Origin of the sequence: Pseudomonas spirodelae (assembly GCF_034653255.1) — a bacterium.
Lineage (GTDB): Bacteria > Pseudomonadota > Gammaproteobacteria > Pseudomonadales > Pseudomonadaceae > Aquipseudomonas > Aquipseudomonas spirodelae.
Genome location: NZ_JAYEET010000051.1, coordinates 1 through 55508, shown reverse-complemented (window position 1 = coordinate 55508; position 55508 = coordinate 1). Strand labels below are relative to the sequence as shown.

The following is a 55508-nucleotide window of genomic DNA, read 5'->3' as shown; positions in this document are numbered from 1 at the left end:
AAGATTCTCACCTGCGGCAATGGCGGCTCGGCCGGCGATGCCCAGCATTTTTCCTCCGAACTGCTTAATCGCTTTGAGCGCGAGCGCCCGAGCCTGCCAGCCATTGCCCTGACTACTGACAGCTCGACCATTACCTCGATTGCCAACGATTACAGCTACAACGAAATTTTCTCCAAGCAGATTCGCGCCCTGGGCCAACCCGGCGACGTGCTGCTGGCGATCTCTACCAGCGGTAATTCGGCCAATGTGATTCAGGCGATCCAGGCGGCCCACGACCGCGAAATGACCGTAGTGGCCCTCACAGGACGCGATGGCGGCGGTATGGCCTCACTATTACTGCCAGAAGACGTGGAAATCCGCGTCCCATCAAAAGTCACCGCACGCGTGCAGGAAGTCCACCTGCTGGCCATTCACTGCCTGTGCGACCTAATCGACTGCCAACTGTTTGGGAGTGACGAATGAGCCGCTCACCTCTGCTCCTAGCCACATTGGCACTGACCCTCGCCCTAGCCGGCTGTGGCAACCGCAGTGTCGGCAACAAGATTGACGACCAGTTTATTGCTCCGGAAGTAAGCTCCCGCGTGGCCAGCGCGCACATCGATCTGACCAGCCCGACCTCACACATCGTCGTCACCAGCTATAACGGGGTGGTGCTGCTGGCCGGACAAACACCGCGAAACGAGCTTAAAGGCCTCGCCGAACAAGCCGCCCGCAGGGTCAACAATGTCAGCAAGGTGCACAACGAACTGCAGGTTATGCAGCCGACGTCACTGCTAGCACGCAGCAATGACTCGCTACTGACCAGCCGCATCAAGACGCAGATGCTTGCTGACAGCAATGTGCCGGGCTCACGCATCAAGGTCATCACCGAGAACGGCGTCGTGTTTATGCTCGGCCTGGTCTCGCAAGCCGAAGCCACCCACGCCACCAATTTGGTACAAAGCGTGTCTGGCGTGCAGAAAGTGGTAAAGCTGTTCCAGTACACCAATTGATAGCCGCAACACCAAGGGCACCCGCTTCACCGCAATAAAAAAGGCGATCCTAGGATCGCCTTTTTTATTTACTTGACCACTTTAAGACTTGGCCGACCACTTGGACGCGGCGGCTCACCATCAGGCGGCCCCTGATCATCCGGATCATCGATTTCGCCACCGTCGAGCATCGACGACTCCGAATCAAAGACCATGCCCTGACCATTTTCCCGCGCATAGATCGCCAGCACGGCGGCTGCGGGGACATACAGGCGCTGCGGAACCCCGGCAAAGCGTCCCTCAAAGCTGACCGCCTCGTTATCCATATGCAGGTGACGCACAGCAGTGGGCGAAACGTTCAGAACGATCTGCCCATCACTGGCAAAACCGCTAGGCACTTGCACGCCCGGATACTCGGCATTAACCAGCAAGTGCGGAGTGCAGTCGTTGTCGACGATCCACTCATAGAGAGCACGCACCAGATAAGGACGACTCGACTTCATCTCTACCTCCTCGGGTTAACGCATATCACGTTCAGCAGGCGACAGGCTGGCCTGGAACGCTTCACGGGCAAACTGGCGATCCATGTAGTCCAACAGCGGCTTAGCCGGCTTTGGCAGCTCTATACCCAGCACCGGTAAACGCCACAGGATCGGCAGCAGGCAGCAATCCACCAGGCTCAGCTCTTCACTGAGGAAATACGCCTTATCGGCAAACAGCGGCGATACGCCGGTCAGGCTTTCACGCAGCTCTTTGCGCGCCAGGGCACGAGCCGGCTCTTTGCTGCGCGAATCAAGAATCAGGTCCACCTGCGCGCACCAGTCACGCTGAATCCGATGAATCAGCAGACGGCTATTGGCACGAGCCACCGGATACACCGGCAATAACGGCGGATGCGGGTAGCGCTCATCCAGGTATTCCATCACCACTGTTGACTCATACAAAGCCAAATCGCGATCCACCAGTGTAGGCAGGCTGGCGTAGGGATTAACCTCCAGCAGACCGGCCGGATAGCGGCCCTTTTCGACACTGATGATTTCGGCGCTGACACCCTTCTCGGCGAGCACAATGCGTACGCGGTGGGAATAGTGGTCGGCGGGGTCGGAGTAACAGGCCAACCGATTGGTCACGCCCATGGCGGTCCTCCTCGCTTATAAAGTTATGTAAAGCAGAAAGACCTGCGCGCCCAAAGGGGCGCGCAGGTCAACAGCGGAGATGCAACGGTTTAATGCACGTCCTTCCAGTACTCGCGCTTAAGCAGATAGGCGAACACGAAGAAGAAGGCAAGATACAGCAGAACGTAAGTACCGATACGCTGACTTTGCAATTTAACCGGGTTGGCCGAGTAAGCGAGGAAGGTCACCAGGTTCTGGATCTTCTCGTCAAACTCTTCAGTGCTAAGCGCACCGGTTTTTGGCTCAATGGTCAGCTGATCGCAAGCCTCATGAGTAATCGGTGTACCCGTCAGCGGATCGAATAGCTTCTTGCCATCCTCAACCACCTGAACCTGCTTACAACCGATGTACTGACGACCCTGCAACCCTACCAACACGTTCGGCATACCCACGTTCGGGAACACCTTGTTGTTGGCACCCAATGGACGCGCGGTGTCTTCATAGAAGGTCCGCAGGTAGGTGTACAACCAATCGTTACCACGCACACGAGCAACCAGAGTCAGGTCGGGCGGCGCAGCGCCGAACCAAGCCTTGGCATCGGAAGGCTGCATGCCGATCTTCATGTGATCGCCAATTTTCGAGTCATTGAAGACCAGGTTCTCCAGCATGACGTCATGCGGGATACCCAGATCATTGGCGACACGCTCATAACGCTGGTATTTGGCCGAATGGCAACCCATGCAGTAGTTAGCGAAGGTACGCGCACCATCCTGCAAAGCTGCTTTATCGGTCAGATCAATATCAACCTTGTCCAGCGGATACTCAGCAACAGAGGCGGCAAAGCCAAAGGTTGGCAGAAGCGCAATAATTAGTGCTGCAAAATGCTTTTTCATCAGCCAGTCACCCTTTCCGGAACCGGTTTGGTCTTCTCGAGTTTGGTGTAGAACGGCATCAGGATGAAGTACGCGAAGTACAGGAAGGTACACACCTGCGACAGCAACGTACGACCTGGTGTCGGCGACAACACACCCAACACACCCAAAATCACGAAGGACACACAGAAGATCAGCAACCAGATCTTGCTCATCCACCCCTTGTAGCGCATCGACTTGACCGGACTACGGTCCAACCATGGCAGCACAAACAACACCGCGATAGCTGCGCCCATGGCGATTACACCCAGCAGCTTGTCAGGGACCGCACGCAGGATTGCGTAGAACGGTGTGAAGTACCAAACCGGAGCAATGTGCGCAGGCGTCTTGAACGGGTTAGCCGCTTCAAAGTTCGGCTTCTCGAGGAAATAACCACCCATTTCCGGGAAGAAGAAGATCACGAAGCAGAAGATAAACAAGAAGACCACGACACCGACGATATCTTTAACGGTGTAGTACGGGTGGAACGCGATGCCGTCGAGCGGAACGCCGTTCTCATCTTTCTTCTTCTTGATATCAACGCCATCCGGGTTGTTCGAGCCAACCTCGTGCAACGCCAAAATGTGCAGCACCACCAAACCAAGAATCACGATGGGCAGCGCCACCACGTGCAAGGCAAAGAAGCGGTTCAGGGTAATACCGGAGATCAGGTAGTCGCCACGAATCCACTGAGTCAGGTCCGCACCGATCACTGGAATGGCACCGAACAGCGAGATGATCACCTGGGCACCCCAGTAGGACATCTGGCCCCACGGCAGCAAGTAGCCCATGAAGGCTTCAGCCATCAGCATCAGGTAGATCAACATGCCGAAGATCCACACCAGCTCGCGCGGCTTCTGATACGAGCCGTAGAGCAGGCCGCGGAACATGTGCAGATAGACCACGACGAAGAATGCCGAAGCGCCCGTAGAGTGCAGATAGCGAAGAATCCAGCCGTACTCCACATCACGCATGATGTATTCGACTGAAGCAAACGCCTCTTCAGCCGACGGGTTGTAGCTCATGGTCAGCCAGACACCGGTAACGATCTGATTGACCAATACCAGCAGAGCTAGGGAGCCGAAGAAGTAGAAGAAGTTGAAGTTCTTTGGTGCATAGTATTTGGCGAGATGGTCTTCCCACATTTTGGTCGCGGGAAAGCGCGCATCGACCCATTCCATGAATTTACTCATGACGCTTTCTCCTGATCCACACCGATGATGACCACATCATCCGTCTCGTACGTATACGGCGGAACCGGCAAGTTCAGGGGCGCAGGCTGGCCCTTGTAGACGCGACCGGCGAGGTCATAACGCGAACCGTGGCATGGGCAAAAATAACCACCGACCCAGTCCGCACCCAAATCTGCAGGCGCGACTTCCGGACGGAAGGACGGCGCACAACCCAGGTGAGTACACAGACCTACCAAGAGCAACAACTCCGGCTTGATCGAACGGGTTTTCGGGTCGACATAACCCGGCTGCTCGGACGCCTTGGAGTCGAAGTCAGCGAGCTGGCCTTCGATTTTCACCAAGTTACTGAGGATTTCCTCAGTACGGCGCACGATAAACACCGGCTGCCCCCGCCACTCCGCAACCATCTGCTGGCCAGGCTCAATTTTGCTGACGTTCACCTTAACGGGTGCTCCGGCAGCTTTAGCCTTGGCACTAGGGAACCAGGACCCCACGAACGGGACCGCGGCACCCACCGCTCCTGCAGCACCCACCACAGAGGTGGCCGCTACCAGGAAGCGACGCCGGCCTGCATTCACGCCGTCATTGCTCATTCAGTCGTCTCCCATCAGCTTTATGGCCTGTTGGTCAGGCCTATACTAGGTAAAAATCGAGTCGCGCAAAAAATTTGCCAAATGGTAAAGAAAAGCCCCTCTACTGACAAGGTAATTACCCATACAGAGCAGGCGCAACCCCTTACAAATCAGGCCATTCGCGGATGCGGCATGATGCCGCAGAGTAAATAATCACCCATAAAAAACGCCCAGCTCCGATAGGAAGCTGGGCGTCTTTTTGAACGCAGGTCGCGAATTAACGCTTGGAGTACTGCGGACGCTTACGCGCTTTACGCAGACCAACCTTCTTACGTTCAACTTCACGGGCATCGCGAGTTACGAAGCCAGCTTTACGCAGTGCAGGACGCAGAGCTTCGTCGTAGTCCATCAGAGCGCGAGTGATACCGTGGCGGATTGCGCCAGCTTGACCACTAACACCACCGCCAACAACGGTGATGAACACATCAAACTTCTCGGTCATCTCAACCAGCTCTAGCGGCTGACGAACTACCATGCGGGCAGTTTCGCGACCGAAGAAACCGTCAAGAGTGCGGTTGTTGATGGAGATTTTGCCAGTGCCCGCACGCAGGAAAACGCGAGCGGTTGCAGTCTTGCGACGGCCAGTGCCGTAATTTTGAGTCGCCGACATAATGAACTATTCCGTTAAAACTTCAGTTCTTGGGGCTGCTGAGCAGTGTGGGGGTGAGCAGCGCCCGCATACACTTTCAGCTTACGATACATGTCGCGACCCAGCGGGTTCTTAGGCAGCATGCCTTTAACCGCGGTCTCGATCACGCGCTCAGGGGCTTTAGCGATCAACTTCTCGAAGTTGATCGACTTAATGCCGCCCGGGAAACCGGAGTGGGAGTAGTACATTTTGTCAGTGGTCTTGGCACCGGTAACGCGAATCTGCTCAGCGTTGATGATGACGATGTAGTCACCGGTATCAACGTGCGGAGTGTATTCAGGCTTGTGCTTGCCACGCAGACGGCTTGCAACTTCGGTAGCCAGACGACCCAGGGTCTGACCTGCAGCGTCGACGACAAACCAGTCGCGCTTAACTGTTTCCGGTTTAGCAGTAAAAGTTTTCATTCTTTATAGCCTCAGGGGCCGCCCTGATAAATAAGACGGCGGATCTTACTGAATAGTGCGTACTTTGACAAGGTCAAAGGCAGCCGAAAACAGGCGCTATCGGGGGCTCGGGTCAGCGCGTCCGTAATACGGCAAGATTCTTCGGCAGGCGGCGCATCACTTCCACTGCAGAAAGAGGTGCGCAATTATGCAGATTTCGCGGAGAATTTCAACACGCTTACGCCAACACGTCGTTTTAAGGAGCTTGCAATGGATTATCGCCAACTCGGCCGTACTGATATCACGGTCAGCAGCCTGTGCCTCGGCACCATGACTTGGGGCGAACAGAACAGCGCCGACGAGGGCATCGCCCAGATCGAACGCGCCAAGGCTTACGGCATAAACTTTATCGACACCGCTGAGATGTACCCGGTGCCGCCGCGCGCCGAAACCTACAGCAAGACCGAACAAATCATCGGTGATTACTTCAAACAACGCGGCGACCGCGCTGACTGGGTGCTGGCCAGCAAGATTGCCGGCCCTGGCAACGGCATCAACCATATCCGTGACGGCCAACTCAAACACAACCGCGCGCACATCGTCGCCGCGCTGGACGCCAGCCTCAAGCGCCTACAGACCGACTGGATTGACCTCTACCAACTGCACTGGCCAGAACGCCCAACTAATTACTTCGGCCAGCTCGACTATCACCACCAAGACAGTGAGTTCACCCCGCTGGAAGACACCCTCGAAGCCCTCGACGAGCAGGTCAAGGCCGGCAAAATCCGCCATATCGGCCTGTCCAATGAAACGCCCTGGGGCACCATGAAATTTCTCCAGCTGGCTGAACAACGCGGCTGGCCGCGCAGCGTATCGATCCAGAACCCCTACAACCTGCTCAATCGCAGCTTTGAAGTGGGCTTGGCAGAAATCGCCATCCGCGAGCAGTGCGGCCTGCTGGCCTACTCGCCCCTGGCCTTCGGCATGCTCAGCGGCAAGTACGAGGGCGGCGCCCGCCCAGCTGACGCACGGATCAGCCTATTCAGCCGCTTTACCCGCTACACCAACCCGGAGTCGGAAAGCGCCTGCGCACGCTATGTCGCCCTGGCGCGCGAGCACGGCCTGGATCCAGCGCAAATGGCGCTGGCGTTTGTCACAGCGCAACCGTTCGTCACCAGCAATATCATCGGCGCGACCAACTTGGAGCAATTGAATAGCAACCTAGCCAGCAGCGAGCTGACACTTTCGGCCGAGATCCTGGCGGGCATCGAGGCGATTCACAAAGCCCAACCCAATCCAGCGCCCTAACCATTACAACGTCACAAAAAAAGCCCGGCAATTGCCGGGCTTTTTTTTATTCAGCAAGTGATTAAAGCGAACGCGCGATGATCTCTTTCATGATCTCGTTGGTGCCCGCATAAATGCGCTGCACCCGCGCATCAGCCCAGGCGCGCGCCACCGGGTATTCCCACATATAGCCGTAGCCGCCGTGCAGCTGCACGCACTCATCCAGCACTTTGCACTGCAGGTCGGTGCCCCAGTATTTGAGCATCGCCGCAGTCGGCACATCCAACTTGCCTTGCAGGTGCAGCTCTAGGCAGCGATCGACAAATACGCGACCGATTTGAATTTCCGTGGCCATTTCTGCCAGTTTGAAACGGGTGTTCTGGAAATCGCCAATCGCCTTGCCGAACGCCTTGCGCTCGCGGGTGTACTCCAGCGTCCACTGCAACGCCGCCTCGGCCGACGATAACGCCCCCACACCGACAGTCAGGCGCTCTTGTGGCAGCTCCTGCATCAGATAAGCGAACCCCATACCGGCCTGGCCCAACAGGTTTTCCTTAGGCACGCGCACATCCTGAAAGAACAGCTCGGAGGTGTCCTGCGCCTTCATCCCGACTTTTTCCAGGCGCTTGCCCTTGGAGAAACCCGGCGTATTGGCTTCCACCAAAAACAGACTGGTGCCCTTGGCGCCGGCTTTTGGGTCCGTTTTGGCCACCACAATCACCAGGTCAGCGAGAAAGCCGTTGGTAATAAAGGTTTTCGAGCCATTGATCACATACTCGTCGCCATCCAGCACCGCAGTGGTTTTAACGCCCTGCAGGTCAGAACCGGCACCCGGCTCAGTCATGGCGATGGCGGTCACCATTTCACCGGATACCAACTTAGGCAGGTAATGCTGTTTTTGCGCCTCGCTGCCGTAATGCAGGATGTAAGGCGCAACGATGTCGGAGTGCAGCGAGAAACCGATGCCAGTCAGGCCCAGACGCCCTACCTCCTCGATAACCACCGTGCTGTAGAGAAAGTCCGCCGCCATGCCGCCGTACTCTTCAGGAAGATGCGAGCAAAGCATCCCCGCCTCGCCGGCCTTGTTCCACAGCGCACGATTGATGTGGCCATCCTTCTCCCACTGCTGATGGAATGGCACAGCTTCCCGCTCAAGAAACTTGCGCACGCTGTCGCGAAACTGTTCGTGTTCTGGGCTGAAAATCGTTCTGGGGATCATGGCTACACCTACTGAGTGAGTCGTTTTTAGCATGGCCTCGACTTTAGCCAAGCAAACGCTTGGTCACACTGGACACAAGCGCCAATAAATAAGACGATCCAGCCAGCTCATGACCACTTAGCCCCTATAAGAACAATATTTATGTTGATTTCGCCACCAGCGCCGCTGCACCGCGTCAGCATCCTGGCCACCGAAGGCGTATTCGCCTCGACGCTAATGCAAGCCAAGGATTTTTTTCACATGGCCAGCCTGCGCTACGGCAAGCAGCAGGGCCTGGGCCTGACGCCGACCTTCGAGATCCACCTGGTCAGCCCCGACGGTCTGCCGGTGCGCAGCTTCAGCGATGTACTGATCCCAGTCGATGGCGCACTGGAGGATGCCGACGTGATCATTCTGCCGGCCTTCTGGGATGACTTCGACGCGCTGTGCCAGCGCCATCCGCAGGTACTCATCTGGCTCAAACAGCGCCATGCTGCCGGCAGCGTGATTTGCGGCGAAGCCACCGGCGTATTTTGGATGGCCCAGGCCGGCCTGCTCGACGGCAAGGAAGCGACCACTTACTGGCGTTTTTTTAACGAGTTCACCGAGCGCTTCCCCAAGGTGCTGCTCAACCAAGAGAAACACTTGTCTGATGCCGACAACCTTTACTGCGCCGGCGGCACCACCTCGGCCTGCGACTTGTACATCTACTTAATCGAGCGGTTCTGCGGCGCTAACGTAGCCCAGGGCGTGGCCCGCGACATCCTCTATGAAGTTCAACGCAACTACGCCCCTGGGCGCATTGGCTTTGGCGGGCAGAAGCTGCACCACGACATGACGATTCTGCAGATCCAGCAGTGGCTGGAAGGTCACTTCGCCGACAAATTCCGTTTCGAGGATGTCGCCCGCGAACACGGCATGAGCATTCGCAATTTTATGCGGCGTTTTCAGACGGCCACGGGCGATAAACCTCTGCATTACCTGCAGCGCCTGCGCATCGAAACGGCCAAAGGCCTACTCAGCGCCACCCGCAAAAGCATCAAGACCATCAGCTATGAGGTGGGCTACGACGATGCCAGCTTCTTCGCCCGGCTATTCCGCCAACACACAGAGCTATCACCCAACCAGTACCGCCGGCAGTTCCAACACAAGGACAGCCACGCATAAGATCGCCACTCAACGCTCCAGCTGAGCACCACACAAACGCAAAAGGCTGCCCACGGCAGCCTTTTTCATTCCCCCAACAGTCAGGGCTTATCGCGCTCCAACGGTTCCAGCTGAACCCATAACGCCTGCGCCTCTTCGCTCAGCGTGGCGTAACTGCGGATATCGCCATTGCGTTGAGCCTGCATGGCTTCTTCCAACTTGGCGCTGTATTGCTTGCGCAACTTTTTTGCGGGGTCGCTTTTAAACAAACCAAACATGCTTGATGCCTCTGCTTAGAAACGCCGAGATAAGCGTTTGCTCAGCTTAATTCAGTCCCGCACACAACTCGGCACCCAGATGTAACAAGGTACGAAGGCGTCACTTCAGCCACTCGCGTGATCGCGTATTTTCTGCAGCGCCTGAGACATTTTGGCCGCCGGTACCCGCTGCAGGTTACACAGCAGCTCATGGGAAATATCGGCTATGCCATGACGCTCACGCAGCAGCGCCGCCATAAAGCAGGTCAGGTTGGCTGCCATCTCCGCATCGGCCAGCGCCCGGTGCGCCTGGCCGGTATCCGGCAAGCCCGCCCAGCGGTTGAGATTGCCCAACTTGTGGCTCGGCGCCATCGGTAACAGGCGACGCGACAACAACAGTGAACAGGCAAACGGCTGCACGCGCTGACGACGAATCAGCGCCAGCTCGGCATCCCAGAACTTCTGGTCGAAGCTGGCGTTGTGCGCCAGCAGCGGGCGATCACCGACAAACGCCGCCACCTCCTGCATCACCTGCGCGGCAGGCGGTGCCGTGCGCAACATGGCATTGCTGATACCGGTGAGCTGCTCGATAAAGGGCGGCACCCAGGCACCGCTGTTCATCAGGCTTTGATAACGAGCGACGATCTGCCCGCCCTCGACTATCACCACCCCGATCTCAGTTGCACGAGCCTGCTGAGCCGGCGACATGCCAGTGGTTTCGAAGTCGAGTACCGCGATGGAATCTGCAAGCATTGATCAGTTTCTCAGCAACAGGCTGCCTTCAATCGGCACATAACGGCTCGCCGCGCGCACCAGCGATTGCGCTGTCAGCCCTGGCACGCCATAGGCGACAGCCTCGACACCATGACTGCTGCGAATTTTCTCCAGCAACAGGTCAAAATCACCATCACCCGAGGCCAGCACCACCTCATCGACATGCGGCGCGGCGTCCATGATGTCGATGGTAATGCCCACATCCCAATCACCCTTGGCCGAGCCATCGCTGCGTTGGATATAGGGTTTGAGTTTGACGGTAAAACCGAGGCTGCGCAGGATCTGCTGAAACTGCTGCTGCTTCTGATCACCGCGATCGATGGCATAGGCGTAAGCCTCGACAATCTGCCCATGCTGGCTGATATCAGCCCACAACGCGGCGTAATTGAAGTGGCACCCATAGGCCTGGCGCACGGTGTAATAGAGGTTCTGTACATCGGCGAATACGGCGATCTTCTTCACCGGCAATCCTCATAACAGGGCAATAAGCGCCGGGCAGTATGCCTGAAGATCAATGCAGGCAGCGCCGGCATCAATTGGAGGCCCTGGAGCAATCGGCTAAAGTGGCGGCTGCCTTCCTCAACGCGGCCCATCATGAACCTGTTCTTTGTATTGCGTGACGCCTGGTATTTCTTCACCCACAACCTGGCGGCGATTACCCGCCTGTGCCTGCCGTTGATCGTGCTCGAAGGCTTGCTGCTGCAACAGGTCAGCGGCTTAGTCGCAGCCGAGTCTGCAGCGCTCTGGCGCCTGCTCGCCGGCCTGTTGTTCTACCCGCTCTACAGCGCCGCGCTGATTTTGTTTCTCGATGCACGCAGCCAAGGCGTGCAACCACCTGCCCGCGACCTGCTCGCCGCAAGCCTGCGCCTGTGGCCAAGCTTTGCTGTACTGGCAGGGCTCAACACCCTGGCTATTTTGCTTGGCGCATCGTTATTTGTGCTGCCGGGGCTCTGGCTGATGGTCAAACTGGCGTTTGCCGAGTACCTGTTGGTCCTGCGTGGCCTGGGCCCAATGAAAGCGCTGCATACAAGCTTCGAGATGAGCAGCGGTTATTTCTGGCCCATGCTCGGCTGCATCCTGATTGTCATGCTGCCGCTGTGGCTGCTCGACGGCTGGAGTCAGTCCAACGCGCTCATCGCCAACAATGCCCTGGCCAGCCTATTACTGGACTGCACCAGCCGCTTTCTCCAGCTGTTTTCCAGCGTCGTGCTATTTCGCCTGTTTATGCTGCGCAGCAGCCAGCCCGATATCGAGTGATGTGGCAAAACCTGAACGCGGCGTGCCTGGCATCAGGAGCGCCCCGCGCGCTGAGGTTTCAGGCCAGACAAGCGCGGCAACAGCACGCGCTCAAACACCCGCGGGAAGAACCGCGCCAGCACCCGCGCGCGCCAGTCGACATTCGACAACACCAACAGACGCCGACGCTTCAGCGCGCCCTGATAAATCGCCTCGGCGACATCCTGCGCTGACGCCACCTTGCCCATCGCCAACGGCGGCTGCGCCGCCACCGAGCCATCGCCAACCAAGGCATTCTTGCGCAGATCGGTGGCCGTAAAACCCGGGCACACCAGCATCACATTGACCCCGGAGCCTTTCAGCTCATAACGCAGGGTTTCAAACAATCCATGCAGCGCATGCTTGCTGGCGTTGTAGGCGCTGCGATAGAGCAGCGGCGCAAAACCCGACAGCGAACTGAGCACGATGATCTGCCCGCCACGGGCGATCAGGCTAGGCAGCGCGGCCTTGGTGCAATGCAACGCACCAAAATAATTGACCGCCATAATCCGCTGGAACACCGCCAGCTCGGTGTCGGCAAAACTGCTGCGGTGAGTGACCCCGGCGTTATTGACCAACACATCAACACCGCCAAAACGCTCAACAGTCAGGGCCATCGCCCGCTCCACCGCCACGGCATCCGCAACATCACAGAGCACGCCCAACGCCTCGGCGTTGTGGTGATCCGCCAGGTGCTGCACTAGGCTGTCGAGCGCCTGCTGCTGCAGGTCAAAAATCACCAGACGCGCCCCGGCCTGGGCCAAGCGAATGGCCAAGGCCCGGCCGATGCCGGCACAGCCACCGGTAATCAGCACAACCTTGCGGTCGAATACTTTATTGGCGAACACCTTGCGGTACATAACCTGCCCCCAACCCCGTTACGGCAAAGTCCTTACTACAACCTGTTATGGCTGCCATCGCAACAGGGCGGCGTTTGCGTGTGCTTGCAGCCACAGAAGTACAGGGTCGCGTCTTCGTCCGCATGGTATTTCAGCGGGGTAAAAGCACTGCCTTTATGCTGCCCATCACAAAAAGGCTGCGAAGCGCTGCGCCCGCATCGGCACCAGAAATAATCCTGGCCGGCGGTGACTGTAACCGCATAAGGGTTACGTTGGGCAATCGTTGGCGTTTCCATAAAACCTCCCAGGCAAAGGGGCATGCGCTGCCGACATTCACCAGCGGCATGCTCGTTCGCTCAGCATAGTTCACCCCTTAATACCCCCGTGCAGAGCGCTAATCACGTACGAGCGTTACCGGCCATGAACTAAGGTTTGCAGTATTGCGCTAGACAACAGCGCCAGCAGTTAGCCATGCTCGCCATATGTGACAGTTTTATAACGAAAAGACGGCAGATAGCCGCAATACGTAATCACTTAATGCCACGATCTCTCTGCCTTGCGCTGTTCGCAGCATTCTTCTGCGGGCTTAGCCACGCTGCCACCACCAACGACACCCGGCCGTTGGTGCAGGTCGGTTATTACGAATTTCCACCCTACTCCTACACCGACAGTCAGGGGCTTCCCAAGGGCACCATCCTGCAACTGAGTAAACGCCTGCTGGAGCATGCTGGGTACCGTGGCGAGTTCCGCTCCTACCCCAGCGCGCGTCTTTACAACGCCCTGCAGGATGGCAGCGTGCAGGTTTGGCCTGGGGCACCGGGTAAAGTGGAGCTGCGCGAACACACCCTAGAGGCCCGCACCCAGCTAAGCGAAATCATCCTCAACCTGTATTTTCGCCACGACACCCTGATGCCGCGCCTGCCTGAAGACCTCAAAGGCCGCGGAGTGATCATGATCAGTGGCTACACCTACTGGCAGCCGATCAACCAGATGCTCAACGACCCGCAGCTGGCCGTAGAGCAACACCGCACCGGCACCCACACCGCCGCACTGGAAATGCTTCAGCGGCGTCGTGGTGACTTCCTCCTCGACTATCAGACCCCAGTGGAGCAGGCGCGCAAACGCCTGGGTATGCCCGAGCTGCCGTATGTGGAGCTGCAGCGTATTCCACTGAAATTGATCGTCTCCAGCCACGCGCCAGGGGCCGAAGCGCTGCGTGATGCACTGGATCGCGCCTATGAAGAGTTGCAGGCTGCTGGCGAGAACCTACGCCTGCCTTAAACCTACTTACGCGGCTTAGCTCGCGCAGTGGGTTCTGCAATCAAGGGATCATCCGGCCAGTAATGCTTGGGGTACCTGCCTTTTAAATCCTTCTTCACTTCGGCATAGGTGCTGCGCCAGAAGTTGGCCAGATCCTGAGTCACCTGCACCGGCCGCCGCGCCGGCGATAGCAGGTGCAACTTGACCACCTGGCGGCCGCCGGCAATGCGCGGCGTATCGGCCAAGCCAAACAACTCCTGCAAGCGCACCGCCAGCACCGGTGGGTGCTCGTTGTAATCCAGGCTAATGCGCGAGCCGGAAGGCACCTGCACACTGCGCGGCGCCAGCTCATCCAGGCGCTGCGGCAACGGCCAGGGCAACAGATTAAGCAGCAGGCTGGGCAAGTCCAGATTGGCGAAATGGCTGAGCCGGGTGACGTTATCCAGATAGGGCTGCAGCCAGCCTTCCAGCGTCGCCAGCAAGGCGGCATCACTGACATCCGGCCACTCGCTGGCGTCTTTGCTGGCCATATCCAGCCCGCGCAGCAGGGTCACCCGCGCTTGCCATTGGCGCAGCTCTGGCGTCCAGGGCAGCAGCGCCAAGCCCTTACGTCGCACCAACCCCAGCAAGGCAAGGCTGCGTTGCTGGGTAGTGAGGCCTGTGAGCGGCTCACGCGACAGCACCAGTTCACCGACCTTGCGCTGGCGCTCGGCGCGCAGGGCGCCTTCGCGTTCATCCCAATCCAGCACGTCCAGGTTGCTGACCTGCTCGGCCAGCACGCCCTCGAACAGCTGCGGTTCCAGCTCGGCGGCCAGATAAATGCGTTCTTCACGCTGGCCCTGACGGCTGCCCAGGTCGGCCACCACCAGCCAGCCGTGCTTCATCAGCCCATCAACCTCGGCAAACAGCGCCGCCCGGCCATTGGCAAGGCGATATTCCGCGCCACCGGCACGGCGCTGTTGGGCGATACGATCCGGGTAGGCAAAGGCCAGCAACGCACCGAGCCAGCGTGGATGCTCAGGATCACTGACCGCCTGCGGGCTGGGCCTGCGCTTGAGGTAACCCTGAAACTGCCGAGCCAATTGCCGGGCCCGCTGCACGCCGCCTCGGGCGGCGTGCAGCGGGGCGCCAGGCGTCTCCCCAGCCAGGAGGGCCAGCCGACTGTGCAGATCAGCCCCCGCGCCACGCAGAATGTCGCGCTCGCCGAGCAAGGCTGCCAGATCGCAAGCGAGTACACCCAAACCCAACTCCTGACCGCGCAGCAGTAGATGAGCGATGCGTGGATGAGTCGGCAGTTCGGCCATCGCCTGACCGTGAGCGGTCAGTTTGCCCAGAGCATCCACCGCACCCAGCCGCCCCAACAACTCCAACGCCTGGGCATAGGCGGCTGCAGGGGGCGGATCCAGCCAAACCAGCTCGGCCGGCTGCACGCCCCAGCGCACAAGCTGCAGCGCCAGCCCGGCGAGGTCGGCTTGGAGCATTTCCGCCGTGCCATAAGCGGCCAATTGTTCGTGCTGCGCCTGCGACCATAAGCGGTAGCAGACGCCCGGCTGCAGACGCCCGGCTCGCCCGCCACGCTGAGTGGCAGAGGCGCGAGAAATGCGCTGGGTATCCAGGCGCGTCATACCACTGTTCGGATCAAACCGTGGCACCCGCGCCAGCCCAGCATCGATCACAACCCGCACGCCATCAATGGTCAGGCTGGTCTCGGCGATATTGGTCGCCAGCACCACCTTGCGCAGCCCGGCAGGCGCCGGCTCGATGGCGGCACGCTGGGCGCTGAGGTCCAGTTCGCCATGCAGCGGACAGAGCAAAATATCGCGACGGCCGGACAGCGCCTCGGCCAGCTGCTCATTGACCCGGCGAATCTCCGCCTGCCCCGGCAGAAATACCAGCACGCTGCCCGGCTCATCGGCCAATGCCTGCAACACCGTCTGCAGCACTTTTGGCTCCAGCCACTCGCCCGCCTGCCAGGGCGCGCCCCAGCGGATATCCACCGGAAACATGCGCCCTTCGCTGCGCAGCACCGGGGCATCACCGAGTAAACCGGCCAGCCGCTCGCCCTCCAGGGTCGCTGACATCAGCAACACCTTCAGCGGCCGTTCGCCGGAGTCCGCGCCGCGGAACATCGCCCGACCATTCAGGCACAACGCCAGCGCCAGGTCAGCGTCCAAATTGCGCTCATGGAATTCATCGAAAATTACCAAACCGACGCCTTCCAGCGCCGGGTCGTCTTGCAGGCGCCGCGCCAGGATGCCTTCGGTAACGACCTCGATGCGAGTACGCGGGCCGACCTTGCTGTCCAGGCGAATGCGATAGCCGACGGTGTCCCCCACCGTTTCACCCAACTCACTGGCTAGCCGCTCAGCTGCAGCCCGCGCAGCCAGCCGCCGCGGCTCAAGCATGATGATAGTTTGCCCGGCCAGCCAGGGCTGCTGCAACAGTGCCAGCGGTACGCGGGTGGTCTTGCCGGCGCCGGGTGGCGCCTCCAGCACCGCCTCGTCACGCTGGGCCAGGGCCGCACACAACTCAGGCAGCAAAACATCGATAGGCAGGGAATTCATGCGGGCTCCATTCAAGGCGCACGATTATAACGGCGAACCTGTCAGGCATTGCTGCTGTCTGAGCTACAGCCATTGCCCCGGACTAAATGCAGCCGCGACACCTGATGCAGCGGTATTGCGCTGAGGGCATTGCTATAGTTGCGCCACTTTTCCCTAGGAGATGCTCAATGCGTACCAAGACCCGTGTGATCGGCAGCCTGCTCATCGCTGCGCTGTTCACCCAACTGACCGCCTGCGGCACCTTGTTCTACCCAGAGCGACGCGGCCAGATCGAAGGCCGCATCGACCCAGCGGTCGCCGCAATGAATGCTATCGGCATCCTCTTTTTTGTATTGCCCGGGCTGATTGCCTTCGCGATCGACTTCACCACCGGCGCGATTTACCTACCCGGCGGACAATCGGCTCAAGTTGCACCTGAAGACTTGCAACAGGTAGTCGATGCCAACGGCAAGGTTGATCCGCTCAAGCTCAAAGCGCTGATCGAAGTGCAGACCGGCCATAGCCTGCCCCTGAATGACCCACGCCTGACTCAACACAGTGGCAACGTCGAGCAGCTGGCCGCTTACGGCCTGCGTCCGGCCGCCTAAACCGCAGCCGCACAGCTGCGCTTAGCTTGTTTCGCGTAAATCTGGCAGAACGCCCAGCACCTTGGATAGCCCGTGAACATATCGCTGCCCCATGCCCGCCTGATGCGTCTGGCGACCTTCGCCGCATTGGCAACTGCTCTCACCCTGGCGCTGGCCAAAGCCATTGCCTGGTGGCTTAGCGGCTCGGTGAGCCTGCTGGCAGGCCTGACCGACTCGTTGCTCGACGGCGCTGCCTCACTGCTCAACCTGATTGCTGTGCACTACGCCCTGCGGCCGGCTGATGAGGATCATCGTTACGGCCACGGCAAGGCCGAAGCCCTTGCCGGTTTGGGTCAGGCCCTGTTTATCGGGGCCAGCGCAGTGCTGGTGGGTAGCCACGCCATCGATCGCCTGCTGCACCCCGAACCGATTGGCGCGCCCGCCCTAGGCATTGCGGTGATGCTGCTGTCACTGGCGATGACCGTTGCTCTGCTGCTGTTTCAACACCATGTCGTCCGCGAAACCGGCTCCACGGCGATTCGTGCTGACTCACTGCACTACCGCTCGGACCTGCTCCTTAACAGCAGCATCCTGTTGGCACTGCTGCTGGCCAGTTACGGCTGGCCACAACTGGATGCGCTCTTCGGTATCGGCATTGCCCTGTACATCTTCTGGAGCGCCGTCAGCATCGCCCGCGAAGCCGCGACAGTATTGATGGACAAAGAACTCGACCCGCAGATCAGCGCGCAGATGCATGCGCTGGCCTGCGCGGTACCCGGTGTATTGGGCGTGCATGATTTACGCACGCGGCTGTCTGGTACCCACTGGTTCGTCCAGCTGCATGCGGAGCTACCTGGCGAGCTAAGCCTGCAGCAGGCACACCACCTCTGCGAGCAGGTTGAAGCGGCGATTCGCAGCGAGTTTCCGCGGGCTGAAGTGCTGGTACATGCCGACCCCAGCAGCGTGGTCAAAGCGCCGCAACAAGGCTCACCAGCCGCCGCTGGCCAGCAGCCAAGCGCTTGACCCAATAGAAAGCCAGGCACAAAAAAGGGAGGCCTGCAGGCCTCCCTTTTTTGCGTGTCCGTCATTGTGGCGATGATAACGCCTTTTCTTCGCCTGCCTGATTGGGCAGTGCGGACCCGGGTGCCGTGACGATCCGGTGGGATCGGCGGCGACCGCTCACCTGATTGGGCGAGGCGGCTGGACGTATCGTCCGGGCCTTGAAGTTGAGATAAAGCTTACGCCTGCCGACGCAGCGAAAGATTGCGAACATTGCTAATAAAACCACCACTTGCGCAATTAATCACCTCAAGCGCATCATTCAACACAATCTAATAACGAAAGCATCGCAAAGATGAACAGACTTGATCGTTACGACCTGAATATCCTCGCCGAATTGCAGCGCGACGCCACGCTGTCCAACCAGGACCTGGCCGAACGCATCGGCCTGTCGCCCTCGCCCTGTTCGCGCCGGGTCAAGCAGCTTGAAGACGACGGTTATATCCTCGGCCAGGTCGCCCTGCTCGACCGCAAACAGCTCGGCTTAACGCTCACGGCCTACGTGCTGATCGGCATGGACAAACACACCCCGGAACGCTTCGAGCATTTTCAGGAAGAAATCCGCAAATGCCCGCAGGTGCTCGAATGCTGCCTGGTCACCGGGATGGACGCGGACTATCAGCTCAAAGTGGTGGTGCCGGATATGGATCACTACCAACAATTGCTACTGGGCACCCTGACCCGTATCGAGGGCGTATCCAGTGTGCGCTCCAGCTTCGTGCTGCAGCAGATCCTTTCCAGCACTCAGCTGCCGTTACAACACCTGCGAACCTGATCTCGTTCTGCGCGTAAACGCACATCGCGGCACAGCCACGCAACGGCGTATAATCGCCGGCTTGCTGCTGTGCCTTGTGCGACCCGCCCATAAGAGCCTCGCGCTCACACTATAAAAATGCATCGCCCACCTCCCGCCCTAGCTGGCGGCACAGTCTGTCTTTGCCAAACGAGGTTGCGATGGAAACCGAGCTGTTTGAAGAACTGATGATGACCGTCCTGGTTGGCGGCCTGGTGCTGTTTATGGCGTTTATCGTCTGGGACCTGGCGAAGAAATCCAAGGCTGGACGCTTCGGCACCATGATCCTGTTCCTCGCCCTGGGCCTGGGCGTACTGGGCTTTCTCATCAAATCTTTCGTCATCGCAGGTCTGGAAGGCATCTAACCGCCTCCGCCCTACTCAATTGACTCACGGCTGCATAACCATGCGGCCTGGACAGCCTTTTATCTGGAGAAAACATGAAAGCCACCGACCGCGTGATGCAAAGCTATGGCCGCTGCTGCGCCAGCCCGGATTTTTTCGACAGTTTTTACCGGCACTTCCTCGCCAGCTCGTCAGAGGTGCGTGACAAGTTCGCCAATACCGAAATGAGCGGGCAAAAGCTGCTCTTGCGCCAGGGCATCCTCAACCTGGTGATGCACGCACGCGGCCTGCCCGACACCAAGCTGCGCGCACTCGGCTGCAGCCATTCACGCGCGGCCATGGACATTCGCCCGGGGCTGTATGACCTGTGGCAACAGGCCCTGCTGGTGACCATCGGCGAGCATGACCCGCAATACTGCAGCGAAACCCGTAGCGCCTGGAATGAAGTCCTCGACAAGGGCATAGCGGTCATCAAAGCCGGCTACTGATCACTCCAGCCGAGGCGCGACTTCACGCCATTGCCCAGGCTGCAAGCCCTCTAGGCTGAACGGGCCGATACGCACCCGCACCAGGCGCAAGGTCGGCAAACCAACGGCGGCGGTCATGCGCCGCACCTGGCGATTACGCCCCTCGCGAATCACCAACTCCAGCCAGGCCGTCGGAATGCTTTTACGAAAGCGCACCGGCGGGTTGCGATCCCACAGCTGCGGCTCATCTAGCAGGCGCGCTTCGGCTGGCAGGGTGGGCCCGTCATTCAATTGCACGCCATCGCGCAGCTGCTGCAACTGCGCCTCACTCGGCTCGCCTTCCACTTGCACCCAGTAGGTTTTTGCCAGCTTGTGCTTGGGGTCAGCAATCCTGGCCTGTAGCCCGCCATCATTGGTCAGCAACAGCAGCCCTTCGCTGTCGCGGTCCAGGCGCCCAGCCGGATAGACGCCGGGCACATCGACAAAATCCTTGAGGGTGGCGCGGCCCTGCTCGTCGTTGAACTGGGTCAGCACATCGAACGGCTTATTCAACAGCAATAACCGCGGCTCGGCCGGCGGCGCCTTGGCTACTCGGCGAACAGCCGGTTTGCCGGTGGGACGACGCGGTGAGGCGGGGCGAGGCGGACGCGACATAGGTAATCCAGGTAAACCGTACAAGGCGACCAGTGTAACCGAGGCCGCCGTACAACTATCAGCCAGACTTATGCAGGCGCACGCCCTCGGTAGACCCGGCTATGCTGGCTGGGTCCTGTTCTCCGCACCGAGGCTAATTGTCATGAGTTCGTCCGATTCGATTGTCGATACCTTTACCGGCTGGGCTGCCAAAGCCCCTGGCGCCGCCCTCGAACAGTTCAGCTACGACCCCGGCCCACTGGGCGCTGAAGAAGTCGAAGTGGCGGTGGAGTATTGCGGCATCTGCCATTCCGACCAGTCGATGATCGACAACGAATGGGGCAATGCCCGCTACCCCTTTATCCCCGGCCATGAAGTGGTTGGCACCATCGTCCGCCTCGGCGAACAAGCGCGTGGCCTGAAGCTCGGCCAGCGCGTGGGCATCGGCTGGTACAAGGGCAGCTGCATGCATTGCAGCTCGTGCATGGAAGGTGCGCACCAACTCTGCGGCACGGTGAAACCGACGATTGTCGGCAGTAACGGCGGTTTTGCCGACCGTTTGCGCAGCCACTGGGCCTGGGCGCTGCCGCTGCCGGACGGCCTTGACCCGGCCCTGGTCGGCCCGCTGTTCTGCGCCGGCTCCACGGTGTTCAGCCCGCTATTGGATTTCGACGTAAAACCCACCGACAAGGTCGGCGTGGTTGGCATCGGTGGTCTCGGCCACTTGGCGCTGGGCTTCTTGAATGCCTGGGGTTGCGAAGTCACCGCTTTCACCTCGTCCTTGAGCAAGCAGGATGAAGCCAAGCGCTTGGGCGCACACAACGTAGTCGCTTCCACCGACAGCGCTGCGCTGAAAGCGATTGCCGGCAGCCTGGACTTCCTGCTGGTAACGGCCAGCGCTGACCTGGACTGGAACGCCATGATTGGCACCCTGCGTGGCAAAGGCCGGCTGCACTTTGTCGGCATCGTGCCCAGCGCGATTCCGGTGCATGTGTTTAACCTGATTCCCAAGCAGAAGAGCCTGTCCGGCTCGCCCGTTGGCTCGCCGGCCAACATGGCGAAAATGCTCGAATTTTGCGCCCGCCATCAGATCCTGCCGCAGGTCGAACACTTCCCCATGAGTAAGGTCAACGAGGCCATCGACCACCTGCGCGCCGGTAAAGCGCGTTACCGCGTGGTGCTCGACGCCAGCAAGTGACAGCCGGGGTAAATCAGCCGCATGATTTGCCCCTTTTTTACCGCCTCATGAGCCCCCATGCCGTACCCGATCGAAACACCCAGTACCACCGACTTCCCGCGCCTGCTTGAGGTATGGGAAGCCGCCGTACGCGCCACCCATGACTTTCTCGAAGAGCACGACATTCAGCTGCTCAAACCCTTACTGATTGGGCAGTACTTCCCTCAGGTTCAGCTCAGCTGCATCCGTGGCGAGGATGGCAATATCAGCGGGTTTCTCGGCTATGCCGAGGGCAAGGTAGAAATGCTTTTCGTCGACCCACTGAGCCACGGCACAGGCGTTGGTCGCGCACTGCTCAAGCATGCAGTGACGCATCTGAGCGCGACGCAAGTGGACGTCAACGAACAGAACCCCAAAGCACTGGGGTTCTACCTGAGTCAGGGCTTCGTGGTGGACCGCCGCTCACCGCTGGATGACGGCGGGCGGCCCTTCCCGATTTTTCATCTACGCCTGAGCTGACGCCTGTTGCATCAACGAAACGGCGGCTCATCAAAGCTGCGCAGCTTGCGCGAGTGCAGCGAGTTGAGCTGGTTACGCAGCAGGTCCAGGGCGGTGATACCGATGTGCAGGTGCTGGGTCACCGCGCGCTCGTAGAACGCCCCGGCCGCGCCCGGCAACTTGATCTCGCTGTGCAGCGGTTTATCCGAGACACACAGCAAGGTGCCGTAGGGCACCCGCAGGCGATAGCCTTGCGCGGCGACGGTGCCGCTTTCCATGTCCACTGCCACGGCGCGCGACAGGTTGATCAGCGGCCGTTCCTGCGCCCAGCGCAACTCCCAGTTACGGTCGTCGTAGGTCAGCACGGTGCCGGTGCGCAGGCGCTTCCTCAATTCATCACCCTCTTCACCCGTCACCTGTCGCGCCGCCGCCTGCAATGCCTGCTGCACTTCGGCCAGGGCCGGCAGGGGAATATGCGGCGGCAATACGCGGTCGAGAATGCCGTCGCGGCGCATGTAGGCGTGAGCCAGCACGTAATCGCCGATGGTTTGCGACTGCCGCAGCCCGCCGCAGTGGCCGATCATCAGCCAACAATGCGGACGCAGCACGGCTAGGTGATCGGTGATGTTCTTCGCGTTGGAGGGCCCGACGCCGATATTGACCAGGGTGATGCCGTGACCATCATCCGCCTGCAGGTGATAGGCCGGCATCTGGTAACGGTGCCAGATGACATTCTCGATAATCGCCTGCATTTCGCCTTCGGCCATGCCGCGCTGGATCACCACATTGCCCGGCAGCACCATACGGGTGAACCGCGACTCACCGACCAGCATGTCCAGACCATGGCGGATAAATTGGTCAACATAGCGGTGGTAGTTGGTCAGCAGAATCCACGGCTGTACATGGCGCCAGTCGCTGCCGGTGTAATGCACCAGACGACGCAGAGAGAAGTCCACCCGCGCAGCATCGAACAGCGCCAGCGGCAGCGGGTCGGTGTTTTCCCAGTCATACAAACCGTCGGCGGTGCCATCGGTGGCCGCAGACAAGTCGGTACTGGGAAATACCCGCACCAACTCGGCTGCCGTCACCCCGGAGCCGGCCAGCTCATCGCCCTGCTCCACCACATAAGGGTAAGGAATATTCTGCTGGCTGACGCCCACCTCGACCTTCACGGTGAAGTCATTCATCAGCGGGCACAACTGCTCCAGCAGGTACTTACGGAACGCCGCCGGATGAGTCACGGTGACGCTGTAGGTGCCGGGCACCTGCACCTTGGCATAGGCGCGCACCGTGGTCGGCGCCTCGCCCTGACAGAGGTAGGTCAGGCGCAACTCGGGATAACGGAACTGGCACTGCTCAGCGGCGTCGGGCTTGATGCGCTCTTTCAAGTAGCGCTTAAGCGCCGCACTCAAGCCACTAGTCGCGTGCAGATGCAGGGCGGCCAGTCGATCCACCGCCTCTTCAGCGGTATTGGCAACAATAAAGTCATCGGAACAAGGGTTCACAAGGCACCTTCCTGGCTGAACAGAATGGCTCTATCTTGCCCTGATACGCGGCACGGGCGATAGCGCGGCGTTGCCTGCGCAGGCAGGCTACTTGAGCAGCGCCTGCAAGTTCTTGAGCAGCGGTTATGGGGGCAGCGCGCCAGCGGGTCACGTGCCCGGCATACCCATGGGGCAAACCAAGCAACCAGCACCGCCAACGCGCAGCAACTGCGCCAGGTATTAAGCCGCGCGGCGCGTTTTACCACACGCCAAGGCAGCCTTAACTGGCAGGCGATCACTGTTCAGCCTAGGGCTAAGCTGCGCATCAGCAGCCCGTCCGGGCCACTGAAGCGCAACTCCAGCAAGCTGGCAGGGACTGATCAGGCTGGCTGGTGCAGGCGTGTATTGAACAGCGGAGCGCGGCTATAACCAGAGAACGCCTTGGCAGCGGCCAGCACGCCAAGGTCGACCAGTGGCTCGATCAGGATCACGCTCATATAGGCCAGACCGAAGCTGCCTACTGCCACCAGGTTCTCGCCGGAGAAACCGTTGCCATAGACCGCCCAGAAAGCCACCCAGGCAACGATGCCACCCTGATAGGCCGTCGACAGTGCCAGGGCCTGCTTGTAGGAGAGGTCCACATAGGCGGTGCCCGGCGCGATGATGCGCTTGGCCAGCAGGTGGATGCCGAATAATGGCAGCAGCAAGGTCGTGACGTTCATGCCGTATTGCGGCAGGTCAAACTGCGCGAACAGCAGACCCTGCAGCAGCAGACCAAGCGACAGACCGACAGCCGTTGCACCCGCGCCGAACAGCAGCAACAGGGTCGAGCCGAGGATCAGGTGCACCTCGGAAACGCCCACCGCCTGATGCGGGAAGACTTCGAAGAAACAGAACACCAACGCAGTGGTCAGCAGGCTACGCAAGGCCAGAGCGGCAACGCCGCCGTTACTGCGGATGCTGTCGAAGGCAAGTTTGGCCGTGAGGCCAAGGGCACCTGCGGCGGTGGCATAACTGAGGAAGAGTTTGGCGCCAGTAACAACTTCGGGTTCGATGTGCATAGAGATTCCTGTACCGCGCCCACCGCGCGATGATCTGGATTGAGGGATTGGGCATCGTGCCCGGCGTCGATGGCAGGTCTCCTGGCTCACGGCTTAATACTTCACCCGCCTTCCCAACCTTGCGGCCAGTGGCATATGGGCGTCGCTCACCGTTTACAGTTGCGGGGGCAGCCATGGCTTCGGTACGTGTTGCTGTACCCACCATGTTCCCTTTTCATCCACTCGCGTAACACGCTGCGGAACCATCGGCGGCCACCTTACCCGGCTGCACGCAGAAATGACAGAACCCGAAGCAGGGCCCGACTGAAGTTTCAGGCGCACCCCACAATTCGCACAAACACCCATGCTAGAGAGGTCGAAGCCCTAAAGCAGATGCGCTGCACCGCGCGCTATCAGAGCGTCGACATCAATACCGCGCGGCAACGTGCCATAAACCCGGCCACCTTGGCCGCCCAGACGGCTGGCGATAAAGGCATCGGATACCGCGGCATGACCGGCCTCCAGCAGCAACTTGGCTTGCAGCGCCAGGGCTACATCTTCCGTGAGTTGACGGGCGCGATACTGGATGTCGGCGGTGTCGCGAAAGTCCGCCTGCAGCTTGCTGATATGGGCTTTCAAACGCGCATCACCATGGCCATCGCCCAATTCGACAAACAGCGCATCGAGCACGCCCGGCTCTTTGGACAGCGCGCGCAGCACATCTAAACACTGCACATTGCCCGAGCCTTCCCAGGTCGAGTTAACCGGTGCTTCGCGGTACAGACGCGGCAGAATGGTGTCTTCAACGTAACCGGCACCGCCCATGCATTCGGCGGCCTCGTTGATCATCGCTGGCGCCCGCTTGCAGATCCAATACTTGCCCACGGCGGTGACCAGCCGGGCGAACTTGTCCTCCTGTTCGTCGTGCGGATTGTCCAGCGCTTTGCCCATGCGCAGGGTTAACGCCAGCGCCGCCTCACTTTCCAGAGCCAGGTCGGCCAGAACGTTCTGCATCAGCGGCTGCTCGCTGAGCACGCGACCGCCGACCTGGCGATGGGCGCAGTGATGCGCGGCCTGGGTCAGCGCCTGACGCATCAGGGCGCTGGAGCCGATCATGCAGTCGAAGCGGGTTAGCGCGACCATCTCAATAATCGTCGGCACGCCGCGCCCTTCTTCGCCGACCATCCAAGCCAGTGCGCCACGGAATTCGACCTCGCTGGAGGCGTTCGACCAATTGCCCAGTTTGTTCTTCAGGCGCTGGATGTAGAACTCGTTACGCGTGCCGTCCGGGCGATGCCGCGGCAGCAGAAAGCAGGTCAGCCCTTTAGTGGTGTAAGCCAGGGTGAGAAAGGCATCGCACATTGGCGCCGAGCAGAACCACTTGTGGCCAACCAGCTCATACGCCTGCCCTGGCCCGCCAAGCCCCACCGCATAAGCCCGCGTGGTGTTGGCGCGCACATCGGTGCCGCCCTGTTTCTCGGTCATGGCCATGCCGATGGTCGCGCCGGTTTTCTGCTCAATCGGCAGGTTGCGCGGGTCGTATTGGGTGGAGAGGATTTTCGGCAACCACTTCTCAGCGACATCAGCTTGCAGCTTGAGGGCCGGCACACTGGCGAAGGTCATGGTCAACGGGCAACCGCTGCCGGCTTCGGCCTGGCTGTGCAAGTAACTCAAGGCCGCGCGCGCCACCTGAGCACCGGCACGCGGATCGGTCCAGGGCATGGACGGCAAACCATGCTCGATAGCCGCGCTCATCAACTGATGATAAGCCGGATGAAACTCCACCAGGTCCACGCGATGGCCATAGCGGTCGTGGCTTTTGAACACCGGCTTGTGCTCATTGGCGAGAAAGCCCGCAGCCATCAACTCGCCGCCCGCCAGGCCACCGTAAACGTCAAGACGCTGCTCGGCCCAGCCACCGCCGAAACGCTGGGTCCATTCCTGCAGCGGCAGGTCCATGCGGTACAAATTGGCGCCATCCAGCGGCGGCACCTGGTTGAACACTTCATGGGTTTCGGCATGTTGGCTGGCATTCATAGCTGAGGCTCCTCTTCGGGCAAGCGGGCGCCTACGGCGCGTAAGCAAAAAGTGACCAAGGTCTGGCTGACTTCGGCCAGGCTAGGGGCGGGATAACCGGCTTCGCGGGCAGTGCGGGCCGGCGGCGACAAGGGGCCGACCAGGACTTCAGCAATCGCGCCGACCAGGCAGGCAGCAACCAGGCCGATTTGCTGCACGCGGAATACCCCTTGCGCCGTACCCTCTTGGAGCAGCTCGACGAATAGATCGGCATAGGCTTCGCGGTACAACAGCCGTTGTTCGTCGACCTCCGCATCGACCGGTTCGGCAATCAACGCAAAGGCCAACTGGCGACTGTCCCAGGCACGCGCCGCAAAGCGCTCAAGCCCAGCAGCTAAACGCGCCGCCGGGTTGCCTTGGCCACGCACGGTGGCGGCTAACGCATCGACCTCGCGCTGGCTGGCCACGGCAAACACCTCGGCGGCCATGCTGCCTTTACTGCTGAAGTGGCGGTACAGGCTGCCAGTGGCAATGCCGACATCGTCAGCCAGCGCCTGCATGGTCAACGCCGCAAAGCCGCCCTCGGCAACCCGCACCAGAGCGGCGCTGATAATCCGCTCACGCAGGGCATGGTCACGATCGAGACGAAGTGCAGTGGTGCGATAGGCCATAATCTGAATCCTGATTCACTGTCGCTCAAGTGAATCAGGATTCAGACCATGACTAAAGGGCGATTCCGGGCATAAGAGAGGGTGTATCGGTCAGCCGCTGGCGCATACAACTCAATAATGTATTTACGATCTCGCGAGCTAGAGCCATACAAGGCGCTACGTTAGTAACAGCCTTCGGCTGGTCAAAGCAGGCGAGAAACGCAGCGCAGAGGAGTAACAGCCATAGGCTGGCCCGTAGGGTGAGCGCAGCGAATCAAGCGGACTGGGCTCGCATACGAGTTTACGAGCTGTAAATGAGCATTACTCGTTTCACTCGCCCTACGGGCCGCGCTAAAGCGCGTTAGCCACAAGTGGCTTACCGAGCCTGCTTTTAACGCAGTAGGGCCTACGCGCAGCAGATCGTAAGATCAGGACTCGCGGCATAGAACCCAGTCGTGCAAAAGATTGCGCAGCTGCTCGAACTTCACCGGTTTGGCCAGGTAGTCGCTCATACCCGCCGCCAAACACCGCTCGCGATCACCGCTGTGGCTGTGGGCGGTAATTGCCAATACCGGCAGCAGCTCACAACCGGGCAAATTGCGCAGGGCGCGGCAGGTGGCGAAACCGTCCATCACCGGCATCTGGCAGTCCAACAGCACCGCGTCGACGGTCTCGTTACGCAGCACGTCCAGGGCTTCAGCGCCGTTGTCGGCAGTGCGCACCTGATAACCCAGTTTGAGCAGCATGCCGCGGGTGACCAGTTGGTTGATAGCATTGTCCTCAACGACCAATACCGTGCACTGCTCGGGCGCACGCCGCGCCGGGCCACTGCTGCGTGGGGTAACGGATGCCGGATTACTGATTTGTACGGGCAGCGCCATCGGTAAATCCAGACGAAAGCGACTGCCCTGCCCTGGCCGGGACTCGTGACTGAGATCACCACCAAGCAAATCAACCAGTTGTCGGCAAATTGCCAGGCCAATGCCCAGACCACCGTGCTCACGGGTCATTGAGCCGTCCAACTGATGGAAGCGCTGATACAGCTTGCCATCGGCCGGTGCGATAAAGCCCACCCCGCTATCGCTGATCTCAATACGCAGCGGCAGGCTATCGCTCGCCGTGCCACCCCGCGAGACCCGCACGCACACCTCGCCGACTGAAGTGAACTTGATGGCGTTATCCAGCAGGCAGTTGAGGCTCTGCAGCAGCTTGCTGGCGTCGCCTTCCAAGATGTCCGGCAGGCTGTCGTCGAGCTCAAGAATAAAGCGCAGGCCCTTTTCTTCGGCACGCGGCGCGTACTGCGCACGCACGCCATCGAACAAGCCACGCAGGCTAAACGGCTCACGCCGCGGGTACAGCCGCCCAGCCTGCAATTCCGTCAGCGCGAGGATGTCATTGACCATGCGCATCATGTCGCGCGCCGAACTGGCGGCGGTTTTCTGGTAAGACGCCAGCTCGCCGTCAAGATCGAGCATCTGCATCAACTCCAACGAGCCGATCACACCGTTCATGGGGGTGCGCAACTCATGGGTGACCGTGGCGAGAAATTCGTCTTTCAAGCGGTTGCTATGGGCCAATTCCTGGTTGAAGGCTTCGAGCTTGAGACCGGCCTCCCGGAGGATCTGCGTGCGGTCTTCCTTCATCGCGTTGATACGGTCGGCCAGGGCCAGCGACAACAAGCCGACCTCCAACGCTGAGCCAATCTGGCTGGCATACATGGTGAGGAACATATTGGGCAGGTAGCCCAACACCATCAGAGTGTTAATAATCCCGCCAATGAGAAAGGCGCTCCAGGCGATGATGAAATACCGCGCGACACGCATGCCGCGTATCCAGGCGACAGCGCCGGCACTGAAAATCACCACGGTAAAGCCCAACGCCAGGTAGGTGGCCAGGCGCAGCGAAAGCGCATAACTGGCCGTCAGCGACAGGGTCATCACCAGAACGCCACACGCCATCATCAACAACAGGGCACGATCGACCCAGGGGCTGTGTTCGCCGGTATGCAAAAAGCTGCGGGAGAACTGGCAGCCGAATAACGCCGAAGCACCAATCAGAAACGGCGTGGCGGCGTTCGCCCACCACGGGCTGTTCGGCCAGAGGTACTCAATGGCCGCACCATTGACCGACAGTTGATAAAAGCCGAACGAAGCAATGTAGAGGATGTAATAGAAGTAGCTGGTGTCACGCACGCTGAGGAAGATAAACAGGTTGTAGATCAGCATCACCAGCAGCACGCCGTAGATGATGCCCAGCACATAGATACGCGCCGGCTGCGCCTCCAGATAGGCGCTGGGTGACCACAGGGTTAGCGGGGCCTGAATCGAGCCCTGGCTTTCCAGGCGCAAGTAAACGCTTTGCGGCTGCGCCGCCGCTAATTTGAGCTCAAACACATAGTTGTGCTGCTTGATCTCACGGCTGGAGAACGGCAGCGCATCACCGGTGTTCTGACTCAGCTGGTAATGGCCTTGCGCATCGGCCAGATAGAGTTGCACATGGTCAAGGGGCGGGTAAGACAACTCGAGAAACCAGGGCTGCACGCCAGTCGCCTGCTGTGGCCGGTATTCAAGATCCAGACGTAACCAGAACACCGAGCGGGAATAGCCGGCGTTGAGCACCTCTTTATCATGCTGACGGAAGCTGGCCTGCAGCGCCGGCGAGGTGATGTCTTCGATGCTGGCATCGCCGCGCACATCTTCAAACACCGACATGACCTTGCCGAGCGGCAGGCTGCGGGTGTGCTCATCAAAAACCACTGCCCCAGCCAACCCTGGCACCAACATAAAGAAACACAGAAGGATGTAGTGCATGCCGCCCAGCCGGAATTGGCTCGCAACGCTGTGGAGCGCCTTGGAGCAATCTATTTATAAGGCCGGCACTCTACCATAGGCATTTGTGCCGGAGCCCCAGGAAAAACCTGAACTGCTTAGGTTTTTAGACCCCAAGCTGACCCTCACTGCAGCGCCATGGTGGCGCGCGACAGATTGTCCGGCTAGCAGGCTTTCATCACGCGCTGGGGTCTCTATGCCGTGGTTTGGTGGTAAGCTCGCGCACCATGAAAATGCCTACTTCTCGCCCCGTAGTGCTGTGCCTGTCTGGTCACGACCCCAGTGGTGGTGCCGGCCTGCAAGCCGATATCGAAGCCCTGCTCGCGCAAGGCTGTCACGCCGCCCCAACCGTGACCGCGCTGACCGTGCAGGATACCGTCAACGTGATGGATTTCCGCGTACTCGACCGCGACTGGGTCTTGGCCCAGGCCAATGCGGTGATCAGCGACCTGCCGGTTGAAGCCGTCAAGCTGGGCATGCTCGGCTCGGTCGAAATGGTCGAAACCGTACTGGAAATCATGCAGCGCCTGCCCGGCATCCCGCTGGTCTGCGACCCCGTGCTGCGCGCTGGCGGCGGCGGCGCCCTGGGCAAGGATGAAGTGGGCTTCGCGATGCGCGAACGCCTGTTCGCCGTGTCGACCATTGCCACACCAAACCTTCCAGAAGCACGCATCCTCGCCGAACTGCCAGACGGTACGGCCGACGAGTGCGCGGACAGGCTCCTGCAGCATATCCAGCACCTGTTGATCACCGGCGGTCATGGTGATGAGCATCAGGTGCACAACCGCCTGTACTCGCGTGATGGCAGTCGCCACACCTTTACCTGCCAGCGTTTACCCGGCAGCTACCACGGCTCGGGCTGCACCCTGGCCAGTACTTTGGCCGGCCGCCTGGCGCTGGGCCAGGAGCTGGTCAGCGCCGTCGAGTTTGCCCTCGACTACACTTGGCGCACTCTGCGTGATGCCGAACAACCTGGGCATGGCCAGTACATTCCGCGCCGCTTGCCCTTAGATTTTTGCTGATGGAGCGCACCTGATGAAACTGCGTGGCCTGTATGCCATCACCGACAGCCAGCTCCTCGAAGGCCGCCTACTGCCCTACGTCGAGGCCGCACTCAAAGGCGGGGCAAAACTGCTGCAGTACCGAGACAAGTCGACCGATGAAGCCCGCCGTTTGCGCGAAGCAGAGGTCCTGCGTGAGCTGTGCAACCGCTATGGCGCGGCGCTGATCATCAATGATGACGCCGAACTGGCGGCCCGCTTGGGCGTAGGTCTGCACCTGGGGCAAAGCGATGGCTCCTTGTCAGTAGCGCGCGCCCTGCTCGGCCGCCAGGCGATTATCGGCGGCACCTGCCACGCGCAGCTTGAACTGGCTGAAGCGGCGGCCAAAGAAGGGGCCAGCTACGTCGCCTTCGGCCGCTTTTTCAATTCCAACACCAAGCCGGGCGCGCCCAGCGCCGACGTGGCGCTGCTCGATGCCAGCAAAGGCCGGATCAACCTGCCGATCGTCGCCATTGGCGGCGTGACCCTGGACAACGCACCCGCGCTGATTGCCCACGGCGCGAGCATGGTCGCGGTCATTCACGGCCTGTTCGCGGCCGACTCCGCCGCCGACGTCGAGCGCCGCGCCCACGCCTTTAGCGCCCTGTTCAACCCTGGCTAATGGCCTGGAGCCGTTTTTAACGTCGCACAGCGACGTCCCAAGGTTGGCCGCCACGGACGGCAGGCCATAACTAATTGTTCACAGGGGCGACACGGCTCGCCCCGCATCCCAGTTTGAGAGGCCCTGCCATGTCCCGTTCCGAAGCCCTATTCAATGCAGCTCAGAAGCACATCCCCGGCGGCGTCAACTCGCCTGTGCGCGCCTTTAAAAGCGTCGGCGGCACGCCACTGTTCTTCAAGCACGCCGAAGGCGCCTACGTCACCGACGAAGACGACAAGCGCTATGTCGATTACGTCGGCTCCTGGGGCCCGATGATCCTCGGCCACAGCCACCCTGAAGTGCTCGACGCGGTGCGCAACCAGCTGCAGCACGGCCTGTCCTACGGCGCCCCGACCGCCATGGAAACTGAAATGGCCGACCTGGTGTGCAGCCTGGTGCCGTCGATGGAAATGGTGCGCATGGTCAGCTCCGGCACTGAAGCGACCATGAGCGCTATTCGCCTGGCCCGTGGCTACACCGGCCGCGACAACATCATCAAGTTCGAAGGCTGCTACCACGGCCACTCCGACAGCCTGCTGGTGAAAGCCGGCTCTGGCCTGCTGACCCAGGGCGTACCCAGCTCGGCAGGCGTGCCGGCGGATTTCGCCAAACACACCCTGACCTTGCCGTTCAACGACATAAAAGCAGTCGAGCAAATGCTTAGCGAAGTCGGCGACAGCGTGGCGTGCATCATCGTCGAGCCGGTGGCCGGTAACATGAACTGCGTGCCGCCGGCACCGGGCTACCTGCAAGGCTTGCGCGAGCAGTGCGACAAGCACGGCGTGGTGCTGATTTTTGACGAAGTGATGACTGGCTTCCGCGTGGCCCTCGGCGGCGCGCAGGCGTATTACGGCGTCACCCCGGACCTGACCACCTTCGGCAAGATCATCGGCGGCGGCATGCCGGTTGGCTGCTTCGGCGGCAAACGCGAGATCATGCATTGCATCGCCCCACTCGGCCCGGTCTACCAGGCCGGCACCCTGTCGGGTAACCCACTGGCCATGGCCGCGGGCCTGACCACGCTGCGCCTGATCAACCGCCCTAGCTTCCACGCCGAACTGACTGACTACACCAGCCGCATGCTGCAAGGCCTGCAAGAGCGCGCCGATGCCGCCGGCATCCCGTTTGTCACTACGCAGGCAGGCGGCATGTTCGGCCTGTATTTCAGCGGTGCCGACGATATCGTCACCTTCGACGACGTGATGGCCAGCGACGCTGAGCGCTTCAAGCGCTTCTTCCACCTGATGCTGGACGGCGGCGTGTACCTGGCACCGAGTGCTTTCGAGGCGGGTTTCACCTCCATTGCCCATGGCGATGCCGAGCTTAAAATCACCCTCGACGCCGCCGAGCGCGCCTTTGCCGAGCTGAAGAACGCCTGATGCAGCTCAGCACCGCGCTGTCAGATGGTGTGCTGGCGCTGGCTTGCCTGGCCTGCGCCATCGCCATCGGCAAGGCCCGCAGGCACTATGGCGAGGCCGATCAACCGGCCCTGTTCTGCGCGCTACTGGGCTTTCTGCTGCCGGCGGCAGCCGCCGTGGCCGGAGTCATTCGCTTTGGCTTCGACCCCAGCGCAGAGGCTGCGCATCTGTGGTTGAGCCAAGCCAGCAGCTTTCTCGGCCTGCCGCTACTCGGCGCCGCCGCGTTAGCGCTGGGCCGGGGCTGGCAATGGAGCCGCGCCAACTGGGGCCGCATCCTGCTCGGGCTGTGCGCCTTCTTCGAACTGTTCCGGCAACTCAACCAGCTGGAGGACTATCGCCTGCTGCTTAATCTGGCGACCTTACTGCTGATTGCCTACGCCGGCGCGGTGCAGTGGCCCAAGCGCGCGCCGCCAGTGGTGGCTGGCATGGTCGTAGGGCTGTTTCTGCTGGCCGGAGTAGCCGTAGGTACTCACGGTTTTATCGGCTCATTACGGCGTATTGATCTGTTCCACGCCCTGCTGACGCCGGCGTATCCGTTGCTGGCCTGGCTGCTGCTGAGCCTGCCTGGCAGCGCAAAACTGGGCAGCATGGAAGAAAACCCGGTAAAGACTTTGTAAGTACGCCACTGCTTATTTCATAATGTGACGGCCGCCGCGTTCCGGCGGCCAGGCTGAACGCCTGTTTTGCATCCCGAGGTAAATGGACTTTCATGAAACGCACCGGCCGCACCCTCTCCCTGGGCTGCCTGCTGCTCCTACTCCCACTGCTCGCCTCTGCGGGCGGTAACTCCTTGCTGATCCCCGCGCTTGGCAGCTGCTCACTCAACACTGCCGCCGAAGAACTGCCGTCCGCCCTCGACGCTTGCCAACAAGCCGCCCTCAAGGGTGACGTGCAAGCGCAATTTGAGCTGGGCGAGTTCTACTACAACGGCAAGCGTGTCGAGCGCGACCTCAGCCAGGCGCTGCAATGGTTTGAGCAGGCCTCACTGCAAGGCCATGCACAGTCGCAATACCACCTGGGCATGATGTTTTTCCGCGGCGAAGGCGTGCCGGCGAATGCGGTGCAAGCCTATATCGTGCTGAAAATGGCCGCAGTGAATGGCTCGGACGAGGCCATGGATAGCGCCGACCTGATCGCCGCGCAAATGCCACGCAATGAACTGGAAATCGCCAGCCAGGTGCTCGGGCAAATCTTCCGTAACTACCTGCTGGAGTTGCAGAACGCCGACACCCTGACCTCGCCGTTCGCGCCGCTACCCTGATTCAACACATCTAACACGCGTAGACGCTGTTTAAGATCTCGCGAGCTAGAGCACTGCAAGGCAAAAACAGGCGAGGAAGCGGAGTGTGCTTTTGTACATGAGCACTCCGAGCCTGTTTTTAACGCCGCAGGGCCGACGCGCAGCAGATCGTATGCAGACTCTTACTTATCCGGCATCGGCATGGGGAACGGCATCACATTACCGCCGCCCTTGGCCTCGCTGATTTTCGGTGTGCCCAGGCGCTCGACTTCGTCGATACGGATGATCGCGTGCATCGGGATAAAGCTGCGCACCACGCCGTCAAACTGCGCTTTGAGCTTTTCTTCGCTGGGGTCGACGACCACCTGAGTGCGTTCGCCGAAGACGAACTCCTCCACTTCCAAAAAGCCCCACAGATCGCTCTGAAAGATCTGCTTGGCATACATTTCGTACACCTGACCCTGGTTGAGGAAAATCACCTTGTAGATGGGTTCGCGCTTGCTCATGGTTATGCAGTTCGTACCGACAGGTTGATTAAAAGGGCGCGGATCATAGCATAGCCACCCGACAGGCAATGCTAGGAACCGGAGCCTTCGGCCTCTATAATGCGCGGTTCGTCGAATCACTCTTGTTGAGCGCGCATGACCAAGAAGCTTTATATCGAAACCCACGGTTGCCAGATGAACGAGTACGACAGCTCGCGCATGATCGACCTGCTGGGTGAACATCAAGCCCTGGAAGTCACCGAGCAAGCGGCAGATGCCGACATCATTCTGCTCAACACCTGCTCGATCCGTGAAAAAGCCCAGGACAAGGTGTTCTCACAGCTTGGCCGCTGGCAAAAGCTGAAGATCGCCAACCCCGACCTGGTGATCGGCGTCGGCGGCTGCGTGGCCAGCCAGGAAGGCGCAGCGATTCGTGATCGCGCGCCCTACGTCGACGTGGTCTTCGGCCCGCAAACCCTGCACCGCCTGCCGGAAATGATCGACGCCGCACGCACCACCAAGATCGCCCAGGTCGACATCAGCTTCCCGGAAATCGAGAAGTTCGACCGCCTGCCCGAACCGCGCGTCGATGGCCCCAGCGCCTATGTGTCGGTGATGGAAGGCTGCAGCAAGTACTGCACCTTCTGCGTGGTGCCCTACACCCGTGGCGAAGAAGTCAGCCGACCGATGGCCGATGTGCTGGGTGAAATCATCCACCTGGCCGAACACGGCGTGCGAGAAATCACCCTGCTCGGGCAGAACGTCAACGGTTACCGCGGCGCAACCCAGAACGGCCAGATTGCCGACTTTGCCGAACTGCTGTATGCCGTGGCGGCCATCGAGGGCATCGACCGCATTCGCTACACCACTAGCCATCCGCTGGAGTTCTCCGATGCATTGATCCAGGCTCACGCCGAGATCCCCGAGCTGGTGAAATACCTGCACCTGCCGGTGCAATCGGGCTCCGACCGCATTCTCGCGGCGATGAAGCGCAACCACACCGCGCTGGAATACAAGTCGCGCATCCGCAAACTGCGCGCGGCCGTGCCGGACATTCTGATCAGCTCGGACTTTATCGTCGGCTTCCCCGGTGAAACCGAGAAGGACTTCGAGCAGACCATGAAGCTGGTCGAGGATGTCGGCTTCGACTTCTGCTACTCCTTCGTCTACAGCGCGCGCCCCGGCACCCCGGCAGCCGACCTGCCCGACGACACGCCGCTGGAGCTGAAAAAACAGCGCCTGGCACTGCTGCAGCACCGGATCACTCAGCAGGGCTTTGAGAACAGCCGGCGCATGGCCGGCACCGTACAGCGCATCCTGGTCAATGATTACTCGAAGAAAGACCCCGGCAGGCTCCAGGGCCGCACCGAGAGCAATCGCGTGGTCAACTTCCGCAGCGACAACCCGCGCCTGATCGGGCAATTTGTCGATGTGTATATCGACGAAGCCATGCCCAACTCACTGCGCGGCACGTTGCTCAACGAAACCGACTGCAACTAAAGCCGTAGCGGCCCGAGCTTCCCCCTCGCGGCCGCTAGCGCTATTCTCCGCTCACTACCCCAGCCGACTGGCGGCCATCACACGACCTTGAACGCATCCATAGAACCACTCCGCTTTATCCTTGAACCCTTCGAGGCACGCCGCTTCGCTAACTTGTGCGGTCAATTTGATGAGCACTTGCGTCTCATCGAGGCGCGTTTGGGCATTGAGTTACGCAACCGCGGCAACCAGTTTGAACTGGTTGGCAGCGCCGGCCAGACCAACGCGGCTGAGCAGTTGTTGCGTCGCCTGTACCGCGAAACCCAAAGCACCGAGCTGTCGCCCGATATGGTTCACCTGTTTTTGCAGGAGTCTGGCGTCGAAGAGCTGAGCAATCCGGTCGCCGAAGCCAACATCGCCCTGCGCACACGCAAAGGCATGATTCGCCCACGCGGGGCCAATCAGCAGCGCTACGTCAAAGCCATCCTCGACCACGACATCAACTTCGGCATTGGCCCAGCGGGTACCGGTAAAACCTACCTGGCCGTGGCCTGCGCCGTCGATGCCTTGGAGCGCGAGCAGATCCGCCGCATCCTGCTGGTCCGCCCAGCGGTTGAGGCCGGCGAAAAACTCGGCTTCTTGCCTGGCGACCTATCGCAGAAAATCGACCCCTACCTGCGCCCACTGTATGACGCCCTTTACGAGATGCTGGGTGTCGAGCAGGTGGCCAAACTGATCGAGAAACAGGTGATTGAAGTTGCGCCGCTGGCCTATATGCGCGGCCGCACGCTGAGCAACAGCTTTATCATCCTCGACGAAAGCCAGAACACCACCCTGGAACAGATGAAGATGTTCCTCACCCGGATTGGCTTCGGCTCCACGGCGGTAATCACGGGCGACATCACCCAGATCGACCTGCCGCGTGGCACCAAAAGCGGCCTGACCCACGTGATTGAAGTATTGCGTGACGTGCCGGGTATCAGCTTTACCCACTTCAACCCTAAAGATGTGGTGCGCCACCCGCTGGTGCAGCGCATCGTCGAAGCCTACGAGCGGTTCGACGCCAGCCAGGCCCCTTTCGACGCCAAGGTGCAGCGGCATGATTGAGCTTGACCTGCAAATTGCCAGCGACGCCGGCAATCTACCGACCGAGGAGCAGTTTCGCGCCTGGTGCGCGATTGCCCTGCGCCAGCGCAGCGCCGATTCCGAGTTGACCATTCGCCTGGTCGATGAAGCCGAAGGCCGTGAACTGAATCACACCTGGCGGCAGAAGGATTACGCGACCAACGTACTGTCCTTCCCGGCCGATGTACCGGACGAATTTCTGGATATCCCGCTGCTCGGCGACCTGGTTATTTGCGCGCCGGTGGTCGAGCGCGAAGCCGCTGAACAAGGCAAAAGCCCAGAAGCCCATTGGGCGCACTTGGTGATCCACGGTTGCTTGCATCTGCTCGGCTATGACCACATCGAGGATGAGGAAGCCGAAGAGATGGAAGCACTGGAACGAGAATTGCTGGCTGAACTGGGTCACCCTGACCCGTACGCCGATGAAGATGAACCCACACACAACACAGAAGGTTCCTGAGTAACCACCATGAGCGAAGACCGATCGAGCAACGAGCAGACATCCTGGTTTAACCGACTGACCCAGGCGTTTGCTCATGAGCCGAAAAACCGCAAGGAACTGCTGGAAGTCCTGCGCGAAGCGCATCAGAACAAACTACTCGACAGTGAAGCACTGGCCATTGTCGAAGGCGCCATCCAGGTCGCCGACCTGCAAGTTCGCGACATCATGGTTCCGCGCTCACAGATGATGAGCATCAAGGCCAACCAGACGCCCAAAGAGTTTCTGCCCTCGATCATTGAAGCGGCGCACTCGCGCTACCCGGTGGTGGGCGAAAGCCTCGACGATGTGGTCGGTATCCTCCTGGCCAAGGACCTGCTGCCGCTGATCCTCTCGGGCGAACAGCCCAACTTCAACATCAAGGACCTGCTGCGCCCGGCCACCTTCGTGCCCGAGTCCAAGCGCCTGAATGTGCTGCTGCGTGAGTTCCGCGCCAACCACAACCACATGGCCGTGGTCATTGATGAATACGGCGGTGTCGCTGGCCTGGTGACCATCGAGGACGTGCTCGAGCAGATCGTCGGCGACATCGAGGACGAGCACGACGTCGAGGAAGACAGCTACGTTAAGCCGTTGCCGTCGGGTGACTTCCTGGTCAAGGCACTGACGCCGATCGACAGCTTCAATGAAACCTTCGATACCGAGTTCTCCGATGACGAATTCGACACCGTCGGCGGCCTGGTAATGAGCGCCTTTGGCCACCTGCCCAAGCGTAATGAAGTGACCGAAATTGGCGAGTTCCGCTTCCGCGTTCTCAACGCCGACAGCCGCCGCATTCACCTGCTACGCCTGACGCCGATCAATAACTGATCCCCTAAACGGCCACCTTAATCGGTGGCCGTTGCACATAGCCGGCCCAGCAACGCCCCACCTTCCCTCGCCGCCTATTGCCCTTTACCCTTTGCGCCACCTCAATCCAAGGATCTGCATGCAATGCACTGGATAACTCGACCTGGCTGGCCCGGCAACCTGATCGCCCTACTCGCAGGCGCCATCACGCCATTGGCGCTAGCGCCCTTTGATCTGTGGCCGCTGGCCATCCTCTCGATTGCCCTGTTCTACCTCGGCCTGCGCGACCTGACGCCACGCCAGGCGACGCTGCGCGGTTGGAGTTATGGCTTTGGCCTGTTCGCCGCCGGCACCAGCTGGGTGTATGTGAGCATCCACGATTACGGTGCGGCCTCGCCGCCCCTGGCGGTATTTCTGACCCTGCTGTTTGTTGGCGGGCTGGGCTTGCTGTTCGCCCTCAGCGCTTGGGTCTGGACGCGCTGGCTGCGCCGGGTTGAAGCGCCACTGGCTGATGCCCTGGCCTTTGCCGCGCTATGGCTGGCACAAGAGGCCTTCCGCAGCTGGTTCCTCACCGGTTTCCCCTGGCTGTATGCCGGTTACAGCCAGTTGGATGGCCCACTGGCCGGCCTCGCCCCGGTGGGCGGTGTATGGCTGTTGTCTTTCTGCCTGGCGCTGAGCGCCGCGCTGCTGGTGAACCTGACGCAGTTGCGCGCGCGTAAAGCGCTTCTCGCCATCGGTATTGGCCTGCTGTGCGCCCCCTGGATCACGGCTATAGCCCTCAAGGGCCACGCCTGGACCCACGCCTCGGGCGAGCCACTGAGCGTGTCGGCCATGCAGGGCAATATCGAACAAAACATGAAGTGGGACCCCGAGCAGCTCAACGCCCAGCTAGCGCTGTACCGCGACATGACCTTCAGCGCCAAACCGACTGATTTGATCATCTGGCCGGAAACCGCCGTGCCGGTACTCAAGGATCGCGCTCAGGGTTACCTCGGTGTAATCAACCGTTTCGCCAATGAGCGCAATGCCGCGCTGATTACCGGCGTGCCTATTCGCCAGAGCAACGAACGCGGTGAGCAGCGTTACTACAACGGCATCAGCGTGGTTGGCCAGGGCAGCGGTGACTACCTCAAGCAGAAGCTGGTGCCATTCGGTGAGTACGTGCCGTTGCAGGAGGTGCTGCGCGGCCTGATCGCCTTCTTTGACCTACCGATGTCGGACTTTGCCCGGGGCCCGGCCGAGCAAAGCCTGCTGCAGGCCAAGGGCCACTCAATCGCGGCGTTTATCTGCTACGAAGTGGTTTATCCGGAGTTCGCCGCCGGCCTGTCGGCCCAGAGCGACCTGCTGCTGACCATCAGCAACGACACCTGGTTTGGCCGTTCCGCCGGCCCACTGCAACATTTGCAGATGGCGCAGATGCGCGCGCTGGAGGCCGGCCGCTGGATGATCCGCGCCACCAATAACGGGGTGACCGCGCTGATCGACCCGCAGGGCCAGATCACCGAGCAGCTGCCGCAGTTCGAACAAGGTGTGCTCTATGGCCAGGTACAACCCATGCAAGGGCTGACGCCTTACCTGTACTGGCGCGGCTGGCCGATGCTGATTATCTGCCTGCTGCTGTTTGGCTGGGCGTTGCTCGCCAGCCGCATGGCCAAGACACTTTAACGGCAGGTGCACCCTACAAAAGTGCCTATATTCGGCGAAAGAATCGGCAAAACTCGCGCAGCTCCGTCTGCGCGTCGCCAATGCTGACCGGGGTGAAGCGCAGCGGGTGGTGCGCCGGGCACTGCGCCAGACGGCCTTGATCGAGCGGGTGCAACCAGCCCAGCAGCGGGTAACCGCCCATGGTCTGGTGATCGGCCTGCAAGATAATTGGCTGGCCATCCGGCGGCACCTGAATCGCCCCACGGCCAACGCCCAATGACCACTGCCGTTCTGGCGGGCGCAATGGCTCACCGATCAGCCGCGCGCCCATGCGGTCGGAGCGCGGGCTGAGCTGCCAGGTTTGGGCAAAGAAGCCCTCCAGTTGCTCCTGCGCAAAACTCGCCGCATCGCCGCCGGTAATCACCCGCAACAGGGGCTTGCAGCGGTAATCTGGCAGATAGGGCCAAGGCACGCTGGCCGCATGACTGAAGTGTGCCGGCCCACAAGCCAACACATCCCCAGCCTGCAAGGCTCGCCCCTGCCCCTCGCGCAACTGCACACTGACACTGCCCAACACGGGCGCTGCATGAAAACCGCCGGCCACCGCCAAATACGCACGCTGGCCGCTACGGGCAAAGCCCAAGCGCAGCTGCTGACCTTTGCGCAGCGGCAGTCGCGTCCACAGCGGCTGTGGCTGATCATCCAGGCTCAGCGGCACCTGGGCACCGACACCGCCACCCAGGTGTCGACCTCGGCCTGCAACTCGACGCCGCCCAGGGCGATTTCCAACAGCGGCGTGCCCCAGGGATTATTCAGCAGGTGATTAGCCCAGGCCGCCGCCTGCCAATCCATTGGCCCGGCCGGCGACACGCCGAGGTGTTGCCAACCGCGCCGCCCAGCATCCTGCAGCACACTTTGCGGCCCGGGTTTGAGCACGCGCAGACCGCTCATGGCTGGCCGCCCTCACGGATAAACTCGCGCTCACTGATACTGCGAAAGCGCACCCGATCGCCCAACGCCAAGGGACACGGTGGCGTTTGCGCCGCATCGAATAGTAACCAGGGGCAGCGGCCGATCAGGTGCCAGCCGCCGGGCGAGCTCTGCGGGTAGATCGCCGTTTGTCGCTCGGCGATTGCCAGGCTACCGGCCGGCACGGAAATACGCGGGGTGGCGCGACGTGGCAACGCCAGCCGAGCATCCAACTCGCCGAGGTAGGCGAAGCCCGGCGCAAAACCAATCGCGCCGACGCGGTATTCCGTCGCCGCATGCAACTTGATCACCTCGGAAACACTCAACCGACACTGCCGGGCGACGTCAGCCAGGTCTTCACCGTCATAGCAGATGGGGATTTCATGCAGTTGCCCGGCTTGCCCCGCAAAGGGTTCAGCCAACCACGCTTCCAGCAGCGGTTTGAGTCGTTCAGCCAGCTGCAGATGGTCAGTACGAATCAGGTCATAGTGCAGCAGCAGGCTGGTCCAACCGGGTACCAGATCGGTCAGTAGCTCCCCCAGCTCATCGCGGATACGCGCAGCCAGCAAAGCGATACGCAGCGGTAATTGCCCATCCGGATGTTCGGCCAGCACCAGCAGCAGCGCTTCGGCACCTGCCGGTTCCAGGCGGATCATAGGGCTTCCAGCATCGCCCGCAAACGCCGCAGTACGGCCAGCGAGTCGGCGTTATCACCATGCACACAGAGGCTGTCAGCACGCAGTTGCAATGGCTTGCCGTCGATATCGGCAAACGCCTCGCCCCGGGCAATCGCCAGGGCCTGCTCAAGAATCCGCTGCGGATCATGGTGCACCGCGCCACTTAAACGCCGCGGCGCCAACTGGCCATCGGCCAGGTAAGCGCGATCAGCAAAGGCCTCGAACATCAGCGGCACTGCGGCTGCATCGGCCAAGCGCCGCTCACGGCTGTTATCAGCCAAGGCCAATACCATCAGCGGCAAGCCTCTGCGGTAACTGGCGCAGGCCTCAAGCACTGCATTGAACAGCACATCGTCCCGCACCAGGTCGTTGTACAGCGCGCCATGCGGTTTGACGTAAGCCAGTTGAGTGCCCGCCGCACGACAGAAGGCATCCAGCGCGCCGAGCTGATACAGCACCAGCGCGCTGACCTCCTCCGGCGAGCAGGCCATATGCCGGCGACCAAAACCCTGCAAGTCGGGGTACGCCGGGTGCGCACCGATGCTCACCCCATGCTGCAACGCCAGAGCGACGGTGCGTTGCATGGTCAGGGGGTCGGATGCGTGAAAGCCGCAGGCCAGGTTGGCTTGATCAACCAACGGCATGGCATGGGCATCATCACCCATGTGCCACACGCCAAAACTTTCACCCATGTCGCAGTTCAGCAGGATTCTTTTCATGCTCGCCAGCTTAGAGCGCCAGCGCCCTGTCGGGAAGCCTTGCCTCGTCACTCAAGCCTCACGGCAACGCCGTGAGCGGCCAGGCCAAGCCGCTCGTGTAAGAGCAGGCTATCCACGGCCAAAAGCACAGCGAAACAACTTGAAACAAGCGCAAATGAAACTATTTATCACTTGCACCTACTTCTGATTAGAATTCGCGGACAACATGAATTAACACTTGGAGTTTTCGATGCATCCCGCCTGCTCTCGCACCGCCCTGGCTAGCGCCGTCACACTGGCTACCACCCTAACAACCAGCGTCTACGCCAATCAACCTGTGACCTTGAGCGACGTGGTGGTTTCAGCATCAGGCTTTGAGCAGAAAATCACCGATGCGCCGGCCAGCATCAGCGTTATCAGCAGTCAAGACCTGCAACAGAAACGTTACAACAACCTGGCGCAGGCGCTGGGCGACGTGGAAGGCATCGACATCGGCCAAAGTACCGGCAAGACCGGCGGCCTGAACATCAGCATTCGCGGCATGCCCAGCCAGTACACCCTGATTTTGATTGACGGTCGCCGGCAGAATGCTGCGGGCAACGTTACCCCCAATGGCTTCGGCGAAACCTCCACCAGCTTTATGCCGCCACTGTCGGCAATCGAGCGCATTGAAGTGATCCGCGGCCCAATGTCGACCCTGTACGGCTCCGACGCCATGGGCGGTGTGGTCAACATCATCACCAAGAAAGTGGCCACCGAGTGGACCGGCTCCCTGACCCAGGATTACACCTATCAGGAACACCGCGACTTCGGTGACACCCGCAACACCAGCGTCTTCGCCAGCGGCCCGCTGATCGACGGCCTGCTCGGCCTGCAGGTGCGCGGCAGCTTGTTTAGCCGTGAAGAGTCAACCCTGAGCTACGGCGACGGCATCGACGTCAGCGCGCGCGGCCCATCGCCAGTCGAGGGGGATAACAACACGCTCGGCGCACGCCTGACCCTGACGCCCCATGAGAATCACGACTTTGGCCTGGATGTGGAGCGCGGGCGGCAGGCGTATAACAACGACGAGTGCCAACTGGGCACCCTCGATGGTCAGAATCAAGGCTGCACCGGCATAGACAACATCAGAGCTAATGGCTATGCGGACGAACTGCGCTTCGAGCGCGAACAAATTGCCCTCACCCACACTGCTCGCCTCGGCTTCGGTACGCTTGAGTCCAGCTTGATGCATAACACCACCGAAACAATCGGCCGCACGATCCCAGGAACTATCGGCAACCCAACAATTGTCCCCGGTGCAATCGGCGGTGATGACCGCGACTTGGAAACCACTAATCTGGTTTTTGATACCAAGCTGGTAGCCCCACTCGGTGAGTCCCATATAGGCACCATTGGCGGCCAATGGTGGGACGCCGAAATGACCGATGGCATAGCCCAAACCACCTTTGAGCAAAAAACTTGGGCGGTGTTCGCCGAAGACGAATGGCGCCTGCGTGACGATCTGGCTCTGACACTGGGAGCGCGCTACGACGACCACGAAACATTCGGCGGGCATGTCAGCCCGCGTGCCTACCTGGTATGGAATACCACGGACAATTGGACCCTCAAAGGCGGCGTCAGCCGTGGCTACCGCACCCCGGACTTGAACGACCTGTATGGCGGGATAAACGGCGTTACTCGCCAGGGCCAGGTCGTCACTATCGGCAACCCCTCGCTAGAGCCAGAAACCACCACCAGCACAGAGTTCGGCATCTACTTCGATAATTTGGCCGGTTTCACCACCAATGCCACGCTGTTCCACAATAAATTCAAAGACAAAATATCCAGCGGCGACGATATTCAAATAGTCGGGCGTCCGGGCATCCCCAACGGCACCTACTCGCAACAAATCAATATCGATGAGGCCGTCACTCAAGGCCTGGAACTGGCCGCAAGCTGGCAGTTTGCGCCAGCCTGGACCCTAAGCGGTAACTACACCTATACCGACAGCGAGCAAAAGAGCGGCGACAACAAAGGCGAGCCCCTGACCAACACAGCGAAACACCTGGCCAACGCCAAACTCAACTGGCAAACCAGCGACCGCCTCAATTTGTGGCTGAAGAGCGAGTACCGCGGTGAGCGGGCGCGCTTCACTTCCACATACGAGAACCTGGCAGATAGCGGTCGTTACTCCACCAACCAGTCGATCTACGACACCCTGGGCAAGAACACCAAGGCCTACACCCTGCTCCACTTGGGCGGCTCGTTTAAAGCCACAGAAAACCTGACGCTAAACGCCAGCATCTACAACCTGCTGGATAAGGACTTCGTCGAGGGTAAAGCGTATGACACCTACAGCTACGCCAATAATGGTTCTTTGACGATGGGCACTGCCTACGGCACCGACTTCGCTCACTCCACGTCTGGTACCACTGGCGTTCTGGAAGAAGGCCGTCGCCTCTGGCTGTCAGCCAACCTCACCTTTTAAACCCAGGTTGATCGCCTGAATAAAAGCCCGCAGCCCTCAACGGCTGGCGGGCTTTTGCATAGGGGCTGTGAGGTCACCCACGAAAACGCGAATGTATGTTATTGGTAAATTATTAGTATTCAATCTCGAATACCCCTTAAAATCCGCGCTCATTAACCCGCTGCATAGCAGCCAAATTATTCGCTCAACATCGCGACATAGGATCCCCATGCGTCCCTGGTTTGGCACCCTGCGCCAATGGCACTGGATCAGCTCTGCACTGTGTCTGGTTGGCATGCTGCTGTTTGCGGCCACCGGTATCACCCTCAACCATGCCGCGCAGATCGAGGTCAAACCGCTGGTCATCAACCATCAGGCGCACTTGCCCGCCGCCCTACAGGCCGAGCTGCAAGCGCAACCGCCCACCCAGGGTATGCCGCTAGCCCTGCGCCAGTGGCTGCAAAGTGAGCTGCCGATTCGCCTGGATGGCCGTGATGCCGAATGGTCGGATGGCGAGTTGTATATCGGCCTGCCCCGCCCCGGCGGCGACGCCTGGCTGAGCCTGGACATCAACGTCGGCGTACTGGAGTTCGAGTCCACCGACCGCGGCTGGATTGCCTACCTCAACGACCTGCATAAGGGCCGTAATACCGGCGCTGCCTGGTCATGGTTTATCGATGTATTTGCCGGGCTCTGCGTAATTTTCAGCCTCAGCGGCCTGCTGCTGTTGCAGCGCTACGCCTCAAATCGCCGCAGCACGTGGCCAGTGGTGTTACTGGGGCTGGTGTTGCCCGCCCTGCTCGCGCTGCTGTTTATTCACTAAGGAATATTGCTATGCGTAAACGCTTGTTGCCCCTAACCGCGCTATTCAGCGCACCGGCTTTTGCCGCCAGCCTGGACGTTGCGGTTGAAATCCCGCGTCTGCAGGTGGCCGAGTACCACCGCCCTTATGTCGCCATTTGGGTTGAACGCCCCGACCAGAGCCACGTGGCCAATTTGGCCGTTTGGTATGACGGCAAGATGGCCAACAAAGAAGGCGAAAAATGGCTCAAGGACATGCGCCAGTGGTGGCGCCGCAGTGGTCGCAGCCTGGAGATGCCGGTGGACGGCATCAGCGGCGCAACCAAAGCAGCCGGCCAGCATAGCTTGAGCTTCAGCGAGCAAGACCCCGCATTCAAAGATCTGCCTGCCGGCGAATACCGCGTGGTGGTTGAAGCCGCACGGGAAGTCGGTGGCCGCGAACTGCTGCGTGTGCCCTTCCAGTGGCCGATCCAGCATGCCGCCAGCACCAGCGTCCAGGGCACCAGCGAACTGGGTGCCGTTAGCCTGAAACTCAAACCCTGACTAAGGAAGTTTTCATGACCCCGATGATCAAATGGACCGCCCTGACGCTGGCCATCTGCCTGCCGCTTTCCGCCCAGGCGCACCGTGCCTGGATGCTGCCTTCGGCAACCGTACTGTCCGGTGAAGACCCGTGGATCACCGTCGATGCCGCCGTCTCCAATGACCTGTTTTACTTCGAGCATTTCCCGCTGCAACTGGAAGGTATCGGCAAGCCTTTGCAACTGGCTCCGCGTGGCCAGCAAAACCAAGCAGCCGCCGCCAAACCCGCTCAGCCCGGCCCGATAGCCGCTAAGCCGCCGATGCGCCGCCCGGCCAGCAAGCTGCAAATCCTGGCGCCAGACGGCAGCGCAGGCACCGCCGAGTTCGGCAATGTCGGCCGCTACCGCAGCACCTTCGATGTGCACCTGACGCAGAAAGGCACCTACAAACTGGCAGTAGCCAACAGCGGCCTGACCGCGCGCTGGAAAGATGGCGAGCAGAACCAGCGCTGGATAGGCAAGGCCGAAGACTTCGCCGCCCAGGTACCGGCCAACGCCAAAGACCTGAAAGTCAGCCAGAGCAGCAGCCGCATGGAAGTGTTCGTCACCTCCGGTCAGCCGACCAACAGCGTGCTGAAAACCACCGGCGTCGGCCTGGAGTTGGCCCCGATCACTCACCCCAACGACCTGTTCGCTGGTGAAGCAGCCGAGTTCAGCCTGCTACTCGATGGCAAGCCGGCCGCCGGCGTGGAAGTCAGCGTGATCCCCGGTGGTAACCGCTACCGCGATCAGAGTGGCGAGATCGCCCTAAAAACCGACGCCAAAGGGGCCTTCAGCATCACCTGGCCGACGGCTGGCATGTATTGGCTGGAAGCCGAGATGACCACCCAGGACGGGGTAACGGCGCCGGCCACCGAGCGCCGCGCGGTGTACAGCACCACCCTGGAAGTGCTGCCGCAATAAGCGCGTGCAGAACAGGCCAGTTGCTGGCCTGTTCCCTCGGCACAAGCCGTTCGCTGAGCGACTTGTGCCGAGGGTCATGCATCGCCTATTGAGCGCGCGCCGCTAATGCAACAGCGCAGCCGCCCGGCTGCCGGCCGATCACCCGCCCAGCAAAACCGCTCCTTGGACGTTACCAAATGCTCCGCCCCACTGTTCTGCGCTACTGGCCGCTTGTCGCCGGCCTGCTCCTGGCTTGGCTGCTGCTTTGGCTACAACCGCCGCGTGAGGTTTGCGCGGGCCTGATTACCCTGGCTTATCTGGGTTTCTGCGCACAGTGCGGCTACCGCCAGCGGCCTCACGCCGTCGCCGAGCCTATAAATCAGGGCGTACGGGTTGCCTACGCCAGCCAAAGCGGCCAAGCGCAAACCCTGGCCGAACGCAGTGCCACGCAACTGCGCGAAGCCGGCATCCCGGCGCAGATCATCAGCCTTGCGCACCTGCGCCCAGAGCACCTGCAGGGCCGCATGCTGTTTGTCCTGAGCACCTATGGCGAAGGCGAAGCGCCGGATAACGGCGTGCGCTTCGAGCGCCTGCTGCAAGACCCGCATCTCGACCTCAGCCCGCTGGACTATGCCGTACTGGCCTTGGGCGACCGCGACTATCAACACTTTTGCGGCTTCGGTGAACGGATTGATCGCCTGCTTCACCAGCGCCACGCCAACCGCTTGTTTGATCGCCTGGACGTGGACAAAGCCGATGCCGGCACACTGCGCCACTGGCAACAACAACTCGGTCACCTGGCGGGTGGCCATAACTTTAGCGATTGGCAGCCGGCGCAGTTTAGCGAGTGGCAACTCAGCCACCGCGCCTGCCTAAACCCCACAAGCGCTGCCGCGCCGCTGTATGAATTGACGCTTACGCCGGCGTGCGAACAACACTGGCGTGCGGGCGATATTGCCGAAGTGGGGCCGCGCCACCCACTCGAACGGGTGCAGCAGTGGCTAGACACTCTGGCGCTGAATCCTGCCCACATCCTGCCCGATGCGTGTCGCCTGGATGAAGCCCTAAGCCACCATCAGCTGCCCAGCGAACACACCGCCTTGCAGGGGCTGAGCGGCGAACAGCTGCTGACGCAACTGCCACGGCTGGCACACCGCGAATACTCCATCGCCTCGACGCCTCGCGACGGCGCTCTGCAACTGCTGGTTCGGCAGGCGTACAGCAACAACGGGCAACTTGGCATAGGCTCCGGCTGGCTCTGCTGTTACGCCGAGCCGGGCCAGAACATCGCCTTGCGTATTCGCGCCAATCCCTCTTTCCACGGCCCTGCGGCCCACACGCCGCTGATCCTGATCGGCAATGGCAGTGGCCTGGCAGGTTTACGCAGCCATCTGCGTGAGCGCGCCCTGACGCCCGGCAGCCGCAACTGGCTGCTGTTTGGCGAACGCAACCGCGCGCACGACTTCCTCTGCCAGGACGAATTACAGACCTGGCAGCAAGACGGTCACCTAGAGCGCCTGGACCTGGCGTTCTCCCGCGATCACGCGTCGAAACGCTACGTTCAGCATCTGCTGCGCGAGGCGGCCGATGAGCTGCAGCAATGGCTGGCCAGCGGCGCAGCCATCTATGTCTGCGGCAGCCTGGAAGGCATGGGGCGCGAGGTGCATCAGGTGTTGCTCGACCTGCTCGGCGACCCGGCGCTGGAGCAGCTCACCGAACAGGGTCGCTACCGGCGGGATCTGTATTGAGCCAAGCGTTTAGCGCCGGGCATTGTTTGCCGGCGCAGGTGACACCAGCGCCAACTCGTTTTTAGCGCACGACTAGCCGCCCTACGTGAGCACAGGAAACACCCGCCCACTCACAGCCGTAACCGCCCCACGCTAGGTAAACCGCTAACCCGCAGCGGGTCGCGCTCACTGCGCCGTCATAAGGCAATCCGGCGGACGCCTCACCCCCAGCGGCCAATCATGATGAGCGCCAAGAAAATCATCGACCAAACAAAAGGCCGCCCTGCAAACAGGGCGGCCTCGGTTAACGCTCAGCGCAATTAGAAATGCACGTTGGTACTCAGCAAAGCGGTCCGCCCAGCAGCCTGGTTGGCAAAGTGGGTATAGGCCTTGTCGTAGTAGACCTCATCAGTCAGGTTCTGCACGTTGAGTTGCAGGTCGACGTTTTTGCTTAGCTTGTAGCTCGCCATTGCGTCGTAGCGCACATAAGAATCCAGCACCACCGAGTTCGCCGCGTTGCCGAACACTTCATCCATGTAGAACGCGCCGCCGCCCACGGTGAACTTGTCCGTCACGTCGTACGTCGTCCACAGGGTGAAGCTGTGGTTCGGCGTATTGGTCAGCTGATTACCCTGATTGGGGTTTTCCCCGGGTGCCACTGTCGCGCCACGCCCCACCGACGCCTTGCCTGGATCAACCAGCTCACTGTCGAGATAGCTATAACCGGCGAACACTTGCCACTTGTCGGTGATCTGGCCGCTGGCGCTCAGCTCAAGGCCGTCGACACGCGTCTCACCGGCGTTTTCATAGGTGTTGTCCGCTACCAGCACCCGTGCATTGGTCTTCTCGGTCCGGAAGATGGCGGCGGTCAGCGACAACCGATTAGCCAGCAGATCCCACTTGGTGCCGATCTCGTAGTTGCGCGTTTCTTCCGGCTGCAGGTCACTGGAAACCAGCGGCGCCGACGTGGATGTCAACGCGTTGCCTTCCTGCCCTTCACCCAGCATAGAGCCCGGCGGTGTAGCCGAAGTGGCGTAGGACACATAGATGCTGCCGTTGTCGGCAGGCTTAAACACTAAGCCCAACTGGCCGGTGACGAACTCACTGGTGTCTTCGCCTTTGCTGGTGGTCACACTGTCAGCGTCATAGCTTTTTGAGTCGGTGGCGAAGTGGTCGTAGCGCAGCCCGGCGTTCACTAACCACTGCGGGTCCAACTCAAGGGTGTCGAAGAAATACAGCGCGCGCGTACGGCTGGAGGTGTCGGTACCGGCATAGTTACGGCTAACGCTACCGGCCCAAGGGTCATCAGGGTTCGGGTTGCCCAGCGAGGTGCAGTTGTAACCGCTAGGGGCACCGATGATGTTCGGCCGACAGTTGTTGCTGGCCGCGCCACCTGTCGCCGGTGTGGTATCGGTGTTGACCGAGTAAGAGGATCGTTTACTGACTTCTCGGCTCAATTCAATCCCGGTGGAGAAGTTGTTCTTAAAGCCGCCAAGGTAAAACTCACCAAACAGGTCGGTCTGGTTGGTGGTCGTCGCCGTGTTGCTCACCCGACTGTTGATCCGCCGCCACACCGTACCATTGGCCACGTTGCCTTTGCTGTCATCCGGCTGGGTAAGGATGTAATCCTGCATGCTGTTGCCGTGGCGCAGGGTGTTTTTCAGGGTCAGCGCATCGTTCAGGTCGTGCTCGATCGCCACCGTAAAGGTGTCGGTACGGGTTTTACGGAAGTCGCGATCGGTCAGGCCATAGAAGTTACTGCTATCGCCGCCATCAACAGGCTTATCCGGATTGGCTGATGAGCGCGCAGTGCCTCCCGAATTCATGCTGAACGGGATCCCCGAGTCCGGCAGATCGTTGCTTTCCATGTGGTAGAAATCGAGGTTGAGGCGGGTCGAGGTGCCCATGCCAAATACCAGCGACGGGGCGATCCCCCAGCGGTCGTAATTGACCTTGTCGCGCCCCGCCACATTGCTTTCGTGGCTCATCAGGTTGAGGCGGCCAGCAGCGCTGTCGCTGAACTGGTAATTGCCATCCAAGGTGTAACGCTGGGTCTGGTCGGAGCCCCAGGTGAAGCCGCCGTCGAAGGAATTACCGACATGGGCTTTTTTGCTCACCAGGTTGATGCTGCCACCCGCCGCGCCACGCCCGCCAATGGCGGAGTTCGGGCCCTTAGCCACCTCGATCGATTCAACCGCAAAAATCTCACGGCTTTGTGAAGCGGTATCCCGCACGCCGTCCAGGTAGGTGCTGTCTTGCGAGTCGAAGCCACGGATAAACGGTCGGTCGCCCTGTGGGTTACCGCCCTCGCCCGCCCCCATGGTGATGCCCGGCACGGTTCGCAGTGCGTCCTGCAGGCTGAGGGCGTTGGTGTCTTTAAGCACTTGCTGCGGCACCACGGTGACTGAACGCGGCGTATCAACCAACGGCGCGGTGTACTTGCTCGACTGCACCCGCTCAACCTGATAGCTGGTTTCGTCAATCGCCTGACCTACAACATTCACCGCATCGAGCACCAAGGCTTCGCCCTTTGGCTCTTCAGCGTGTGCCTGTTGGGTCGCGGATAAGCCGGACAGCGCCACGCCGACGGCAGTGGCGAGAAAACGCGGGGTAAATGCCGATTGATCGGTAGTCGTGCAAGACATCAAGTGTTCTCCACCCAGAGATAGTTGTGAGCGGGGCGGAAATTAGACTAAACGATAAGCAATATCAATTAGATTATGAAGAACCCTGAAACATTCCGAAAAGCCCTGTTACATCTCATCGAGAATGCCTATCATTGCCAGCAGCTCCTAATCAGCGGTTTTCACCATGCTTCTACACATCCCCGGCGTGTTCAGCCAAGAGGACGTCGCCACCATCCGCACGGCGCTTGAGCAGGCCGAGTGGGCTGATGGCAAAGCCACAGCGGGTTATCAGTCCGCCAAAGCCAAGCACAACCTGCAGCTTGCCGAGGACCATCCACTCGCCCGGCAGATTGGCGAAGCCATGCTCCAGCGCCTGTGGAGTAACCCTCTGTTTATGTCTGCGGCACTGCCGCACAAGGTGTTTCCACCGCTATTCAATTGCTACACAGGGGGCGGCAGTTTCGACTTCCACATCGACAACGCCATCCGCCAGGTCCGTAACAGCGCGGAACGGGTGCGCACCGATATCTCCTCTACCTTGTTTTTCAGCGACCCCGCCTCTTACGACGGTGGCGAGCTGGTAATCGAGGACACCTACGGCACCCAGCGGGTCAAGTTTGCTGCGGGCGACTTGGTGCTCTACCCGGCGACCAGTCTGCACAAGGTTGAGCCCGTCACGCGCGGCACCCGCCTGGCCGCATTTTTCTGGACCCAAAGCCTGGTTCGCGACGACGGTCAGCGCCGCCTGTTGTTTGACATGGACCAAGCCATCCAACACCTGACCCGCGACGTACCGGAGCACCCGGCACTGATCCAGCTCACCGGGAATTACCACAACCTCCTGCGCCGCTGGGCCGACCTGTAAGCGCATGGCCATCCTGCGCGGCACTGCCGCCATCACCACCGCAGAACTGACCCAGATGCTATCCGGCACGCCCAGTCAGCGCGCACGGGCGATACTGGCCGCCGCCAGCACTGGCCACCCCGACGCCCAGGTAATGCTCGGGCAGATTCTGTTGCAAGGCCAAGGCATTGAGCGCGACGCACAGCTGGCACTGGTCTGGTTTCGCATCGCTGCCGCGCAACAGAACGCCATGGCGTACAACATGCTCGGCCGCTGTCATGAACACGGCTGGGCCGTACCAGCCGACCCAACGCTTGCCGCCGAGCATTACCAACACGCGGCCGACCAAGCTCTGGATTGGGGCTTGTACAACCTGGCCAACCTGCTCGCCACCGGACGCGGGGTAAAGCAGGACCTCGAACGCGCCTTCAGCCTTTACCTGCAAGCGGCTCAAGCCGGGCATGCCAAGTCAATGAACCTGAGCGGACGTTGCTACGAGGATGGCTTGGGCGTCGAGGCGGATGCCCGCAAGGCGCTTTACTGGTACCAGTGCGCGGCCGCCGCAGGCGACTTCCGCGGCCAGTACAGCCTGGCCGCCGTGCTGGCTGCGCAGGGACAAATAGCAGACGCCGAACAGTGGCTCCGGCAAGCACTGACGGGCGGCAACCTGAACTTTCTACGCAGCACCCGCGCCGCCCTGCTGCAAACCGCGCAACCGAGCATTCGCGCACTGGCCATCGACTATCATCGCCGGGCCGCCGAGCTGGGCAGCCCGGACGACCAAGCCTGCTACGCGGCGCTGACCACCTGAGCGGCCGAGTTAGCCCAGCCCAGCACCATCACTCAGACGCAGGTCGGCTCTTTAGCCTCGCCAACCGCTCCAGCGTAGTCATGGCTGAGGAAGTGCTCGAGCGAGTCATCGAGAATTTCCAGCCAAGGCGCGGGTAGTTCGGGGGCCGCAGTGCCGGTCACGGTCGAGGTGTAGCACTGGTTGCGATAGCCCATGATGTCGACCTTCTTGTCCTGCTTCCAGCGCTTGAACAACTCACCCTGGGCCTCGACGGCAAAATCGGGATAGTCGGTCGGCTGCAGCAGATCGCGCACATAAGCGGCCTGGAAATCGATTTCAGCACTGGCGTTTGCCAAGGCTTCTTCGCGGCCCAGCCAGTCTTGCATGTCCGCCTGCATGGCCGGCGCATCCGGCAAGGGGATCCGCCCCAGCATGACATCACGGGCGTACCACGCCTGGGCATCGAACATGTTGAAGGTGAAGTACTGATCCTGCATGCCGAGGTAGATCAACCGCGGGTTACTCTCCCAGAAGATGCCCTTGTACAGGCTCTGCGGGTAAAGCCGGTTGTGCGTCTGCAGGCGCAAGTCATCCGGTAGGAACGGGAAACTGTGCTGGTAGCCGGTACACAGAATGATCACATCCACCGCTTTGCTGCTGCCGTCACTGAAATGCGCCACGTTGCCGTCCAGGCGCTCCAGCAGCGGCACTTCGGTAATACCGGCCGGCCAGTCGTAACCCAATGGCCTGGAGCGGTAGCTGAAGGTCACCGACTTGGCACCGTACTTGTGGCATTGGGTGCCAATGTCTTCGGCCGAGTAACTGCTGCCGACCAGCAGCAAATCTTTGTCCTTGAACTCCAGCGCATCGCGGAAGTCATGGGCATGCAGCACCCGCCCCGGGAAACGCTCGACGCCAGGGAAATAAGGCACGTTGGGCGTGGAGAAGTGCCCGGTCGCCACCACCACGAAATCGAATTCCTCGGTGCGCAGCTGGTCCGTTTGGTGGTCCATCACCGTGACGCTGAAGCGCTGCGTGTGTTCGTCAAAGCTGACCCAACGCACGGCCGTTTCAAAGCGGATGAATTTGCGCACGTCTTTGCGTTCAATGCGCCCCATCACGTAATTCTTCAGCACTTCACGCGGCGGGTAGGAGGGAATGGCGCGGCCAAAGTGCTCGTCAAAGGAGTAGTCGGCAAACTCCAAACACTCCTTCGGGCCGTTGGACCAGAGGTAGCGATACATGCTGCCGTGCACCGGTTCACCGTGTTTATCCAGGCCGGTACGCCAGGTGTAATTCCACATGCCGCCGAGGTCACTCTGCTTCTCGAAGCAGACGATTTCGGGCATTTCTTCATGCGCGGCAAGTTGGGCGGAAACAAAGGATCGAAGTTGTGCGAGCCCGCTGGGGCCGGCCCCAAGAATAGCGATTTTCAGGGACAAACCTATCTCCTCTCAAATTGAATGGCCTTTTCACCCTAACGCGCTCGGCGCGCAACCATCAAGGCGTGTTCCCTGAACTTGATTCACGATGACTGCGTTTTCAGCGCAAAGTCGCGCAACCGAAAACGGCGTATAGGCCCACCTCATCGGCCATTCCAGGCCAGAGCACAGCGCCGATAGACAATGAAATATATTCATACAAATTGACGTTGGAACGCCCCAAATCACAGCCTGCCCCACCGAGCCAAAGAACGCCTAAGCCAGTTGAAACCAACTGCCGCGGACTGTTCCAGAATCGGGTAGGAGGCGGCCTCACGGCCGCCGTCCTCCCACACCACCGTGCGTACGGTTCCGTACACGGCGGTTCAGGCCATGCGGTTAAGCCGATTGATCGTATCCAGTATCGAGACCAGTCCAAGTCTGTCCCATAGCTTCTTCGGCAGCGCCTGATTCATATGCGGCGCTCCTGAGTTCCACCACGGGCCTCGGCCATTGAAGGCCGACTTGCAGGCACGCTCCTCGCTCAATCCCAGGCGCATCAGGTTGCGCGCCCTCGTAGAGGGCTGCTTCCATTGCCGCCAGATGACACAGCGAMGTTTGTGCCTGACCCAGCCATCCAGCTCTTCCAGTGG

At 60.5% G+C, this 55508-nt stretch carries 55 protein-coding genes, 2 pseudogenes and 1 riboswitch (1 of these 58 running past the window's edge); of the genes and pseudogenes, 30 read left to right on the top strand and 27 right to left on the bottom strand.

The window, feature by feature from the left end:
• Both SOP97_RS17050 and SOP97_RS17045 read left to right on the top strand, forming a co-directional pair.
• On the top strand, nucleotides 1–462 hold the 3' portion of the coding sequence (locus tag SOP97_RS17050; RefSeq protein ID WP_274087516.1) for a phosphoheptose isomerase. The gene continues 132 nt to the left of window position 1, outside the view; only the last 462 of its 594 coding nucleotides appear in the window; its start codon lies beyond the left edge, outside the window; it ends in the stop codon at nucleotides 460–462.
• Nucleotides 459–992 carry a BON domain-containing protein gene (locus SOP97_RS17045; RefSeq protein ID WP_274087517.1) on the top strand — a complete coding sequence of 178 codons (534 nt, stop codon included), beginning with the start codon at nucleotides 459–461 and terminating at the stop codon, nucleotides 990–992. The genes SOP97_RS17050 and SOP97_RS17045 overlap by 4 nt, the downstream gene beginning before the upstream one ends.
• 68 nt (nucleotides 993–1060) lie before the next feature.
• On the opposite strand, the gene SOP97_RS17040 is transcribed toward SOP97_RS17045, so the two are convergent.
• The 7 genes from SOP97_RS17040 to rplM form a co-directional block, all read right to left on the bottom strand.
• A complete protein-coding gene (locus SOP97_RS17040) occupies nucleotides 1061–1474 on the bottom strand; it encodes a ClpXP protease specificity-enhancing factor (protein ID WP_322950246.1) in 414 nt (137 codons plus the stop codon).
• 15 nt (nucleotides 1475–1489) lie between these two features.
• Nucleotides 1490–2107, bottom strand: coding sequence for a glutathione S-transferase N-terminal domain-containing protein (locus SOP97_RS17035; RefSeq protein ID WP_274087519.1), 618 nt, complete (start codon nucleotides 2105–2107; stop codon nucleotides 1490–1492).
• A gap of 89 nt (nucleotides 2108–2196) precedes the next feature.
• Nucleotides 2197–2979, bottom strand: a complete 783-nt coding sequence (locus SOP97_RS17030) for a cytochrome c1 (RefSeq protein WP_322950245.1) — start codon at nucleotides 2977–2979, stop codon at nucleotides 2197–2199.
• A complete protein-coding gene (locus tag SOP97_RS17025) occupies nucleotides 2979–4190 on the bottom strand; it encodes a cytochrome b (RefSeq protein WP_274087521.1) in 1212 nt (403 codons plus the stop codon). Before SOP97_RS17025 ends, SOP97_RS17030 begins: the two co-directional genes overlap by 1 nt.
• Complete coding sequence (gene petA / locus SOP97_RS17020) at nucleotides 4187–4783, bottom strand: ubiquinol-cytochrome c reductase iron-sulfur subunit (protein ID WP_274087522.1); 597 nt, start codon at nucleotides 4781–4783, stop codon at nucleotides 4187–4189. The genes SOP97_RS17025 and petA overlap by 4 nt, the downstream gene beginning before the upstream one ends.
• A 256-nt stretch (nucleotides 4784–5039) precedes the next feature.
• On the bottom strand, nucleotides 5040–5432 hold the full coding sequence (gene rpsI / locus SOP97_RS17015) for a 30S ribosomal protein S9 (RefSeq protein ID WP_274087523.1): 393 nt from the start codon (nucleotides 5430–5432) through the stop codon (nucleotides 5040–5042).
• 14 nt (nucleotides 5433–5446) lie between these two features.
• Entirely contained in the window at nucleotides 5447–5875 is a 429-nt protein-coding gene (gene rplM / locus SOP97_RS17010; protein ID WP_090249152.1) for a 50S ribosomal protein L13, read from the bottom strand.
• 249 nt (nucleotides 5876–6124) lie between these two features.
• Here rplM and SOP97_RS17005 point away from each other — a divergent pair, with 249 nt between their 5' ends.
• A complete protein-coding gene (locus SOP97_RS17005) occupies nucleotides 6125–7162 on the top strand; it encodes an NADP(H)-dependent aldo-keto reductase (protein WP_322950244.1) in 1038 nt (345 codons plus the stop codon).
• 61 nt (nucleotides 7163–7223) lie between these two features.
• On the opposite strand, the gene SOP97_RS17000 is transcribed toward SOP97_RS17005, so the two are convergent.
• On the bottom strand, nucleotides 7224–8360 hold the full coding sequence (locus SOP97_RS17000; protein ID WP_322950243.1) for an acyl-CoA dehydrogenase family protein: 1137 nt from the start codon (nucleotides 8358–8360) through the stop codon (nucleotides 7224–7226).
• Nucleotides 8361–8600: 240 nt separating this feature from the next.
• On the opposite strand from SOP97_RS17000, the gene SOP97_RS16995 reads away from it, so the two are divergent.
• The gene (locus SOP97_RS16995; protein WP_322950310.1) at nucleotides 8601–9506 is read left to right on the top strand and encodes a GlxA family transcriptional regulator; all 906 of its coding nucleotides are present in this window, start codon (nucleotides 8601–8603) and stop codon (nucleotides 9504–9506) included.
• Nucleotides 9507–9586: 80 nt separating this feature from the next.
• On the opposite strand, the gene SOP97_RS16990 is transcribed toward SOP97_RS16995, so the two are convergent.
• The 3 genes from SOP97_RS16990 to SOP97_RS16980 form a co-directional block, all read right to left on the bottom strand.
• Entirely contained in the window at nucleotides 9587–9763 is a 177-nt protein-coding gene (locus tag SOP97_RS16990) for a DUF6435 family protein (RefSeq protein WP_274087526.1), read from the bottom strand.
• A gap of 105 nt (nucleotides 9764–9868) precedes the next feature.
• Nucleotides 9869–10495: a 3'-5' exonuclease gene (locus tag SOP97_RS16985; RefSeq protein ID WP_322950242.1), complete on the bottom strand. Its 627-nt coding sequence runs from the start codon at nucleotides 10493–10495 to the stop codon at nucleotides 9869–9871.
• Between the two features lie 3 nt (nucleotides 10496–10498).
• Nucleotides 10499–10978, bottom strand: coding sequence for an NYN domain-containing protein (locus SOP97_RS16980; protein WP_322950241.1), 480 nt, complete (start codon nucleotides 10976–10978; stop codon nucleotides 10499–10501).
• A 132-nt stretch (nucleotides 10979–11110) separates the two neighbouring features.
• Between SOP97_RS16980 and SOP97_RS16975 the strand changes: the two genes are divergently transcribed.
• On the top strand, nucleotides 11111–11773 hold the full coding sequence (locus tag SOP97_RS16975; protein ID WP_274087529.1) for a hypothetical protein: 663 nt from the start codon (nucleotides 11111–11113) through the stop codon (nucleotides 11771–11773).
• A 32-nt stretch (nucleotides 11774–11805) separates the two neighbouring features.
• Here SOP97_RS16975 and SOP97_RS16970 read toward each other — a convergent pair whose 3' ends face one another.
• Nucleotides 11806–12651 (bottom strand): SDR family oxidoreductase, encoded by an 846-nt coding sequence (locus tag SOP97_RS16970; protein ID WP_274087530.1) that lies wholly within the window; start codon nucleotides 12649–12651, stop codon nucleotides 11806–11808.
• 35 nt (nucleotides 12652–12686) lie between these two features.
• Nucleotides 12687–12926 carry a CDGSH iron-sulfur domain-containing protein gene (locus tag SOP97_RS16965; protein ID WP_274087531.1) on the bottom strand — a complete coding sequence of 80 codons (240 nt, stop codon included), beginning with the start codon at nucleotides 12924–12926 and terminating at the stop codon, nucleotides 12687–12689.
• Nucleotides 12927–13167: 241 nt separating this feature from the next.
• Here SOP97_RS16965 and SOP97_RS16960 point away from each other — a divergent pair, with 241 nt between their 5' ends.
• A complete protein-coding gene (locus SOP97_RS16960; protein WP_274087532.1) occupies nucleotides 13168–13911 on the top strand; it encodes a substrate-binding periplasmic protein in 744 nt (247 codons plus the stop codon).
• Nucleotides 13912–13913: 2 nt separating this feature from the next.
• Here the strand turns inward: SOP97_RS16960 and hrpB are convergent, their stop codons facing one another.
• On the bottom strand, nucleotides 13914–16454 hold the full coding sequence (gene hrpB / locus SOP97_RS16955) for an ATP-dependent helicase HrpB (RefSeq protein WP_322950240.1): 2541 nt from the start codon (nucleotides 16452–16454) through the stop codon (nucleotides 13914–13916).
• Nucleotides 16455–16621: 167 nt separating this feature from the next.
• Here hrpB and SOP97_RS16950 point away from each other — a divergent pair, with 167 nt between their 5' ends.
• The 5 genes from SOP97_RS16950 (at nucleotide 16622) to SOP97_RS16930 (ending at nucleotide 19704) form a co-directional block, all read left to right on the top strand.
• On the top strand, nucleotides 16622–17041 hold the full coding sequence (locus SOP97_RS16950; protein ID WP_322950239.1) for a polyribonucleotide nucleotidyltransferase: 420 nt from the start codon (nucleotides 16622–16624) through the stop codon (nucleotides 17039–17041).
• A 102-nt stretch (nucleotides 17042–17143) separates the two neighbouring features.
• On the top strand, nucleotides 17144–18043 hold the full coding sequence (locus tag SOP97_RS16945; protein ID WP_411912081.1) for a cation diffusion facilitator family transporter: 900 nt from the start codon (nucleotides 17144–17146) through the stop codon (nucleotides 18041–18043).
• A gap of 331 nt (nucleotides 18044–18374) precedes the next feature.
• Entirely contained in the window at nucleotides 18375–18854 is a 480-nt protein-coding gene (locus tag SOP97_RS16940; RefSeq protein WP_274087536.1) for an Lrp/AsnC family transcriptional regulator, read from the top strand.
• A 179-nt stretch (nucleotides 18855–19033) separates the two neighbouring features.
• Nucleotides 19034–19237, top strand: a complete 204-nt coding sequence (locus SOP97_RS16935; protein WP_322950238.1) for a DUF2788 domain-containing protein — start codon at nucleotides 19034–19036, stop codon at nucleotides 19235–19237.
• 74 nt (nucleotides 19238–19311) lie between these two features.
• The gene (locus tag SOP97_RS16930) at nucleotides 19312–19704 is read left to right on the top strand and encodes a globin (RefSeq protein WP_322950237.1); all 393 of its coding nucleotides are present in this window, start codon (nucleotides 19312–19314) and stop codon (nucleotides 19702–19704) included.
• Here the strand turns inward: SOP97_RS16930 and SOP97_RS16925 are convergent, their stop codons facing one another.
• A complete protein-coding gene (locus SOP97_RS16925) occupies nucleotides 19705–20337 on the bottom strand; it encodes a pseudouridine synthase (protein ID WP_322950236.1) in 633 nt (210 codons plus the stop codon).
• A 142-nt stretch (nucleotides 20338–20479) separates the two neighbouring features.
• Here SOP97_RS16925 and ahr point away from each other — a divergent pair, with 142 nt between their 5' ends.
• A complete protein-coding gene (gene ahr / locus SOP97_RS16920) occupies nucleotides 20480–21514 on the top strand; it encodes an NADPH-dependent aldehyde reductase Ahr (protein WP_274087540.1) in 1035 nt (344 codons plus the stop codon).
• Between the two features lie 57 nt (nucleotides 21515–21571).
• Nucleotides 21572–22012: a GNAT family N-acetyltransferase gene (locus tag SOP97_RS16915; RefSeq protein ID WP_274087541.1), complete on the top strand. Its 441-nt coding sequence runs from the start codon at nucleotides 21572–21574 to the stop codon at nucleotides 22010–22012.
• A gap of 11 nt (nucleotides 22013–22023) precedes the next feature.
• Here SOP97_RS16915 and amn read toward each other — a convergent pair whose 3' ends face one another.
• The 5 genes from amn to SOP97_RS16890 all read right to left on the bottom strand — a co-directional run bounded on the left by amn (nucleotide 22024) and on the right by SOP97_RS16890 (nucleotide 29991).
• Entirely contained in the window at nucleotides 22024–23496 is a 1473-nt protein-coding gene (gene amn / locus SOP97_RS16910; protein ID WP_322950235.1) for an AMP nucleosidase, read from the bottom strand.
• A 359-nt stretch (nucleotides 23497–23855) separates the two neighbouring features.
• Nucleotides 23856–24536: an energy-coupling factor ABC transporter permease gene (locus SOP97_RS16905; RefSeq protein WP_274087543.1), complete on the bottom strand. Its 681-nt coding sequence runs from the start codon at nucleotides 24534–24536 to the stop codon at nucleotides 23856–23858.
• Between the two features lie 54 nt (nucleotides 24537–24590).
• Nucleotides 24591–24798: riboswitch (cobalamin riboswitch) on the bottom strand.
• A 101-nt stretch (nucleotides 24799–24899) separates the two neighbouring features.
• Complete coding sequence (locus tag SOP97_RS16900) at nucleotides 24900–26552, bottom strand: acyl-CoA dehydrogenase family protein (protein ID WP_274087544.1); 1653 nt, start codon at nucleotides 26550–26552, stop codon at nucleotides 24900–24902.
• A complete protein-coding gene (locus SOP97_RS16895; RefSeq protein WP_322950234.1) occupies nucleotides 26549–27202 on the bottom strand; it encodes a TetR/AcrR family transcriptional regulator in 654 nt (217 codons plus the stop codon). The genes SOP97_RS16900 and SOP97_RS16895 overlap by 4 nt, the downstream gene beginning before the upstream one ends.
• Nucleotides 27203–27609: 407 nt before the next feature.
• The gene (locus SOP97_RS16890; RefSeq protein ID WP_322950233.1) at nucleotides 27610–29991 is read right to left on the bottom strand and encodes a hybrid sensor histidine kinase/response regulator; all 2382 of its coding nucleotides are present in this window, start codon (nucleotides 29989–29991) and stop codon (nucleotides 27610–27612) included.
• 245 nt (nucleotides 29992–30236) lie between these two features.
• Here SOP97_RS16890 and SOP97_RS16885 point away from each other — a divergent pair, with 245 nt between their 5' ends.
• From SOP97_RS16885 to SOP97_RS16865, 5 genes are all read left to right on the top strand, one after another.
• Nucleotides 30237–31031, top strand: coding sequence for a hydroxymethylpyrimidine/phosphomethylpyrimidine kinase (locus SOP97_RS16885; RefSeq protein ID WP_274087547.1), 795 nt, complete (start codon nucleotides 30237–30239; stop codon nucleotides 31029–31031).
• 13 nt (nucleotides 31032–31044) lie between these two features.
• A complete protein-coding gene (gene thiE, locus SOP97_RS16880) occupies nucleotides 31045–31671 on the top strand; it encodes a thiamine phosphate synthase (RefSeq protein WP_274087548.1) in 627 nt (208 codons plus the stop codon).
• Nucleotides 31672–31799: 128 nt separating this feature from the next.
• Nucleotides 31800–33089, top strand: coding sequence for a glutamate-1-semialdehyde 2,1-aminomutase (hemL, locus tag SOP97_RS16875; RefSeq protein WP_322950232.1), 1290 nt, complete (start codon nucleotides 31800–31802; stop codon nucleotides 33087–33089).
• Nucleotides 33089–33745 carry a DUF6962 family protein gene (locus SOP97_RS16870; protein WP_322950231.1) on the top strand — a complete coding sequence of 219 codons (657 nt, stop codon included), beginning with the start codon at nucleotides 33089–33091 and terminating at the stop codon, nucleotides 33743–33745. The genes hemL and SOP97_RS16870 overlap by 1 nt, the downstream gene beginning before the upstream one ends.
• 92 nt (nucleotides 33746–33837) lie before the next feature.
• Nucleotides 33838–34389 (top strand): tetratricopeptide repeat protein, encoded by a 552-nt coding sequence (locus SOP97_RS16865; protein WP_322950230.1) that lies wholly within the window; start codon nucleotides 33838–33840, stop codon nucleotides 34387–34389.
• Between the two features lie 161 nt (nucleotides 34390–34550).
• Here the strand turns inward: SOP97_RS16865 and SOP97_RS16860 are convergent, their stop codons facing one another.
• Entirely contained in the window at nucleotides 34551–34874 is a 324-nt protein-coding gene (locus SOP97_RS16860) for a DUF1820 family protein (RefSeq protein ID WP_090249225.1), read from the bottom strand.
• A 135-nt stretch (nucleotides 34875–35009) separates the two neighbouring features.
• Here SOP97_RS16860 and miaB point away from each other — a divergent pair, with 135 nt between their 5' ends.
• From miaB to lnt, 5 genes are all read left to right on the top strand, one after another.
• Entirely contained in the window at nucleotides 35010–36353 is a 1344-nt protein-coding gene (miaB, locus tag SOP97_RS16855) for a tRNA (N6-isopentenyl adenosine(37)-C2)-methylthiotransferase MiaB (protein WP_322950229.1), read from the top strand.
• An 87-nt stretch (nucleotides 36354–36440) separates the two neighbouring features.
• Nucleotides 36441–37439 (top strand): PhoH family protein, encoded by a 999-nt coding sequence (locus tag SOP97_RS16850; RefSeq protein WP_322950228.1) that lies wholly within the window; start codon nucleotides 36441–36443, stop codon nucleotides 37437–37439.
• On the top strand, nucleotides 37432–37917 hold the full coding sequence (gene ybeY / locus SOP97_RS16845) for an rRNA maturation RNase YbeY (protein ID WP_170048470.1): 486 nt from the start codon (nucleotides 37432–37434) through the stop codon (nucleotides 37915–37917). The genes SOP97_RS16850 and ybeY overlap by 8 nt, the downstream gene beginning before the upstream one ends.
• Before the next feature lie 9 nt (nucleotides 37918–37926).
• Complete coding sequence (locus tag SOP97_RS16840; RefSeq protein WP_170048471.1) at nucleotides 37927–38766, top strand: HlyC/CorC family transporter; 840 nt, start codon at nucleotides 37927–37929, stop codon at nucleotides 38764–38766.
• A gap of 123 nt (nucleotides 38767–38889) precedes the next feature.
• Entirely contained in the window at nucleotides 38890–40410 is a 1521-nt protein-coding gene (gene lnt / locus SOP97_RS16835; protein ID WP_322950227.1) for an apolipoprotein N-acyltransferase, read from the top strand.
• Nucleotides 40411–40435: 25 nt separating this feature from the next.
• Here the strand turns inward: lnt and SOP97_RS16830 are convergent.
• The 3 genes and pseudogenes from SOP97_RS16830 to SOP97_RS16820 form a co-directional block, all read right to left on the bottom strand.
• Nucleotides 40436–41340: pseudogene (locus tag SOP97_RS16830) on the bottom strand (5-oxoprolinase subunit C family protein).
• The gene (gene pxpB, locus SOP97_RS16825; protein WP_322950226.1) at nucleotides 41337–42014 is read right to left on the bottom strand and encodes a 5-oxoprolinase subunit PxpB; all 678 of its coding nucleotides are present in this window, start codon (nucleotides 42012–42014) and stop codon (nucleotides 41337–41339) included. Before pxpB ends, SOP97_RS16830 begins: the two are co-directional and overlap by 4 nt.
• On the bottom strand, nucleotides 42011–42754 hold the full coding sequence (locus SOP97_RS16820) for a 5-oxoprolinase subunit PxpA (protein WP_322950225.1): 744 nt from the start codon (nucleotides 42752–42754) through the stop codon (nucleotides 42011–42013). The genes pxpB and SOP97_RS16820 overlap by 4 nt, the downstream gene beginning before the upstream one ends.
• Before the next feature lie 229 nt (nucleotides 42755–42983).
• Here SOP97_RS16820 and SOP97_RS16815 point away from each other — a divergent pair, with 229 nt between their 5' ends.
• The 5 genes from SOP97_RS16815 (at nucleotide 42984) to SOP97_RS16795 (ending at nucleotide 49194) form a co-directional block, all read left to right on the top strand.
• Nucleotides 42984–45203, top strand: a complete 2220-nt coding sequence (locus SOP97_RS16815) for a TonB-dependent receptor domain-containing protein (RefSeq protein ID WP_322950224.1) — start codon at nucleotides 42984–42986, stop codon at nucleotides 45201–45203.
• Between the two features lie 208 nt (nucleotides 45204–45411).
• Entirely contained in the window at nucleotides 45412–46005 is a 594-nt protein-coding gene (locus SOP97_RS16810; protein WP_322950223.1) for a PepSY-associated TM helix domain-containing protein, read from the top strand.
• Nucleotides 46006–46016: 11 nt separating this feature from the next.
• Entirely contained in the window at nucleotides 46017–46526 is a 510-nt protein-coding gene (locus SOP97_RS16805) for a DUF2271 domain-containing protein (RefSeq protein ID WP_322950222.1), read from the top strand.
• A gap of 14 nt (nucleotides 46527–46540) precedes the next feature.
• Nucleotides 46541–47467, top strand: coding sequence for a DUF4198 domain-containing protein (locus SOP97_RS16800; protein WP_322950221.1), 927 nt, complete (start codon nucleotides 46541–46543; stop codon nucleotides 47465–47467).
• Nucleotides 47468–47643: 176 nt separating this feature from the next.
• Nucleotides 47644–49194 (top strand): sulfite reductase subunit alpha, encoded by a 1551-nt coding sequence (locus SOP97_RS16795; protein WP_322950220.1) that lies wholly within the window; start codon nucleotides 47644–47646, stop codon nucleotides 49192–49194.
• 299 nt (nucleotides 49195–49493) lie between these two features.
• Here the strand turns inward: SOP97_RS16795 and SOP97_RS16790 are convergent, their stop codons facing one another.
• Nucleotides 49494–51818, bottom strand: coding sequence for a TonB-dependent receptor (locus SOP97_RS16790; protein ID WP_322950219.1), 2325 nt, complete (start codon nucleotides 51816–51818; stop codon nucleotides 49494–49496).
• 166 nt (nucleotides 51819–51984) lie between these two features.
• Here SOP97_RS16790 and SOP97_RS16785 point away from each other — a divergent pair, with 166 nt between their 5' ends.
• Nucleotides 51985–52665 (top strand): Fe2+-dependent dioxygenase, encoded by a 681-nt coding sequence (locus SOP97_RS16785; RefSeq protein WP_322950218.1) that lies wholly within the window; start codon nucleotides 51985–51987, stop codon nucleotides 52663–52665.
• Between the two features lie 4 nt (nucleotides 52666–52669).
• Nucleotides 52670–53455, top strand: a complete 786-nt coding sequence (locus tag SOP97_RS16780) for a tetratricopeptide repeat protein (RefSeq protein WP_322950217.1) — start codon at nucleotides 52670–52672, stop codon at nucleotides 53453–53455.
• A 32-nt stretch (nucleotides 53456–53487) separates the two neighbouring features.
• Here the strand turns inward: SOP97_RS16780 and SOP97_RS16775 are convergent, their stop codons facing one another.
• The gene (locus tag SOP97_RS16775) at nucleotides 53488–54876 is read right to left on the bottom strand and encodes an NAD(P)/FAD-dependent oxidoreductase (RefSeq protein ID WP_322950216.1); all 1389 of its coding nucleotides are present in this window, start codon (nucleotides 54874–54876) and stop codon (nucleotides 53488–53490) included.
• A 365-nt stretch (nucleotides 54877–55241) separates the two neighbouring features.
• Nucleotides 55242–55508 (bottom strand): annotated as a pseudogene (locus SOP97_RS16770) (group II intron reverse transcriptase/maturase); the annotation flags it as partial.

Bases quoted from the DNA above. Each gene is read 5' to 3' on its own strand.
- SOP97_RS17045 (WP_274087517.1), top strand. From the start codon at position 459: ATGAGCCGCTCACCTCTGCTCCTAGCCACATTGGCACTGACCCTCGCC.
- SOP97_RS17040 (WP_322950246.1), bottom strand. From the start codon at position 1,474: ATGAAGTCGAGTCGTCCTTATCTGGTGCGTGCTCTCTATGAGTGGATC.
- SOP97_RS17035 (WP_274087519.1), bottom strand. From the start codon at position 2,107: ATGGGCGTGACCAATCGGTTGGCCTGTTACTCCGACCCCGCCGACCAC.
- SOP97_RS17030 (WP_322950245.1), bottom strand. From the start codon at position 2,979: ATGAAAAAGCATTTTGCAGCACTAATTATTGCGCTTCTGCCAACCTTT.
- SOP97_RS17025 (WP_274087521.1), bottom strand. From the start codon at position 4,190: ATGAGTAAATTCATGGAATGGGTCGATGCGCGCTTTCCCGCGACCAAA.
- petA (WP_274087522.1), bottom strand. From the start codon at position 4,783: ATGAGCAATGACGGCGTGAATGCAGGCCGGCGTCGCTTCCTGGTAGCG.
- rpsI (WP_274087523.1), bottom strand. From the start codon at position 5,432: ATGTCGGCGACTCAAAATTACGGCACTGGCCGTCGCAAGACTGCAACC.
- rplM (WP_090249152.1), bottom strand. From the start codon at position 5,875: ATGAAAACTTTTACTGCTAAACCGGAAACAGTTAAGCGCGACTGGTTT.
- SOP97_RS17005 (WP_322950244.1), top strand. From the start codon at position 6,125: ATGGATTATCGCCAACTCGGCCGTACTGATATCACGGTCAGCAGCCTG.
- SOP97_RS17000 (WP_322950243.1), bottom strand. From the start codon at position 8,360: ATGATCCCCAGAACGATTTTCAGCCCAGAACACGAACAGTTTCGCGAC.
- SOP97_RS16995 (WP_322950310.1), top strand. From the start codon at position 8,601: ATGGCCAGCCTGCGCTACGGCAAGCAGCAGGGCCTGGGCCTGACGCCG.
- SOP97_RS16990 (WP_274087526.1), bottom strand. From the start codon at position 9,763: ATGTTTGGTTTGTTTAAAAGCGACCCCGCAAAAAAGTTGCGCAAGCAA.
- SOP97_RS16985 (WP_322950242.1), bottom strand. From the start codon at position 10,495: ATGCTTGCAGATTCCATCGCGGTACTCGACTTCGAAACCACTGGCATG.
- SOP97_RS16975 (WP_274087529.1), top strand. From the start codon at position 11,111: ATGAACCTGTTCTTTGTATTGCGTGACGCCTGGTATTTCTTCACCCAC.
- SOP97_RS16970 (WP_274087530.1), bottom strand. From the start codon at position 12,651: ATGTACCGCAAGGTGTTCGCCAATAAAGTATTCGACCGCAAGGTTGTG.
- SOP97_RS16965 (WP_274087531.1), bottom strand. From the start codon at position 12,926: ATGGAAACGCCAACGATTGCCCAACGTAACCCTTATGCGGTTACAGTC.
- SOP97_RS16960 (WP_274087532.1), top strand. From the start codon at position 13,168: ATGCCACGATCTCTCTGCCTTGCGCTGTTCGCAGCATTCTTCTGCGGG.
- hrpB (WP_322950240.1), bottom strand. From the start codon at position 16,454: ATGAATTCCCTGCCTATCGATGTTTTGCTGCCTGAGTTGTGTGCGGCC.
- SOP97_RS16950 (WP_322950239.1), top strand. From the start codon at position 16,622: ATGCGTACCAAGACCCGTGTGATCGGCAGCCTGCTCATCGCTGCGCTG.
- SOP97_RS16945 (WP_411912081.1), top strand. From the start codon at position 17,144: ATGCGTCTGGCGACCTTCGCCGCATTGGCAACTGCTCTCACCCTGGCG.
- SOP97_RS16940 (WP_274087536.1), top strand. From the start codon at position 18,375: ATGAACAGACTTGATCGTTACGACCTGAATATCCTCGCCGAATTGCAG.
- SOP97_RS16935 (WP_322950238.1), top strand. From the start codon at position 19,034: ATGGAAACCGAGCTGTTTGAAGAACTGATGATGACCGTCCTGGTTGGC.
- SOP97_RS16930 (WP_322950237.1), top strand. From the start codon at position 19,312: ATGAAAGCCACCGACCGCGTGATGCAAAGCTATGGCCGCTGCTGCGCC.
- SOP97_RS16925 (WP_322950236.1), bottom strand. From the start codon at position 20,337: ATGTCGCGTCCGCCTCGCCCCGCCTCACCGCGTCGTCCCACCGGCAAA.
- ahr (WP_274087540.1), top strand. From the start codon at position 20,480: ATGAGTTCGTCCGATTCGATTGTCGATACCTTTACCGGCTGGGCTGCC.
- SOP97_RS16915 (WP_274087541.1), top strand. From the start codon at position 21,572: ATGCCGTACCCGATCGAAACACCCAGTACCACCGACTTCCCGCGCCTG.
- SOP97_RS16905 (WP_274087543.1), bottom strand. From the start codon at position 24,536: ATGCACATCGAACCCGAAGTTGTTACTGGCGCCAAACTCTTCCTCAGT.
- SOP97_RS16900 (WP_274087544.1), bottom strand. From the start codon at position 26,552: ATGAATGCCAGCCAACATGCCGAAACCCATGAAGTGTTCAACCAGGTG.
- SOP97_RS16895 (WP_322950234.1), bottom strand. From the start codon at position 27,202: ATGGCCTATCGCACCACTGCACTTCGTCTCGATCGTGACCATGCCCTG.
- SOP97_RS16890 (WP_322950233.1), bottom strand. From the start codon at position 29,991: ATGCACTACATCCTTCTGTGTTTCTTTATGTTGGTGCCAGGGTTGGCT.
- SOP97_RS16885 (WP_274087547.1), top strand. From the start codon at position 30,237: ATGAAAATGCCTACTTCTCGCCCCGTAGTGCTGTGCCTGTCTGGTCAC.
- thiE (WP_274087548.1), top strand. From the start codon at position 31,045: ATGAAACTGCGTGGCCTGTATGCCATCACCGACAGCCAGCTCCTCGAA.
- hemL (WP_322950232.1), top strand. From the start codon at position 31,800: ATGTCCCGTTCCGAAGCCCTATTCAATGCAGCTCAGAAGCACATCCCC.
- SOP97_RS16870 (WP_322950231.1), top strand. From the start codon at position 33,089: ATGCAGCTCAGCACCGCGCTGTCAGATGGTGTGCTGGCGCTGGCTTGC.
- SOP97_RS16865 (WP_322950230.1), top strand. From the start codon at position 33,838: ATGAAACGCACCGGCCGCACCCTCTCCCTGGGCTGCCTGCTGCTCCTA.
- SOP97_RS16860 (WP_090249225.1), bottom strand. From the start codon at position 34,874: ATGAGCAAGCGCGAACCCATCTACAAGGTGATTTTCCTCAACCAGGGT.
- miaB (WP_322950229.1), top strand. From the start codon at position 35,010: ATGACCAAGAAGCTTTATATCGAAACCCACGGTTGCCAGATGAACGAG.
- ybeY (WP_170048470.1), top strand. From the start codon at position 37,432: ATGATTGAGCTTGACCTGCAAATTGCCAGCGACGCCGGCAATCTACCG.
- SOP97_RS16840 (WP_170048471.1), top strand. From the start codon at position 37,927: ATGAGCGAAGACCGATCGAGCAACGAGCAGACATCCTGGTTTAACCGA.
- lnt (WP_322950227.1), top strand. From the start codon at position 38,890: ATGCACTGGATAACTCGACCTGGCTGGCCCGGCAACCTGATCGCCCTA.
- pxpB (WP_322950226.1), bottom strand. From the start codon at position 42,014: ATGATCCGCCTGGAACCGGCAGGTGCCGAAGCGCTGCTGCTGGTGCTG.
- SOP97_RS16820 (WP_322950225.1), bottom strand. From the start codon at position 42,754: ATGAAAAGAATCCTGCTGAACTGCGACATGGGTGAAAGTTTTGGCGTG.
- SOP97_RS16815 (WP_322950224.1), top strand. From the start codon at position 42,984: ATGCATCCCGCCTGCTCTCGCACCGCCCTGGCTAGCGCCGTCACACTG.
- SOP97_RS16810 (WP_322950223.1), top strand. From the start codon at position 45,412: ATGCGTCCCTGGTTTGGCACCCTGCGCCAATGGCACTGGATCAGCTCT.
- SOP97_RS16805 (WP_322950222.1), top strand. From the start codon at position 46,017: ATGCGTAAACGCTTGTTGCCCCTAACCGCGCTATTCAGCGCACCGGCT.
- SOP97_RS16800 (WP_322950221.1), top strand. From the start codon at position 46,541: ATGACCCCGATGATCAAATGGACCGCCCTGACGCTGGCCATCTGCCTG.
- SOP97_RS16795 (WP_322950220.1), top strand. From the start codon at position 47,644: ATGCTCCGCCCCACTGTTCTGCGCTACTGGCCGCTTGTCGCCGGCCTG.
- SOP97_RS16790 (WP_322950219.1), bottom strand. From the start codon at position 51,818: ATGTCTTGCACGACTACCGATCAATCGGCATTTACCCCGCGTTTTCTC.
- SOP97_RS16785 (WP_322950218.1), top strand. From the start codon at position 51,985: ATGCTTCTACACATCCCCGGCGTGTTCAGCCAAGAGGACGTCGCCACC.
- SOP97_RS16780 (WP_322950217.1), top strand. From the start codon at position 52,670: ATGGCCATCCTGCGCGGCACTGCCGCCATCACCACCGCAGAACTGACC.